The organism is Aminobacter sp. P4_H6_2, from assembly GCF_056400805.1.
Genome location: NZ_JBFUKO010000002.1, coordinates 1 through 44689 on the forward strand (window position 1 = coordinate 1; position 44689 = coordinate 44689).

Annotated in this window: 51 protein-coding genes and 1 tRNA gene; 32 read left to right on the top strand and 20 right to left on the bottom strand. The window is 63.0% G+C overall.

Annotated elements, in window-relative coordinates; translation table 11 throughout:
• The 4 genes from AC1DUU_RS00220 to AC1DUU_RS00235 form a co-directional block, all read right to left on the bottom strand.
• On the bottom strand, positions 1 to 522 hold a 522-nt coding region (locus AC1DUU_RS00220; protein ID WP_476781390.1), incomplete at its 3' end, for an efflux RND transporter permease subunit.
• Positions 519 to 1682, bottom strand: coding sequence for an efflux RND transporter periplasmic adaptor subunit (locus AC1DUU_RS00225; protein WP_476781391.1), 1164 nt, complete (start codon positions 1680 to 1682; stop codon positions 519 to 521). The genes AC1DUU_RS00225 and AC1DUU_RS00220, both read right to left, overlap by 4 nt.
• 226 nt (positions 1683 to 1908) lie before the next feature.
• Positions 1909 to 1985, bottom strand: a tRNA-Arg gene (locus tag AC1DUU_RS00230).
• A 177-nt stretch (positions 1986 to 2162) separates the two neighbouring features.
• On the bottom strand, positions 2163 to 2465 hold the full coding sequence (locus tag AC1DUU_RS00235) for a ribbon-helix-helix domain-containing protein (RefSeq protein WP_476781392.1): 303 nt from the start codon (positions 2463 to 2465) through the stop codon (positions 2163 to 2165).
• 201 nt (positions 2466 to 2666) lie between these two features.
• Between AC1DUU_RS00235 and AC1DUU_RS00240 the strand changes: the two genes are divergently transcribed.
• From AC1DUU_RS00240 to AC1DUU_RS00260, 5 genes are all read left to right on the top strand, one after another.
• Positions 2667 to 3062: a VOC family protein gene (locus AC1DUU_RS00240; protein ID WP_476781393.1), complete on the top strand. Its 396-nt coding sequence runs from the start codon at positions 2667 to 2669 to the stop codon at positions 3060 to 3062.
• 80 nt (positions 3063 to 3142) lie between these two features.
• On the top strand, positions 3143 to 3673 hold the full coding sequence (locus AC1DUU_RS00245) for a gluconate 2-dehydrogenase subunit 3 family protein (RefSeq protein ID WP_476781394.1): 531 nt from the start codon (positions 3143 to 3145) through the stop codon (positions 3671 to 3673).
• Positions 3674 to 3748: 75 nt separating this feature from the next.
• Positions 3749 to 5320, top strand: a complete 1572-nt coding sequence (locus AC1DUU_RS00250; protein WP_476781395.1) for a GMC family oxidoreductase — start codon at positions 3749 to 3751, stop codon at positions 5318 to 5320.
• Positions 5321 to 5446: 126 nt separating this feature from the next.
• The gene (locus tag AC1DUU_RS00255; protein ID WP_476781396.1) at positions 5447 to 6034 is read left to right on the top strand and encodes an IMPACT family protein; all 588 of its coding nucleotides are present in this window, start codon (positions 5447 to 5449) and stop codon (positions 6032 to 6034) included.
• A gap of 64 nt (positions 6035 to 6098) precedes the next feature.
• On the top strand, positions 6099 to 6500 hold the full coding sequence (locus AC1DUU_RS00260; protein ID WP_476781397.1) for a (R)-mandelonitrile lyase: 402 nt from the start codon (positions 6099 to 6101) through the stop codon (positions 6498 to 6500).
• A gap of 18 nt (positions 6501 to 6518) precedes the next feature.
• Here AC1DUU_RS00260 and AC1DUU_RS00265 read toward each other — a convergent pair whose 3' ends face one another.
• A complete protein-coding gene (locus AC1DUU_RS00265; protein ID WP_476781398.1) occupies positions 6519 to 7475 on the bottom strand; it encodes a D-alanyl-D-alanine carboxypeptidase family protein in 957 nt (318 codons plus the stop codon).
• Positions 7476 to 7770: 295 nt separating this feature from the next.
• On the opposite strand from AC1DUU_RS00265, the gene AC1DUU_RS00270 reads away from it, so the two are divergent.
• Together AC1DUU_RS00270 and AC1DUU_RS00275 are read left to right on the top strand one after the other, a co-directional pair.
• Positions 7771 to 8862, top strand: a complete 1092-nt coding sequence (locus AC1DUU_RS00270) for a hypothetical protein (RefSeq protein WP_476781399.1) — start codon at positions 7771 to 7773, stop codon at positions 8860 to 8862.
• A 67-nt stretch (positions 8863 to 8929) separates the two neighbouring features.
• Entirely contained in the window at positions 8930 to 9538 is a 609-nt protein-coding gene (locus AC1DUU_RS00275; protein ID WP_476781400.1) for a nucleoside triphosphate hydrolase, read from the top strand.
• A 54-nt stretch (positions 9539 to 9592) separates the two neighbouring features.
• Here AC1DUU_RS00275 and AC1DUU_RS00280 read toward each other — a convergent pair whose 3' ends face one another.
• The 3 genes from AC1DUU_RS00280 to AC1DUU_RS00290 form a co-directional block, all read right to left on the bottom strand.
• Positions 9593 to 10297 (bottom strand): glutathione S-transferase N-terminal domain-containing protein, encoded by a 705-nt coding sequence (locus AC1DUU_RS00280; RefSeq protein ID WP_476781401.1) that lies wholly within the window; start codon positions 10295 to 10297, stop codon positions 9593 to 9595.
• Between the two features lie 132 nt (positions 10298 to 10429).
• Positions 10430 to 11641 (bottom strand): beta-ketoacyl-[acyl-carrier-protein] synthase family protein, encoded by a 1212-nt coding sequence (locus AC1DUU_RS00285; protein ID WP_476781402.1) that lies wholly within the window; start codon positions 11639 to 11641, stop codon positions 10430 to 10432.
• 1 nt (position 11642) lies between these two features.
• On the bottom strand, positions 11643 to 11897 hold the full coding sequence (locus AC1DUU_RS00290; RefSeq protein WP_476781403.1) for an acyl carrier protein: 255 nt from the start codon (positions 11895 to 11897) through the stop codon (positions 11643 to 11645).
• A 196-nt stretch (positions 11898 to 12093) separates the two neighbouring features.
• Between AC1DUU_RS00290 and AC1DUU_RS00295 the strand changes: the two genes are divergently transcribed.
• The 13 genes from AC1DUU_RS00295 to AC1DUU_RS00355 all read left to right on the top strand — a co-directional run bounded on the left by AC1DUU_RS00295 (position 12094) and on the right by AC1DUU_RS00355 (position 20614).
• Positions 12094 to 12948 carry an urease accessory protein UreD gene (locus AC1DUU_RS00295; protein ID WP_476781404.1) on the top strand — a complete coding sequence of 285 codons (855 nt, stop codon included), beginning with the start codon at positions 12094 to 12096 and terminating at the stop codon, positions 12946 to 12948.
• 15 nt (positions 12949 to 12963) lie between these two features.
• A complete protein-coding gene (locus AC1DUU_RS00300; protein WP_476781405.1) occupies positions 12964 to 13266 on the top strand; it encodes an urease subunit gamma in 303 nt (100 codons plus the stop codon).
• 7 nt (positions 13267 to 13273) lie between these two features.
• Positions 13274 to 13534: a DUF1272 domain-containing protein gene (locus AC1DUU_RS00305; RefSeq protein ID WP_476781406.1), complete on the top strand. Its 261-nt coding sequence runs from the start codon at positions 13274 to 13276 to the stop codon at positions 13532 to 13534.
• 8 nt (positions 13535 to 13542) lie between these two features.
• Entirely contained in the window at positions 13543 to 13848 is a 306-nt protein-coding gene (locus tag AC1DUU_RS00310) for an urease subunit beta (RefSeq protein WP_476781407.1), read from the top strand.
• A complete protein-coding gene (gene ureC, locus AC1DUU_RS00315; RefSeq protein WP_476781408.1) occupies positions 13848 to 15560 on the top strand; it encodes an urease subunit alpha in 1713 nt (570 codons plus the stop codon). Before AC1DUU_RS00310 ends, ureC begins: the two co-directional genes overlap by 1 nt.
• Before the next feature lie 145 nt (positions 15561 to 15705).
• The gene (locus AC1DUU_RS00320) at positions 15706 to 16251 is read left to right on the top strand and encodes a redoxin family protein (RefSeq protein WP_476781409.1); all 546 of its coding nucleotides are present in this window, start codon (positions 15706 to 15708) and stop codon (positions 16249 to 16251) included.
• 57 nt (positions 16252 to 16308) lie between these two features.
• Complete coding sequence (locus AC1DUU_RS00325; RefSeq protein ID WP_476781410.1) at positions 16309 to 16869, top strand: DUF29 domain-containing protein; 561 nt, start codon at positions 16309 to 16311, stop codon at positions 16867 to 16869.
• Between the two features lie 46 nt (positions 16870 to 16915).
• On the top strand, positions 16916 to 17518 hold the full coding sequence (locus AC1DUU_RS00330; protein ID WP_476781411.1) for a glutathione S-transferase family protein: 603 nt from the start codon (positions 16916 to 16918) through the stop codon (positions 17516 to 17518).
• A complete protein-coding gene (locus AC1DUU_RS00335) occupies positions 17518 to 18060 on the top strand; it encodes an urease accessory protein UreE (protein WP_476781412.1) in 543 nt (180 codons plus the stop codon). The genes AC1DUU_RS00330 and AC1DUU_RS00335 overlap by 1 nt, the downstream gene beginning before the upstream one ends.
• Positions 18032 to 18727, top strand: coding sequence for an urease accessory protein UreF (locus tag AC1DUU_RS00340; RefSeq protein WP_476781440.1), 696 nt, complete (start codon positions 18032 to 18034; stop codon positions 18725 to 18727). Before AC1DUU_RS00335 ends, AC1DUU_RS00340 begins: the two co-directional genes overlap by 29 nt.
• Positions 18724 to 19164 (top strand): DUF3995 domain-containing protein, encoded by a 441-nt coding sequence (locus AC1DUU_RS00345; protein WP_476781413.1) that lies wholly within the window; start codon positions 18724 to 18726, stop codon positions 19162 to 19164. The genes AC1DUU_RS00340 and AC1DUU_RS00345 overlap by 4 nt, the downstream gene beginning before the upstream one ends.
• Positions 19161 to 19796, top strand: coding sequence for an urease accessory protein UreG (gene ureG / locus AC1DUU_RS00350; protein WP_476781414.1), 636 nt, complete (start codon positions 19161 to 19163; stop codon positions 19794 to 19796). Before AC1DUU_RS00345 ends, ureG begins: the two co-directional genes overlap by 4 nt.
• Positions 19797 to 19855: 59 nt before the next feature.
• Positions 19856 to 20614: a class II aldolase and adducin N-terminal domain-containing protein gene (locus tag AC1DUU_RS00355; RefSeq protein WP_476781415.1), complete on the top strand. Its 759-nt coding sequence runs from the start codon at positions 19856 to 19858 to the stop codon at positions 20612 to 20614.
• Positions 20615 to 20761: 147 nt separating this feature from the next.
• Here AC1DUU_RS00355 and AC1DUU_RS00360 read toward each other — a convergent pair whose 3' ends face one another.
• Complete coding sequence (locus AC1DUU_RS00360; RefSeq protein WP_476781416.1) at positions 20762 to 21397, bottom strand: HAD family hydrolase; 636 nt, start codon at positions 21395 to 21397, stop codon at positions 20762 to 20764.
• A 99-nt stretch (positions 21398 to 21496) separates the two neighbouring features.
• Positions 21497 to 21676 carry a hypothetical protein gene (locus AC1DUU_RS00365; protein ID WP_476781417.1) on the bottom strand — a complete coding sequence of 60 codons (180 nt, stop codon included), beginning with the start codon at positions 21674 to 21676 and terminating at the stop codon, positions 21497 to 21499.
• Between the two features lie 132 nt (positions 21677 to 21808).
• Here AC1DUU_RS00365 and AC1DUU_RS00370 point away from each other — a divergent pair, with 132 nt between their 5' ends.
• Complete coding sequence (locus tag AC1DUU_RS00370) at positions 21809 to 22702, top strand: LysR substrate-binding domain-containing protein (protein WP_476781418.1); 894 nt, start codon at positions 21809 to 21811, stop codon at positions 22700 to 22702.
• A 196-nt stretch (positions 22703 to 22898) separates the two neighbouring features.
• Positions 22899 to 24302 carry an MATE family efflux transporter gene (locus AC1DUU_RS00375; RefSeq protein WP_476781419.1) on the top strand — a complete coding sequence of 468 codons (1404 nt, stop codon included), beginning with the start codon at positions 22899 to 22901 and terminating at the stop codon, positions 24300 to 24302.
• 171 nt (positions 24303 to 24473) lie between these two features.
• Here the strand turns inward: AC1DUU_RS00375 and AC1DUU_RS00380 are convergent, their stop codons facing one another.
• The 8 genes from AC1DUU_RS00380 to speB form a co-directional block, all read right to left on the bottom strand.
• On the bottom strand, positions 24474 to 25274 hold the full coding sequence (locus AC1DUU_RS00380; RefSeq protein ID WP_476781420.1) for an ABC transporter permease: 801 nt from the start codon (positions 25272 to 25274) through the stop codon (positions 24474 to 24476).
• Positions 25271 to 26125 carry an ABC transporter permease gene (locus AC1DUU_RS00385; RefSeq protein ID WP_476781421.1) on the bottom strand — a complete coding sequence of 285 codons (855 nt, stop codon included), beginning with the start codon at positions 26123 to 26125 and terminating at the stop codon, positions 25271 to 25273. The genes AC1DUU_RS00380 and AC1DUU_RS00385 overlap by 4 nt, the downstream gene beginning before the upstream one ends.
• Positions 26122 to 27159: an ABC transporter ATP-binding protein gene (locus tag AC1DUU_RS00390; protein WP_476781422.1), complete on the bottom strand. Its 1038-nt coding sequence runs from the start codon at positions 27157 to 27159 to the stop codon at positions 26122 to 26124. The genes AC1DUU_RS00385 and AC1DUU_RS00390 overlap by 4 nt, the downstream gene beginning before the upstream one ends.
• A 193-nt stretch (positions 27160 to 27352) precedes the next feature.
• A complete protein-coding gene (locus AC1DUU_RS00395; protein WP_476781423.1) occupies positions 27353 to 28441 on the bottom strand; it encodes an ABC transporter substrate-binding protein in 1089 nt (362 codons plus the stop codon).
• A gap of 70 nt (positions 28442 to 28511) precedes the next feature.
• Positions 28512 to 29159, bottom strand: a complete 648-nt coding sequence (locus tag AC1DUU_RS00400; RefSeq protein ID WP_476781424.1) for an amino acid ABC transporter permease — start codon at positions 29157 to 29159, stop codon at positions 28512 to 28514.
• Positions 29156 to 29824 carry an amino acid ABC transporter permease gene (locus AC1DUU_RS00405; RefSeq protein ID WP_476781425.1) on the bottom strand — a complete coding sequence of 223 codons (669 nt, stop codon included), beginning with the start codon at positions 29822 to 29824 and terminating at the stop codon, positions 29156 to 29158. The genes AC1DUU_RS00400 and AC1DUU_RS00405 overlap by 4 nt, the downstream gene beginning before the upstream one ends.
• A 3-nt stretch (positions 29825 to 29827) precedes the next feature.
• The gene (locus AC1DUU_RS00410) at positions 29828 to 30631 is read right to left on the bottom strand and encodes a transporter substrate-binding domain-containing protein (protein ID WP_476781426.1); all 804 of its coding nucleotides are present in this window, start codon (positions 30629 to 30631) and stop codon (positions 29828 to 29830) included.
• A 94-nt stretch (positions 30632 to 30725) separates the two neighbouring features.
• Positions 30726 to 31787, bottom strand: coding sequence for an agmatinase (gene speB / locus AC1DUU_RS00415; RefSeq protein ID WP_476781427.1), 1062 nt, complete (start codon positions 31785 to 31787; stop codon positions 30726 to 30728).
• Positions 31788 to 31996: 209 nt separating this feature from the next.
• On the opposite strand from speB, the gene gcvA reads away from it, so the two are divergent.
• The 8 genes from gcvA (at position 31997) to AC1DUU_RS00455 (ending at position 40831) form a co-directional block, all read left to right on the top strand.
• The gene (gene gcvA, locus AC1DUU_RS00420; protein WP_476781428.1) at positions 31997 to 32959 is read left to right on the top strand and encodes a transcriptional regulator GcvA; all 963 of its coding nucleotides are present in this window, start codon (positions 31997 to 31999) and stop codon (positions 32957 to 32959) included.
• 135 nt (positions 32960 to 33094) lie between these two features.
• On the top strand, positions 33095 to 34399 hold the full coding sequence (gene pncB / locus AC1DUU_RS00425; RefSeq protein WP_476781429.1) for a nicotinate phosphoribosyltransferase: 1305 nt from the start codon (positions 33095 to 33097) through the stop codon (positions 34397 to 34399).
• A 133-nt stretch (positions 34400 to 34532) separates the two neighbouring features.
• A complete protein-coding gene (locus AC1DUU_RS00430; RefSeq protein ID WP_476781430.1) occupies positions 34533 to 35915 on the top strand; it encodes a hypothetical protein in 1383 nt (460 codons plus the stop codon).
• A 166-nt stretch (positions 35916 to 36081) separates the two neighbouring features.
• Complete coding sequence (locus tag AC1DUU_RS00435; protein ID WP_476781431.1) at positions 36082 to 37386, top strand: ABC transporter substrate-binding protein; 1305 nt, start codon at positions 36082 to 36084, stop codon at positions 37384 to 37386.
• Between the two features lie 163 nt (positions 37387 to 37549).
• Positions 37550 to 38431, top strand: a complete 882-nt coding sequence (locus AC1DUU_RS00440; RefSeq protein WP_476781432.1) for a branched-chain amino acid ABC transporter permease — start codon at positions 37550 to 37552, stop codon at positions 38429 to 38431.
• Positions 38428 to 39393, top strand: a complete 966-nt coding sequence (locus AC1DUU_RS00445) for a branched-chain amino acid ABC transporter permease (RefSeq protein ID WP_476781433.1) — start codon at positions 38428 to 38430, stop codon at positions 39391 to 39393. The genes AC1DUU_RS00440 and AC1DUU_RS00445 overlap by 4 nt, the downstream gene beginning before the upstream one ends.
• Complete coding sequence (locus tag AC1DUU_RS00450) at positions 39390 to 40127, top strand: ABC transporter ATP-binding protein (protein ID WP_476781434.1); 738 nt, start codon at positions 39390 to 39392, stop codon at positions 40125 to 40127. The genes AC1DUU_RS00445 and AC1DUU_RS00450 overlap by 4 nt, the downstream gene beginning before the upstream one ends.
• Complete coding sequence (locus tag AC1DUU_RS00455) at positions 40124 to 40831, top strand: ABC transporter ATP-binding protein (protein WP_476781435.1); 708 nt, start codon at positions 40124 to 40126, stop codon at positions 40829 to 40831. The genes AC1DUU_RS00450 and AC1DUU_RS00455 overlap by 4 nt, the downstream gene beginning before the upstream one ends.
• Here AC1DUU_RS00455 and AC1DUU_RS00460 read toward each other — a convergent pair.
• Together AC1DUU_RS00460 and pncA are read right to left on the bottom strand one after the other, a co-directional pair.
• Positions 40828 to 42255, bottom strand: coding sequence for a sodium:proton antiporter (locus tag AC1DUU_RS00460; RefSeq protein ID WP_476781436.1), 1428 nt, complete (start codon positions 42253 to 42255; stop codon positions 40828 to 40830). The two genes, AC1DUU_RS00455 and AC1DUU_RS00460, sit on opposite strands and share 4 nt — an antisense overlap.
• Positions 42256 to 42309: 54 nt before the next feature.
• Complete coding sequence (gene pncA, locus AC1DUU_RS00465) at positions 42310 to 42909, bottom strand: bifunctional nicotinamidase/pyrazinamidase (RefSeq protein ID WP_476781437.1); 600 nt, start codon at positions 42907 to 42909, stop codon at positions 42310 to 42312.
• Positions 42910 to 43091: 182 nt separating this feature from the next.
• Here pncA and AC1DUU_RS00470 point away from each other — a divergent pair, with 182 nt between their 5' ends.
• Together AC1DUU_RS00470 and AC1DUU_RS00475 are read left to right on the top strand one after the other, a co-directional pair.
• Positions 43092 to 43949, top strand: a complete 858-nt coding sequence (locus AC1DUU_RS00470) for an FAD binding domain-containing protein (protein WP_476781438.1) — start codon at positions 43092 to 43094, stop codon at positions 43947 to 43949.
• Positions 43946 to 44689, top strand: a 744-nt coding sequence (locus AC1DUU_RS00475; RefSeq protein WP_476781439.1) for a (2Fe-2S)-binding protein, incomplete at its 3' end; no start/stop codon positions are given. The genes AC1DUU_RS00470 and AC1DUU_RS00475, both read left to right, overlap by 4 nt.

Below are 44689 nucleotides of genomic sequence, written 5' to 3' on the forward strand. Positions count from 1 at the left end.
CTGCACACCTGGAAGCGCAAGAAGCTCGCGGCTGATCGTATCTTCGACAAACCACGACGCATCGAGCACCGACATGTTGGGCGCCTGCATCGTGTAATAGAGCATCGCCCCGCCTTCGACATCGACGCGCGAGACGATCGGCTCCTGGATCGATTGCGGCAGGTCTGACCTAATCTGGCCGACGGCCTCGCGCACGTCGTTGGTCGCCCGGTCCGGATCGACGCCGATCTTGAATTCGACGGTTGTGGTCGACACGCCATCCTTGATGGTCGAGCGGATGTGCTTGACCCCGGCGAGGCCCGACGCCGCCCCTTCGATGCGGCGCGTGACCTGGTTTTCCATTTCAGCGGGCGCGGCACTTGCCTGCGAAACGGTGATGGTGACGATCGGAAACGCCAGGCTCGGATTGGCATTGACCGGCAGGCGCAGGAACGACGCCCAGCCGACAAGCGTCAGCACCAGGAAAAGAACGATGGTGGGGATTGGCTTGCGGATCGCCCAGGCAGAAATGTTGCTAATCATGGGCGGGTGCTTCCGGTGATGGCACCGATGTCGATGGTCGCCACCGCATCGCCCTCGCGCAGCGACGCGCCGGCCTTGGCGACAACGACATCACCGGCCTTGAGACCGGCAACGATTTCGAGCCTGCCATTGTCGCGCAAGCCGGTTTCGACCCCGCGCCGCATCACCTTGCCGCGCTCGACCACAAAGACCGAGGTTTTGTCAGCGTCGCCGCCATAAAGAAGTGCGGAATCGTCAATGACGATGGCCTCACGCTTCGCCACCACCACCTCGGCCCGGCCAAAGGCGCCGGGAAACAGCGCGGCATCTGTATCTAGAGCGATCCTGGCCCCGCCAAGACGGGTGTCGCGGTCGATCTTCGGCGTGATCATGCGCACCATGCCCCTGATCGACCCGTCCCTGCCCGGCAGTGTGACTTCGGCAGGCTGGCCGACCGCCAGCTGCGGCAGCTCACGTTCGGGAATGTCGGCGGCAAGTTCGACCCTGCCATCGCGGATCAGGCGGATCAATGGCTCCGATCCGGTGAGCGAACCAGCGTTGGCGTGGCGTTCGGAAACGACGCCAGCGACAGGTGCTAGGACGACGTCGCGTTCGCGTAGCCGCCGGGATTCGGCGAGTTGGGCCTCGGCCTGGTTGACCTCGGCCTGCGCCAAGGCAACGCCCTGGCGCTCGACGGCTTCGGTGGAAGCACGGTCGGCGAAGGCCTGGCTGGACAAGAAACCCGATTGCTTGAGCGGACCAGCGCGCTGAAGTGCTGCCAGTGCCTGCGCCGCCTTTGCCTGCTGCTGGGCAAGAGCTGCCCTCGCCCGCGCCAGCCGTCCTTCGGATTCGCGCAATTGATTGTCGCGCATCGCCGTGTCGAGCCTGACCAGAACCTGGCCCGCCTTGACACGGTCGCCGACCTCGACGTCGACGCCCGTGATGCGCTGGTCTTGCAACGGCGCGCCGACGGCGACCTCCTCGCGGGCGGCAAGCACGCCGCTGAACGACAGCGTCCATTCGCTCATGGCGCTTGCAACGACGAAGGTCGACACCATGCGCTTGGACGTCTCGGTCTGGGCGGCGGCGGCGGCACCATTGGCAACGGAACTCGCACTTGAACCAGCCAACAAGGTGACGGCCAGGGCCGCTGCGACGGATATTTGAAAGGGGCGTGTCATGCTTGCATGCTTTCCACGGTCTGGAATGTTTTCGAAGCGATGGCGACCGCCGGCCCTCCCCCTGGCCGGTTCGCTTCTATTGATGGATCAGTCCGATGACTGGCCGCCTGTGGTTTCATGGCAGCGACATGACAGGCGACCATTGCAGCAGTCTGTCGCAATGCGCGCGGTTTCACATGCAGCACGCGCCGTCTGGACGGATCATCGATGTTTGATTGGAATTTTTTGGCGCACCCGACARGATTCGAACCTGTGACCTCTGCCTTCGGAGGGCAGCGCTCTATCCAGCTGAGCTACGGGTGCTCGTCCACGGCCAAACCGCAAACCACCATCCGGCGAACCGGACGACGCGCGTTCATAACCGATGCGGCGGCAAGCTTCAACGGGGGAAATGGAGTTGCGCTGTGCTGCGAAGGCGGCGCGAATTGTGCCGTCGTTCACTCGGCAGGGTTAGGTGACCCGAGGCAGGCCTCACAGGGCTCAGGCAGCGGACGAAATCTGCAGCCTGCGCGGCGTGCCTGCCGAACCGCTCATCAGGTGGATCAGACAGCTGGTGCGCAGCAGGGAGGCGAAGTTCGGCACGCTGCCGTTGATTTCCAGCGCCTCGTCGTACAGCGTCGACAAGAACCGCGATGTCGTCATGCCCTGCCCCTCGGCGATCTCGTCGATAAGAACCCAGAACGCGGCCTCCAGCTGAATGCTGGTCGAATGGCCGGCGATGCGAACCGAACGGTTGATCGGGCGGTAACGATCGGGGTCCTGCCCGGCAAAAACCTCGCACATGGCGTTTCCACCTCCTGTTTTTCGCAAGTATGCCCCGCAGCCTCACAGCGGTCAATTTGCCTTTCAAGCGGGCTTTTCGAGCAAAACCTTCCGGCTTATCTCCTGAAATAAAATCAACTTTGCGGTAGCGGGCTGCTACCTGCCCCTTCCCGCGATGGCGCATCCTGCACACATAATTATGACAGTGCAGGAGATGCCTGATTGGCAAAGACCATCCACTCCATGATCCGGGTTCTAGACGAACAGCGTTCGCTGGATTTCTACGCCAAGGCGCTCGGCCTTGGGATTGCCGACCGGCTCGATTTCCCAACCTTCACGCTGGTCTATCTTTCCAATGAGGAAAGCAGCTTCGAGCTCGAGCTGACGATCAACAAGGACCGCACCGATCCTTACGTGCTGGGCGACGGCTATGGCCATCTCGCGGTGTCGGTCGCGGATCTCGACGACGAGCACAGCCGCATGAAGGCGCTGGGGCTTGAGCCGCGCGACATCGTCGAGTTCAAGAACAACGGCATCGAAATTGCCCGCTTTTTCTTCATATCGGATCCCGACGGATACAAGATCGAGGTTTTGCAAAGACGGGGGCGCTTCCTGTAGCGCCGCCGCAACTGCTGTTGGAGGACAGCAGTGCCAGCCAGCACATCGAACACGTGCACTAGCAAGCAAGGGAGGAAATCATGGTAACGATCTACGAGAAGCAGGCCGGCCTTTCCAGGCGTGAGCTTCTCAAACGCGGCAGCATCGGCGCGATGCTGGTGATCAGCGGCAGCGCCCTCATCAGCCCCCGCAATGCCTGGGGACTGGAGGTGACCGCACTCAAGCCGGAAACCATGGCCACCTTGATCGTGCTCGCCCGCGACATCTACCCACACGACCAACTCGCCGATCGCTTTTATGCCATCGCCGTCAAAGGGCAGGATGCGAAAGCCGGAAAGGACGCCGCCCATAAGGAATTGATCGAGAACGGCGTTGCCGATCTCGACAAGCGGGCTGGTGGCGCCGGCTATCGCAGCCTCGGATGGGAAGACGACCGCGTCGCCATCTTGCGCGACATCGAAACGACGCCGTTTTTCCAGGCAGTGCGCGGCGACCTCGTGGTCAGCCTCTACAACCAGAAGGAGGTATGGCCGACCTTCGGCTACGAGGGCGAATCCTACTCCAAGGGCGGCTACATAGCTCGCGGCTTCAACGACATCGAATGGCTTTGACGGCGAAGGCCCGCACCGGATGAGGTGCGGTTGACGCGCTGTGCGCGGCTTCGTTTCAATTTCTGGGAGGAAACAATGGCAGCCCCATACGATCTCAAGGATGACAGCGTCGTCGTCATCATCGGCTCAGGCGCAGGCGGCGGGACGCTCGGCAATGAACTGGCGCAAAAAGGCATCGATGTCGTCATTCTCGAAGCCGGCGCAAGGCATGAATACGAAGACTTCATCAACGACGAATGGGACAGCTTTTCCCAGCTTGCCTGGCTCGACAAGCGCACCACCGGCGGTGGCTGGCGCGTGGCCAAGGATTTCCCCAACCTGCCCGCCTGGATCGTCAAGGCGGTTGGCGGCACCACCACCCATTGGGCCGGCGCGTCGCTGCGCTTCCAGGATCACGAATTCAAGGCGCTGACCAATTATGGCAAGGTCGACGGCGCCAATCTGCTCGACTGGCCCATCACGCTCGCCGATCTCGAACCTTACTACGACAAGGCCGAGGACAAGATGGGCGTGACCCGCACGCATGGCATCGAAGGCCTGCCCGGCAACAACAACTTCAAGATCCTCAAGGCCGGTGCGGACAAGCTCGGCTACAAGGAATGCCATACCGGAAACATGGCGATCAATTCCGCCGACCGTGACGGCCGCATGGGCTGCCAGCAAACCGGTTTTTGCTTCCAGGGCTGCAAATGGGGCGCGAAATGGTCGACGCTCTACACCGAAATTCCCAAGGGCGAGGCCACCGGCAAGCTGGAGGTCAGGCCGCAATCGCATGTGGTCAAGATCGAGCACGACCAGTCCGGCAAGGTCACCGGCGTGGTCTATGCCGACAAGGACGGCAAGCTGCATGAGCAGAAGGCGCGCGTCGTGGCGGTTGCCGGAAATTCGATCGAAAGCCCGCGCCTGCTCTTGAACTCGCATTCGTCGAAATTCCCCAACGGGCTTGCCAATTCCTCCGGCCACGTCGGCAAGCACTACATGCGTCACACGACTGGATCGGTCTACGCGATCTTCGAAAAACCGGTGCATTTCTACCGCGGCACGACCATGGCCGGCATCGTGCGCGATGAGGCCCGCCACGATCCCTCGCGCGGCTTTGTCGGCGGCTATGAAATGGAGACGCTGGCGCTCGGCATTCCGTTCATGGCGGCGTTCCTCGACCCGGGCGGCTGGGGTCGCTCCTTCACGTCAGCACTGGACCACTACGACCACATGGCCGGGTTGTGGATCGTCGGCGAAGACATGCCGCAGGAACAGAACGCGGTTAAGCTCCATGCCGAGCTCAAGGACGATTACGGCATGCCTATCCCGGACGTGTGGTTCACGGACCATCCCAATGACGTTGCGATGCGCAACCATGCCTATGCCCAGGGACAGGCGATCTACAACGCGGTCGGCGCCACGCGCGCCTTCCCGACGCCGCCCTACCCATCGACGCACAATCTCGGCACCAACCGGATGAGCGAGAAGGCCGAGGACGGCGTCGTCAACAAATGGGGACAGACGCACGACATCAAGAACCTGTTTGTCTCGGATGGCAGTCAGTTCACCACCGGCGGCGCCGAAAACCCGACGCTGACAATCGTAACGCTGGCCATCAGGCAAGCCGATCATATCGCGTCGCAGATGTCGGCCGGCGCGATCTGACCCGCCTCCCAGGCGCAGAGGTCGTCGGGCAGCGGACCGCCCGGCGACCTTTTCCCGAGCACCTCTTTTGCGGCATCGGCGCCCGATTGACGATCGCGACATCGCATTGTCTAACGGCCGCCAGCCATGTTCACGCTTACGCAACTCGAAACCTTCAGCCAGGACATCAAGAAGAGCCGCTTCCTCGCTGCTGCCGGCCCGGTGTCGGACGAGAAGGCGGCCAAGGCGTTCATCGCGGCCCATTCGGATGCCGGCGCCAACCATAATTGCTGGGCCTGGCGCGTCGGGCAGAATTATCGCTTCAGCGATGACGGCGAACCGAGCGGTACCGCAGGCAAGCCGATCCTGCAGGCGCTCGACGGCCAATCGCTCGACAATGTCGCCGTCGTCGTCACCCGCTGGTTCGGCGGCATATTACTTGGCAGCGGCGGGCTGGTGCGGGCCTATGGCGGCACCGCCGCCACCTGCCTGCGGACCGCCGCCAAAGTGGCCATCGTCGTCACCATCGAGGCGAAGGTCACTTGCGGCTTTGCCGACCTGGCCCTCGTCCAGGCGCGGCTGGCGGCCCAGCCTGGTGTCAGGACGATCGCCGAGGCATTCACCGCGACCGGCGCCGAGCTCACCCTAGCCCTGCCCGAGGCCGACACGCCGGCGATCGTGCGCATGATCACCGACCTGACCAGCGGGCGCGCCGTGGTCGCCTTGCCCGATTGAGTTTTATCCGGCCAAACGGTCGCGGACCGGCGTATGATGGCGCCAAGCCACCAAGGAGATAAAAATGGAAATCAAACGCTGCGGCTCGCGGCCCTCGGCAAAGCCCTCGCCCGACTACTTCACCGGCACGGTGCGCCAGGATCCGATCTTCGAAACACCAGCACCTGCCCGGCTGCGCGCGGTCACCGTCACCTTCGAGCCCGGCGCGCGCACGGCCTGGCACACCCACCCGCTCGGCCAGACCCTGGTCGTGACCTCGGGCTGCGGCTGGGCGCAGGTCTGGGGCGGTGCGGTCGAAGAAATCCGCAGCGGCGACGTGGTGTGGTTCGCGCCTGGCGAAAAGCACTGGCATGGCGCTGCGGCCACCACTGGTATGACGCATATAGCGCTTCAGGAAGCGCTTGACGGCAGCGCGGTCGACTGGCTGGAGCACGTTTCAGACACGCAATACCAAGCGCCCGCTTAAGCACGAGCGGAAGCTCGCCTACTGGACCTCGGCCATCGGCACCGGCGCGGACGTCGAGCCCTGCATCGGTACTGCGCCCATGGCCGGCATGGGCGTTGCGGCAGCCACCGGCATCGGGGCTGCGGGTGCGGCAGGAGCGGTCTGATAGGCCAGGCTGCTGCCGGCAGCCTGGGGCATGTAGCGCACGATCAGCTCCTCGACATGGGCGTTGCGCTTGCGCGCGGTGTCGCCGCCCATGACGACGATGATCAGCTTGCGGCCATCGGCATTGACCGAGGTCACGATGTTGAAGCCCGACGCCCTGATGTAGCCGGTCTTGATGCCGTCGACGCCGTTGACGCGGCCGAGCAGGTCATTGTGGCCGCGCACGCGCTTGCCACGGAAATTGAAGTCGGTTGCGGCGAAGTAATAATAGTTCTGCGGAAAATGCTTGCGCAGTGCCATGCCCAGCACGGCCATGTCGCGGGCTGTGGTGTGCTGCTGCGGATCGGGCAAGCCAGAGGCGTTGCGGAACACGGTATTGGTCATGCCGAGCTGGCGCGCCTTGGCCGTCATCATGCCGGCAAAGGCCGCTTCGCTGCCACCGAGATATTCGCCGACAGCAACCGCGACGTCATTGGCCGACTTCGTCGCCAGCGCTCGGATCGCCGCTTCGAGCTCGATCTGCTCGCCCCGCTTGAAGCCAAGTTTTGACGGTGGCTGCGAGGCAGCGTTGCTCGACACCGGGATGAGCGTGGTTTTCGACACACGTCCCTGCTGCAGCGCCTCGAAGGTCAGATACAGCGTCATCATCTTGGTCAGCGAGGCGGGATAGCGCGGCGCGGTCGAATAGGCCTGATACAGCGTGCGCCCATTGGAGGCATCGACGACGATCGCCGCATATTTTTCCGACGCCGCCGCCACCGGCTGCGCGACATTCAAGGTCTCGGTGGTGGAGCAGCCGGCGAGCACGGCGACCACGGCAAACAGCGCCACAAGATTGCGGAGCAGTCCAAGCTGCCGAAGCCTGGGAAATCTGAAGGGCAGCTGAGATAAGGTGGCCTGGGCTTGCAAGGGAAAAACCTGTCGGTGGTCGCCAAAAATTAGGCTTTGTCACATGCCGGTCAGCAATAACAGCCGCAAGGCTACAGAATGCGCGCCAGCCCGTCCATTTGGCTCGTCGCTGCCAACACATGTTGTGCCGATGGTGTTGAATATTGGTTACACCCCATGACTTGCGCCCGAACCGGCAAATCGGCTCTCTTGGCGGCATGAAGTGGGGTGATTTGCGATGAATGTGTTTAGCTTCGACGCCGAGGGAATTGCAGTCACGCTCGACCTTTCGGTTGGCCACATCGCCGACCTCGCCATCGAAAGCGGTGGGCGCACGCTGAAGCCGCTGCATCGCGCGCCATGGATAGACCGGGGCGATCTGCCCGAGGGGCTGCCGGAAGGCGTTGTCAGATTGTCGGGCGATTTCTTGTGCGCGCCGTTTTCGCGCAGTGATGTCGAGCCGGCACCGCTGCATGGCTGGAGCGCCAACAGCGAATGGCAGCTCGCCTCCGATGAGGCTATCCCTGGAGGCCGACGGGCAAGTTTTCGCCTGGAACGCAAGATCATGGGGGCCCTGGTCGAAAAGACGCTGATCCTGCGCGACGGCCACCCGTTTCTCTACCAGGAGCATGCGTTCACCGGCGGTTCTGGCGCGATCCCGGTCGCCCATCATCCGATGACCGAAATGCGCGAGGGCGGTCGCCTGGCGTTTTCGCCAAAGCGCCTCGCCGCAACGCCACCCGATGTGACGGAGCCCGACCCGGTGCGCGGCGCCTATGTGCTTGCCTATCCCGCACGCAGCGAAGACCTCACGCGCTTTCCGGCCGCATCGGGCGGCACGGTCGACCTCACCAATTTCAGCCCTGACAACCGGCACGAGGATTTCGTCACGCTCATCGAGGCCGATCATGGCGGCCTGGGCTGGACTGCGGTGGCGCGCAAGGCCGAGGCCGATGTCGTTTTGGTGCTCAAGAACCCGACCGAGCTGCCGGTCACCATGCTGTGGATCAGTAATGGCGGTCGTTATTATGCGCCGTGGAACGGTCGCAGTGGCGTTCTCGGCATCGAGGACGGGCGCACTGATATCGGCCATGCCGCCTCGCTGGGTGACAACTGGCTGAAACGCGAAAATGTCGAAACGGCCTTTGCGCTCGGCGGGCGCGTCGCCTTCCGCCAGGTGGTGGGTTCAGTGGCATCGGACACTGGCGAGGTGCCGTCCGCGGTCGAAGCCGTGGCCGGAAAGCTGCGCCTCAACTTCAGCGACGGCGCCAGCCGCGAAGTGCCGTTCGACGAAACCTTCCTGCGGATCGGACAGTCGCTCTTGAACTGACGGTGCTACCGCCTCAATTTTGACGGATGCGCCAGCAGGATGCACATAACCATCATTGGGAAGGCCTATGTCAGAGATCGCTCATATCGCCGCCACCCTGTTCAAACGCGCACACCATGCCGAGCGCTTCGTGATCGGCATCGCCGGGCCGCCCGGATCGGGCAAGTCGACGCTATCGGCCGCCCTGCACGACGTCCTGCCCGAGGGCTCGGCGGCCGTGGTGCCGATGGACGGCTTCCACTTCGACGATGCGGTGCTCGACAAACGCGGGCTCAGGGCCCGCAAGGGCGCGCCCGAGACTTTCGACTTCGCCGGCTTCGAGGTGCTGCTCAAGCGGTTGCGCGCCGCCGAGCCTGACATTGCGATCCCCGTCTTCGACCGCAGCGTCGAGCTATCCAGGGCAGCAGCTGCCATCGTGCCCGCGGAGGTGAAGTTCATCCTCGTCGAAGGCAACTACCTGCTTCTCGACGAAGAACCATGGCAGCGGCTCGGACCGCTGCTCGACTTCACCATCTTCGTCGATGTGCCGCGCGAAGAACTGGAGCGGCGACTGGTCGAGCGTTGGCGCGAGCACGGCCGCTCGGACGCCGATGCGCGTCACTGGATCGACACCAACGACATGCCCAATATCGACCGCGTGCTTGCCGCGCGCCGCAAGGCCGATCTGGTGATCTGACGCCAGTCAATCGAAGCGCTTCGTATCCGGAGGACGCGAAGCGCTCGATATGGCTTAGCCACGCGCCGGAATGTTCAGGCCCGCCTGCACCGCGGGCCGCGCCAGGCCGCGTTCCAGCCATGCCGCGACATGGGTAAAACTGTCGAAACCGACGAGATCGCGCGCTTCATAAAAGCCGATCAGATTGCGCACCCAGCCGAGCAGCGAGATGTCGGCAATGGTGTAGTCGTCGTCCATGATCCACTTGCGCCCTGCAAGGCGCTGGTCGAGCACGCCGAGCAGGCGGCGCGACTCGTCCCGGTAGCGTTCGAGCGGGCGCTTGTCGGCGATTTCGCGGCCGGCGAATTTGTGGAAGAAACCAAGCTGGCCGAACATCGGGCCAACCGAAGCCATCTGGAAAAACAGCCACTGCACGGTCTCGTAATGCCGCGCCCTGTCGCTGGGGATCAGGCGCCCGGTCTTTTCAGCAAGATAAAGCAGGATCGCGCCCGACTCGAACAGGCCGATCGGCTTGCCGCCGGGACCGTTGGGATCGATGATCGCGGGGATCTTGCCGTTGGGGTTCAGCGCCAGGAATTCGGGCGTCCAGCTCTCGTTCTTGCCGATGTTGATGGCATGGGCCTCGTAGGGCAGGTCGAGCTCTTCAAGGGCGATCGACACCTTCACGCCGTTCGGCGTCGGGAAGGAATAGAGCTGGATGCGGTCGGGATACTTTGCCGGCCAGCGTGCAGCAATCGGAAATGGGGTGAGATCGCTCATCGTCGGTTCCTCGGGGTAGGCCGGCGTGAGGCACGGCTGGGGGGACAAGCAAGAGTTAGGCATGCGCAGGCGCTGCATCAATATGCAAATGCGCGAGCCTGGTGAGAGTTCCACCAACGGCCTGACGCCTGGTCAGACCGCCTTCACCGCCACGACGGCATTGGTGCCGCCAAAGGCAAAGCTGTTGCTGATCGCCACCCGCACCGGACGCTGCTTGGCGACATTGGGCGTGACGTCGAGATCGCAGTCGGCATCCGCCTCGCGATAGTTCGCGGTCGGCGGTACGATACCTTCGCGCACGGCCATGACGCAGGCGATCAATTCGAGCGCACCCGATGCGCCAAGGCAATGGGCGTGCATCGATTTGGTCGACGACACCGACAGCTTGTCGGCATGAGCGCCAAAGACGCGCCGGATGGCCGTCGTCTCGATCTGGTCGTTGGCCTTGGTTCCAGTGCCATGGGCGTTGATGTAGTCGACCTCTTCGGGCGAAAGGCCTGCGTCGAGAAGGCAGGCACGCATGGCTGCCGTCGGGCCCTCGATGGTCGGTGCCACGATGTCGGAGGCGTCGCCGGACATGCCGGTTCCGGCAAGCTCGGCCAGGATCGTCGCGCCGCGCGCGGTGGCGTGTTCGTAGGTCTCGAGCACGACCATGCCCGCGCCCTCACCGAGCACCAGCCCCTGCCTGTCGGCGGAGAATGGCCGGCAGGTGTCGGGCGAAACGACGCGCAAGGCTTCCCAGCCCTTGATGATGCCCCAGATCAGCGGCGCGTCGGTACCRCCGGCAACAATGGCGTCGGCGCGGCCGAGCAGGAGCTGATCCATCGCGGTTGCGAATGCGTGATTGGACGACGAGCAGGCGGATGTGACGCCGAACACCGGGCCGCGCAGGCCAAGGCTCATGCTAACCTGGCCGGCCGCGGCACCCGGCATGACCTTCGGCACCGTGAAGATGCCTGTACGGTTCTTGCCTTCAAGCAGGATCGCCCGGTAGCTTTCCTCGATCGCTTCCCAGCCGCAGATGCCGACGCCGATAATCGCGCCTACCCGGTGAGTGTTGGTTTCATCGACGACCAGGCCCGAATGCCGCATCGCTTCGTTAGCCGCTATGACGGCAAGAAGGCTGAAGCGGTCCATCGAAACAAGCTGTTTGCGCTCGATGCCGTGCTCGGGCAGTTGCCTGATCTCGGCGCCGACGCGAATCTTGAGATCGTACAAGGCCGAGTTCGTCAGCGGCCCGATGGCCGAACGGCCGGCACGCATGGCGTCCCAGATTGATGGGGCATCGGTGCCGAGCCCGCACAGCCCGCCGATTCCGGTGATGACGATGCGGGGACGCTTCATCTCAGGCGGATTTTGCGATCAGGGCGCGAACGGCTTCAACCATATCGCGAACATTCTTGAGGCTGTTCCAGGCGTCGACAGTGTTCATCTGGATTTCGATGCCGTACTGCTCCTCGAGGTCGAAGATGATCTCGGTGAGCTCAAGCGAGTGGATGCCCAGCGACGTCAGTTCGGTGTCAAGCGTGATCTCTTCGCCACCCGGTTCGGCATGCGCCTTGATCTTGTCGATGATGTCCGTTGCCAACTGGTCGGCCATAGATACACTTCCCCAGAACTTTTACATCTTGTCAGGTCCGCGCCGCGCAATTCCTGCGTCGGGCTCGAGCCAGTCTTTTGGGCGATATTCGCCTTTGAATTGAGCCCAAAAGGCATCCCTGTATAGAAACCGAAACGCCGCGAGGCAACAAGCTATATATCGACAAACCCGTCAGTGTGGCTAACCTCAAGGCATCATGACCATCAACGCATCATTGTCCGCGGCAACGGACGCGGCGGCGATTTCCTCGCAACGCGTGGCAGCACATGCCCGCATCGATGTCGCGTTTCGCCATGGCCGCAGCCGCCTCGCCCGCCTCTATCAGGATGGCGCGGCCAAGATCAGATTGCCCGATACCGGGAGCGATCCGCTGGAGGCGGTGCTGATCAACATGGCGGGTGGCCTGACCGGTGGTGACCGGCTTGGCTGGGAGGTTTCCATCGGCACGAGCGCACGCGCGGTCGTCACCACCCAGGCCTGCGAGAAGGTCTATCGCGCGCTTGCCGACGCAGCCCAGGTTGATGTCCGCCTCACCGTCGGCGAAGGTGGTTTTTTGGGATGGCTGCCGCAGGAAACGATCGTTTATGACCGTGCCTGCTTTTCACGCACGCTCGACGCCGATCTCGCGGCGGGTTCCGAAGCGCTGATCGTCGAAGCGACGATCTTCGGCCGCAGCGCCATGGGTGAACGTGCTGTGCACGGCACCTTCCGCGACCGTTGGCGCATCAGGCGCGAGGGCCGTCTCATCCACGCCGAGGATTTTTTCGTCGGACCAGACATCGAATCAACCCTTGCCAGACCGGCCTCGGCGGGTGGGCGCATCGCCATGGCGACGCTGCTCTTGATCTCGCACAGGTCAGAGGTCTTGCTGGAGCCGGCGCGGCGAATCATCGGCGACGATGGCGGCGCAAGCGCCTGGAGCGTGGCTGGAACTGGCAAGCTTCTTGCGAGGCTTTACGCCGAAGATGGCTACACGCTACGTAAGCGACTCGTTCCACTCGTCGAACTGCTCAATGGCCAGGCAGGCCTGCCCAGGCTTTGGTCACTCTAGGATTTTGGTACCGGCATGAACCTGACGCCCAGGGAAAAAGATAAGCTGTTGATCGCGATGGCGGCGATTGTCGCACGAAAGCGGCTCGAACGCGGCGTCAAGCTCAACCATCCTGAAGCGATCGCGCTGATTTCCGACTTCATCGTCGAGGGCGCCCGCGACGGCCGCCCGGTCGCCGAGCTGATGGAGGCCGGCGCCCATGTCATCACCCGCGACCAGGTCATGGACGGCATCGCCGAGATGATCCACGACGTTCAGGTGGAAGCCACCTTTCCCGACGGCACGAAGCTCGTGACCGTGCACGAACCGATCCGCTGAGGCCGTCATGCTTGAGCTGCGCCCCAATTGCGAATGCTGCGACCGCGACCTGCCGCCTGAAGCGCCCGACGCGATGATCTGCACCTTCGAGTGCACCTTCTGCGCCGACTGTGCGACAGGCGTGCTCGGCGGCACCTGCCCCAATTGCGGCGGCAATTTTTCCGCTCGCCCGATCCGGCCCGCTTCCATGCTGTTGAAATACCCTGCCTCGACCAAGCGCGTGCTCAAAGCCGAGGGCTGCACCCCCACGGCCAACACCGCAGCGTAGGAGCACACATGATCCCCGGCGAAATCATCACCGCCCAAGGCTCGATCGAGCTCAACAAGGGCGCGCCGACGGTGACCCTCAAGGTCGCCAACACTGGCGACCGGCCGATCCAGGTCGGCAGCCACTATCATTTCTACGAGACCAACAACGGCTTGAAGTTCGACCGCGAGAAGGCGCGCGGGATGCGGCTCGACATCGCCGCTGGCACCGCCGTGCGCTTCGAACCGGGCCAGGAACGCGACGTCACACTGGTGCCGCTCGGTGGCAAGCGCGAGGTCTACGGCTTCCAGCAAAAGGTGATGGGAAAGCTCTGATGCCAGCAACGATTTCCCGTCGTGACTACGCCAAAATGTTCGGCCCCACCACCGGCGACAAGGTCCGGCTTGCCGACACCGAACTGTTCATCGAGGTCGAAAACGACTTCACCGTCTACGGCGAGGAGGTGAAGTTTGGCGGCGGCAAGGTCATCCGCGACGGCATGGGCCAAAGCCAGCTGTCGCGCGCCCAGGGGGCCGTCGACACCGTCATCACCAATGCGCTGATCCTCGATCACACCGGCATTTACAAGGCCGATGTCGGGCTCAGGGACGGCCGCATCGCCGCCATCGGCAAGGCCGGCAATCCCGACACCCAACCAGGCGTGACCATCATCATCGGCCCGGGCACCGAAATCATCGCCGGCGAAGGCAAGATCCTGACTGCCGGCGGCATCGACACCCATATCCACTTCATCTCGCCGCAGCAGGTCGACGAAGCGCTGAATTCCGGCGTCACCTGCATGGTCGGCGGCGGCACCGGTCCCGCGCATGGCACGCTCGCCACCACCTGCACGCCGGGCCCCTGGCACATCGCCCGCATCATCCAGGCCTTCGACGGCCTGCCGATGAACATCGGCGTGTTCGGCAAGGGCAACGCCTCGCTGCCGGGCGCGCTGGAAGAGATGGTTCTGGCCGGTGCCTGCGGGCTCAAGCTGCATGAGGACTGGGGCTCGACGCCTGCTGCCATCGACACTTGTCTGTCGGTCGCCGACGCCTACGACGTTCAGGTCGCGATCCACTCCGATACGCTCAACGAAAGCGGCTTCGTCGAGGATACTGTCGCCGCCTTCAAAGGCCGCACCATCCACTCCTTCCACACCGAAGGTGCCGGCGGCGGACATGCGCCCGACATCATCAAGGTCTGCCAATATCCCAACGTCATTCCGGCCTCGACCAACCCGACGAGGCCCTACACGGTCAACACGGTGGCCGAGCACCTCGACATGCTGATGGTCTGCCATCATTTGTCGCCGTCGATCCCCGAAGACATCGCCTTTGCCGAAAGCCGCATCCGTAAGGAAACGATCGCCGCCGAAGACATCCTGCACGACCTCGGCGCTTTCTCCGTCATTTCGTCGGACAGCCAGGCCATGGGCCGGGTCGGCGAGATGATCATCCGGACCTGGCAGACCGCCGACAAGATGAAGCGCCAGCGCGGCGCATTGCCGGGCGAAAAAGGCAACAACGACAATTTCCGCGCCCGCCGCTACATCGCCAAATACACCATCAACCCGGCCATCGCACATGGCATGTCCAAGGAGATCGGCTCGATCGAGGTCGGCAAGCGCGCCGACCTGGTCTTGTGGAATCCCGCCTTCTTCGGCGTGAAGCCCGACATGGTGCTGCTTGGCGGCTGGATCGCCACAGCCCCGATGGGCGACCCCAATGGCTCGATACCGACGCCGCAGCCAAGTCACTACCGGCCGATGTTCGGCTCTTTCGGCAAGGCGCTCACCCACAGCTCAATCACCTTCGTCTCCAAGGCCGGGCTCGAAGGCGGCCTGCGCGAGAGCATCGGCGTGGAAAAGCAGATGGTGGCGGTCGAAAACACCCGCGGCGGCATCGGCAAGCGTTCGATGATTCTCAACGATGCCATGCCTCAGATGGAGGTCGACCCCGAGACCTACGAGGTGCGCGCCGACGGCGAGCTTTTGACCTGCGAGCCATCGACCGTGCTGCCGATGGCCCAGCGCTACTTCTTGTTCTGATACGTCAGGCCCGCGACCTGATGCCACGCCGGCAATGCTGGAACGGCCCCCGGCCAATTGTTATCTAGCATCTGCTAGCAAAAAATTCGGCAGGCCTCCGACCCCCAAGACCGGGGCTCCTGCTCTCTTGGAAATGGAGTTTGACATGATCAGGAAGACAGTTCCTGCCGTTACCTTCCGTACGCGCGTGCGTGACGAAGCCGTCGGCGGCCCCAATCCCTTCCGCTGGGAAGACAAGAGCTCGGCCGATTACTTCGACGGCAAGCGCGTCGTCCTGTTTTCGCTGCCGGGCRCATTCACGCCGACCTGCTCGACCTTCCAGCTGCCCGATTTCGAAAAGCTGTTCGGCGAGTTCCAGGCTCAAGGCATCGATGAGATCTACTGCGTGTCGGTCAACGACGCCTTCGTCATGAACGCCTGGGGCAAGTCGCAGAATCTCGACAAGGTGAAGCTCATTCCGGACGGTTCGGGCGAATTCACCCGCAAGATGGGCATGCTCGTTGCCAAGGACAATGTCGGCTTCGGCATGCGCTCGTGGCGCTATGCCGCCGTCATCAACAACGGCCGCGTCGAGAAGTGGTTCGAAGAAGAAGGCTTCTCCGACAACTGCGACAGCGATCCCTATGGCGTCTCCTCGCCGCAGAACATTCTTGAAGCCCTCAAGAACGACGACGTCGCCGCAGCCGCATAAGGCTCAGGCCTCGCGCTGATCGAAGCCCCGGCCGCACCCGCGCGCCGGGGTTTTTTCATGAAATGCACCAAGCTGGATTGCGCGCAGTTCGTCAATTGGCAGCAGCACTTGCCATCACGAACACAGCAAAATCTATTGGCTAGGCACGCGTTTCGGCGCAGGATACCTGCCATGAACAAGATCTTCGGCAAACCGCAATTGACGCCCTACGAGGCCGACTACGCTCAATGGTGCGCTGAGCAAGCCGCGTTGTTGCGCAAGGGAAATCTGCCAGCGCTTGACCGGGAAAATCTCGCCGAGGAGATCGAAAGCTTGGGGCGCAGCGAAATCGAAAGCCGGCTCAATGTCCTGCTTGTCCATTTGCTGAAATGGCGCTTCCAGCCCGGCCAGCGAACGGGAAGCTGGAAAGCCACCATCACCGAGCAACGCTGGCGGATTTCGCGTGTGATCAAGGACAGCCCCAGCCTGACTGGCTACCCACAGCGCGTGCTAGCCGAGGAATATGCCATGGCGCGTGCGAGCGCGGTCACAGAAACCGGCCTCGCCGAAGACCTCTTTCCAGCGAGCAGTCCTTTTTCGATTGCACAGATCCTCGATCTGGAATTCTTCCCGGAATAGCCGCCCCAGAGCCGCCGCAGCCGAAGTCAAAAGGGCAATTCCAAGCATGTACAAAGCTTACGGTTCGCGCGGATCGCGCGTATCGCGTGTCCTGTGGATGCTGGAGGAACTCGGCGAGCCTTACGAATTCGTCGAGGTCGGGTTGCGCTCGGCCGAGGCCCAGGCGCTCAACCCTTCCGGCAAGCTGCCGGTTCTGGTCGACGGCGACTTCACGCTGACCGACTCTGCGGCGATCTGCATCTACCTCGGCGACAAGCATGCCGACAAAGGTTTTGGCGCCAATCCCGGCCTGCGTGGCCGCGCCGAAATGGACAGCTGGATGCATTTTGCCCAGTCGGAACTGGAAGCGCCCTTGTGGAACAAGCTGCGCCACCGCTTCATCCTGCCGCGGCAACTGAGGGTCGATGTCGGTCCCGCCGTGGCGTATGATTTCGCCAACGAGGTCGCGACTCTCGACAAGCGTCTCATCGGCAAGGAATTCGCGCTCGGCGACCGTTTCAGCGCCGTCGACGTGATCTTGGGCGAAATCGGCGGCTGGGCGCGTGGCGGCAAGATCGCTATCGCCTCCGAGCGCGTCAACGACTATCTCGACCGTATGCTTGCTCGGCCAGCGCGTGCCAGGGCACAGGCCAATGGAGGTTCTTTCTGATGCTGCGCGCCAGCCATTTCATCCGTGCCGAGGCCGTCCGGGCCGATGCGCAACGTCCGCTGCCTTTCGACGTCGCCGTGCTCGCTCATGACGAGCGCCACATCCGCCGCCGCGCCATCGAGCTTGTCCATGGCGATCGCGTGCTGGTCGACCTGCCCGAGCCTGTGGTGCTCGAAACCGGCGACGTGCTGGTGCTCGACGACGGCCGCCACGCCGAGATCTTTGCCGGCGAGGAAGAACTTTACGAAATCCGCGCCCATGATGCCGTGCATCTGACGCAACTCGCCTGGCATATCGGCAACCGTCATTTGGCGGCGGCCATCGAAGCCGACCGGATTCTCATCCTGCGCGATCAMGTCATCAAGGCGATGCTCGAAGGCCTCGGTGCCCGCGTCACCGACGTCTTGGAACCTTTCGAACCGGTGCGCGGCGCCTATTCCGGCCAGGGCCACGATCATGGGCATGGCCATTCCCACGATGATGGGCATCACCACCACGATCACGATCATGATCATGGCGGCTACCACCATCACCATGACTGAGCCCACGTCAGGCGGTGCAGCACTGCTGCGGCTCATGGCGTGGCTGTCGCCGGTATTTCCGGTCGGCGGCTTTTCTTACTGCCATGGCCTCGAACGCGCCGTGCATGATGGGCTGATTTCCAGCCGAGACGACCTTGCCGGCTGGCTGACGACGCTGGCCGAAGTGGGCTCCGGCTGGAACGATGCCGTGCTGTTTTCAGAGAGCTGGCGGCGCGCCCGCGATGGCGGCGACCTGACGGAGCTTGCCGCTCTTGGCGAAGCGCTCGCCGGTTCGCGCGAGCGGCATATGGAGGCGATGCTGCAAGGTTCCGCCTTCCTCGCCGCCGCCTCAGCCTGGCCGCATCCCGTACTTGAACGGCTGCCTGTGGAGTGCCCCTATTGCGTCGCCGTCGGCGCGGTTTCAGGCGCGCATGGCATTGCCCTTCAGGATGCGCTTTCGGCTTACCTGCAGGCGTTCTCCACCAATCTCCTCCAGGCGGCGATCCGCCTCGGCGTCGTCGGCCAGGTAGCTGCCACTGCTATCATCGCCGAATTCGAGCCGGTCGCGCTTTCGGTCGCCGCCCGTGCCGCGCGATCGAGGCTCGACGACCTCGGCTCGGCCGCCATCACCTCCGACATCATGGCCATGCGCCACGAAACCCAGCATTCGAGGCTTTTTCGCTCATGATGCCAGTCGCCTTCGCGCTTGCCGCCGTACTCTATCTGTTGACCTCGCTGCATGTCTATTGGGGGCTTGGCGGCGTATGGCCGGGAACCGACCAGGCGTCCTGCGCTCGTACGGTCGCTGGCTTTCGCGGCATCGACGCCATGCCCACGCCCTTCGCCAGCTTCGCCGTCGCTGCCTGCCTCCTGGTCGCCACGCTCTGGCCTTTGGCGCTGGTCGGCGTCTTTGCCACGCCGTTTCCGCGCCAGGGCCTTGCCGCCTCGGCCTTGATGATCGCACTGATCTTTCTCGGCCGCGGCATCGCCGGCTTCACCCCCGCATGGCGCAGGCTGACGCCGGAAATGCCGTTCGCCCGGCTCGACCGCCAGTTCTATTCGCCGCTGTGCCTTGCCATCGGCTTTGGCTTTGCCTTCCTCGCCACCAAGGGATTTGGACAATGACTTCGAAAAACGGCCCGCTTCGCATCGGCATCGGCGGCCCCGTCGGCTCGGGCAAGACGACTCTGACCGAAAAGCTTTGCAAGGCGCTGCGCGACGAGTTCTCGATCGCTGTCGTCACCAACGACATCTACACCAAGGAAGACGCGCTGATGCTGGCCCGCCTGCAGGCGCTGCCGGAAGAGCGCATCATGGGCGTGGAAACCGGCGGTTGCCCGCATACCGCCATCCGCGAGGACGCGTCCATCAACCTGCAAGCCATCGCCGAGATGAACCGCAGATTCCCCGATCTCGACATCGTCTTCATCGAATCCGGCGGCGACAATCTCGCCGCCACCTTCTCGCCCGACCTCGCCGATCTCACGCTCTACGTCATCTCGGTCTGCCAGGGCGAAGAGATCCCGCGCAAGGGCGGCCCCGGCATCACCCGCTCCGACTTCCTGGTCATCAACAAGAGTGACCTTGCACCTTATGTGAACGTCAATCTCGAGGTCATGGAAGCGGATGCTGCGCGCCAGCGCGGCAAGCGCCCGTTCGGATTCACGGATCTTTCGCGCGGCAAGGGGCTCGAAGCCGTCATCGACTTCATCGTCGAAAATGGCGGCCTCAGGCTGGACCAGCGGATTTCCGCCTGATCGGCGGTTGCCGTGCAAGCACCAGCGCTGCATTCTTCCTCCAGTTCAGGGAGGAACACATGGCCGTCACCCAGCTCAAGCAGACCAACCTGCCGTTCTACGAGGAGCGCGTCGACCTCGCCTGCGCCTTCCGCTGGACGGCGCGGTTCAACATGCATGAGGCGGTGGCCAACCACTTCTCGCTTGCCGTCAACGACGACGGCTCGAAATTCCTGATGAACCCCAACCAGGTCCATTTCTCGCGCATCAAGGCGAGCGATCTCCTGCTCATCGACGCCAACGATCCCGAAACGATGAGCGGGCCGAATGCCCCCGACCCGACCGCCTGGGGGCTGCACGGTGCCGTCCACCGCAATTGCGCCCATGCGCGCTGCGTCATGCATGTGCATTCGATCCACGCCACGGTGCTCGCTTCGCTTGCCGATTCGACGCTGCCGCCGATCGACCAGAACACGGCGATCTTCTTTCGACGCCATGTCGTTGACGCCCATTACGGCGGTCTGGCCTTCGAGGAGGAGGGCGAGCGCTGTTCCAGCCTGCTTGCCGATCCCAAGGTCAAGGTGATGATCATGGGTAACCACGGCGTTCTGGTCATTGGCGACAGCGTCGCCGACACCTTCAACCGACTCTATTATTTCGAGCGTGCCTGCGAGACCTACATCAAGGCGTTGTGGACAGGCCGGCCGCTGCGGGTTCTGTCCGACGAGATCGCCGAAAAGGCAGCGCTCGAGCAAGAGGATTATCCCGGCCAGGCCGAACGCCACCTCGCCGAACTCAAGGCGATCCTCGACGAGCAGGAACCAGTGTATCGGAGCTGAGTGAGGTCGCGTACGTCCAACCGCCCCTCATCCGCTTGCCGGCACCTTCTCCCTGTGAAAGACGGAGAGAAGAGACAAGCGGCCACGTCGACGCCCCCTCGCCCCGTTTACGGAGAGAGGGTAAGGGTGAGGGCAATTTTCAAGCGCTCAGTCCAGCCCGAGCAACGCCCGAACCTCGTCGGCACTATGCGCCACCAGGGCGCCTGCCGGCCCTTCGATCTTGTCTTGCGGCCAAAAGATGGTGCGCATGCCCGCGGCAACGCCTGATGTCGCACCGGTCACGGAGTCTTCCATCACCACCGTGTCGGCGAGATCGATCTCGGTCAGCCATGCCGCGCGCAGATAAGGCTCGGGATCGGGCTTGCCGTTGCGTACATCGTTGCGGCTGATTGTTTTCATCGTCGGCTCGTGGATGCCGACTGCGCGCAAATTCGCCTCGACCACCATGCGGTCTGAGTTTGACACGATTGCCTGCACCACGCCCCTGGCCTTCAGGTCGCGAAAGATTTCCATGGCGCCATCACGCGGCAGAAGGCTTGGCGCGTGACCCATATAGTGATCGTATTTGAGCGCAATCCATTCATCGAATTCGAGACCAAGGCCGAACTGCTCCCGCAGCACCTCATAGACCGGGCGCGCCGCCTGACCCACGACGCGCGCATGCAGGTCAGCCGGCGGCTCGATTCCAGCGCTGCGCAGGGCCGCCACAAGCGCCCTTTCGTGCAGCGGCTCGCTGTCGATCAGCGTGCCGTCCATATCCCAGTACACTGCCTTCGGAATCATATGACCGGTCCTTGTTCACCCCATTGCTCATAGGAGCTTTGGCGGCGGAATTGAACCGGTCATATGATAGAGGAAAACACGTGCTCATGCGGTATTCTTTCAAAGATGCCGGCCGCAAGGGTCGTTGCCGTCGAGATAACCCATGTCGCGCTTGAGGTGATCCGGCAGGTCCCTGAAATCAAGTACGCGCCGGCGCGTGCGCCAAGTAAAGACTGACGCCAGACGCGATGTGAGGGAAACCGGTTCGCGATGAATGAGACTTGCCTGTGCCGTGTTCATGATCGTCGACCTCCGCTGATACTTGAAAGACGCTAATGCGTTGACCTAGATATTGGTCCTGGAAGCCCAGCAATTCCAATCGAACGTCGATCTGGATCCATTAAGAGCCCTTATGCATAGGACGGCGATATCATGAACATGCAGCTGCCGCCGCTGGCCGCGATCAGGGTGTTCGAGGCCGCCGCCCGCCATTCAAGCTTCACCAAGGCTGYGGCTGAACTCGGCATGACCCAGGCTGCCGTGAGCTATCAGATCAAGCTGCTGGAGGAACGCGTCGGGGCGCCGCTGTTCCTCCGCAAACCTCGCCAGGTCGTACTGACCGACGCCGGCAGCCGCCTCGCACCCGCCGTCACAGATGCCTTCAACATCCTGAGCGAAGCCTATGCCACCGCCCGCGCCGGCTCGGGCGGCACGCTTTGCATCTCCACCTTGCTCACCTTCGCCTCCAACTGGCTGGCGCGGCACATCGGCTCGTTCCAGATTCGCCATCCAGCAATCGCGGTGCGGCTCGACACATCGAACCACCTGGTCGACTTTTCGCGCGAGGAGGTCGACATCGGCATCCGCTCCGGCGACGGCAACTGGCCCGGGCTGGTCACCCACCTGCTGTTTCGGGCCCAGTATGCGCCCATGCTGAGCCCGATGCTGGCCGACAGCATCGGCGGCATCAAGGAACCCGCCGACCTTCTGAAGCTGCGCATCCTCGATCCCAGCGATGTCTGGTGGCAACGCTGGTTCACGCTGGCTGGCGTGCCTACCGACAGCCTGGAAGGACGGCCCGACACCTCGATGGGCTCGCAAGCCTACGAGGCGAACGCCGCGATGGCCGGCCAGGGCGTGGCGATCCTGACGCGCACCTTCTTCACCGCAGAACTCGCCGAAGGCCGTCTCATCCAGCCCTTCGATCTGCTTGGCGACGACAAAGACGCCTACTGGCTGGTCTATCCCGAGGCACGCCGCAACGTGCCCAAGATCCGCGCCTTCCGCGACTGGCTTCTATCCGAGATGGGTTGCCCGGAATGCTGACGGCAACGGGCACATAACCCTCGCAGGGTCATCCCAACAACCGCGCTGGCTCAATGCCTGGCCGCCCTCATGGCTTGCCTCTTCAGCCCGATTGCTGCAAAAAGCGGACCAAGGCGAGGCAAAACCAAACGTTTTGAGGCCGAATCGCCCGACATCGGCGGCATTTCTCGCGATATCGGCACGAAAGACGAAAATAATGTCTGCGAACGAAACCGGCGCGCAATCACCGGCAAGTCCTTGGCGTCACGAGATTCGGGCGATGCTGGCGCTTGCGTGGCCGATGATCCTGACCAATCTCGGCCAGACGGCGATGACCGCGACCGACGTCATGATGATGGGCCGGATCGGATCGAACGCGCTCGCCGCCGGCGCGCTCGGCTCCAACCTCTATTTCGCGCCGCTCATCTTCGGGCTCGGCCTGATGCTGGCGACTTCGCCGATGATCGCCACAGAATTGGGCCGCAAGCGCCACTCGGTGCGCGACCTCAGGCGCACAGTGCGCCAGGGGCTCTGGCTCGCCATCCTGGTCTCGATCCCGATCTGGATCATTCTGTGGAATGCCGAGGCGATCCTCAAGGCGATGGGCCAGGAGCCGGCGCTTGCCGAAACGGCCGGCATATATGTGCGCTGGCTGCAATGGGCAGTGCTGCCATTCTACGGCTATATCGTACTGCGCTCGTTCATTTCGGCGCTCGAGCGTCCCGGCTGGGCATTGGCGATCGTCTTCGCAGCGGTTGGCTTCAACGTGCTTGCCAACTGGGCCCTGATGTTCGGCCATCTCGGCTTTCCGGCCATGGGCGTCGCTGGCTCGGGGCTCGCGACCACGCTGTCGAGCGTGCTGATGTTCGTCGGCATGGTCGCCGTGGTGACGCTTGAGCCGAAGTTCCGGCGCTATCAACTGTTCGGGCGCTTCTGGCGCGCCGACTGGCCGCGCTTTGTCGGACTGCTCAAGCTTGGCTTGCCAATCGCCGGCATCCTCGCCTTCGAGGTCACCATCTTCAACGCCGCTGCGTTGCTGATGGGCCTGATCGATGCGCCGTCGCTGGCAGCACACGCAATTGCCATTCAGATCGCCTCGATCAGCTTCATGGTGCCTCTCGGCCTCAACCAGGCCGTCACCGTGCGCGTCGGCCTGGCCTATGGTGCTGGCAATTCCGAGGGCGTCAGCCGCGCCGGCTGGACGGCCTATGTCATGGGCGTCTCGTTCATGACGATGACGGCACTGATCATGCTGTTATGGCCGCATCTTCTGATCAGCGCCTTCATTGACGTCAACGACCCGGCCAACGCCGTCGTCATCGGCCTTGCCGTCTCGTTCCTGGCGCTGGCGGCACTGTTTCAGATCGTTGACGGCGCTCAGGCTGTCGCTGCCGGCATGTTGCGCGGACTCCATGACACGACCGTACCGATGATTTATGCGGCGATCGGCTATTGGGGCGTTGGCCTACCGCTCGGCGCGGTGCTCGCCTTCCATTTCGGCGTCAATGGCGTCGGCATCTGGATCGGCCTGTCTGCCGGCCTCGCTGTGGTGTCGGTGCTGCTTTTGTGGCGCTGGCTCAGGCGCGAAAAACTCGGGCTGATGGGCCGGCCGGTGATGTGAAGTCTAGGGGGGCACGCCATACGACGCGCGTCATCCCGGGCGARCGCAGCGAGACCCGGGACCCATTGGCACGGCCAACGTGGAGCACGGCCGCACTGGTCAATGGGTCCCGGATAAGCTTCGCTACGCTGCGCTTTCCGGGATGACGAGCGCGGTTCGCTCCCGCACCTCTCAGCTCTCCGACGACATTGCGCCGAGCAGCTTCCTGATGTCGCCGAACCTGGCGATCAGTCCGAACACCAGAGCGGCCACCGCCACGAAGAACACCGACACCGAGGCCATCGTCGGCGTGTAGCCGTATCGCAGAGCGTTGAAGATCTTGATCGGCAAGGTTTCGAGCGTGAAGCCGATCGTCATGTAGGCGACGATGTATTCGTTGAGCGACAGCACGAAGGCGAAGGCGTAGCCCGAGACGAGATAGGGCCGGATCAGCGGCAGCACCACCGTCTTGAGCACCGTGCGGTCGTCGGCGCCCATCGTCGCCGCCGCCTCGACCAGCGAGCGGTCGATGGAGGCGAAGCCGAGCGATAGCGTCACCAGCGGGAGCGTGACGAAAAAGATCGCATGGCTGATGACGGCCGTCCATGGCTGGCCATAGAAGCCGGTCGTTGCCCAGAACGTCAGCATGCCGAGCGCGGTGATGACGGGCGGCAGGATGAACGGTGCGAGGCCGAGGATCTGGAACACGTTCGCCCAGGGCGCTATGCGCCGCCACAGGAACCAGGCCAGCGGCAAGGCGATGGCCACCGCCAGTGCGGCGGCGGTCACTGCCAGCGACAGCGAGGCGATCAGCGCCTTGCGCCATTCGGGATCCGCGAAGATCTGCGCGTACCAGGCTAGCGAAAAGCCTTTGGGCGGGAAGGCCAGGTCCTGCTTTTCGTTGACTGAAACGCCTGCGACGACGATCAGCGGTGCGGCGAGGAACAGGGCAACGGCTGCGAAATAAAGCCGGCGAAGGAAGGTCTGTTTCACAGCGCGTTCTCCCTGCGTCCGACCAGCAGCGTCAAGCCGACAAGAGCCAGCGACATCAGCACCAAAAACACCGCCATCGCCGCAGCGAACGGCATGTTCGACTGGTAGATCGCCTGGTCGGTGATCAGCACCGACAGCGTCCAATGCGAGGGCCGGCCAAGGATCTGCGGCAACAGATAYGAACCGAGCGCAAAGACAAAGACCATGATCAGCGTCGCAACAATGGTGTTGCGCAGTGCTGGCACCACGACATTCAGGAAAGCCCTGACCGGCGACGCACCGAGCGTTCGGGCGGCCTCCAGCAATGTCGGGTCGAGGCGGACTAGGGCGGGATAAAGCACCRGGATCGTGTAGGGCAGCGCCTGGTAGACCATGCCGGTCAGCACCGCCCAGAAGCTAGGCAGCAGCGCCACCGGCTCCTTCATCAGGCCGATGGCGACGAACAGGTTGGTGATGCCGGCGGTGCGCGAAAACAGCGTCGACCAGGCAAAACCGATGATGACCTCCGACAGCGACAGCACTGAAAGCAGGCACACCAGCCAGATCGTCTGCACCTTGCGCGGCCGCTTGGTGAGCAGGAAGGTGAAGGGAAAGGCGATGACGACGCAGCAGATCGCCACCATCACCGCCAGCATTAGCGAAAAGCCCAGCACCTTGCCGAAGAACGGCGTGAGGAAGCGGGCATAGTTGGTGAAGACGAAATCGGGCGTGTAGAAGCCCGAGGGATCACGCTGGAAAAAGCTCACCGCGATCATCGTCGAAAACGGCACGACGAAAAAGACGATCAGCATCAGCCCGGGAAAAAACAGCGGGCTGTAGTCGGCGATCGATTTCGGCGCCTCACGTTTCATGATTTGAGCACCACGCAGGCTTCCGCCGGCAGGATCAGGCCAACCTGCTGGCCGGCCACGACCTCGGGCCGTTCGCGCGGCGTGGCGACAGCAACGATGGTTTTGCCACCCGCTTCGACGAAGGTCTCGATAGTGCCGCCGAGGTCGCGCACGAAGGTCACGGTGCCTGCGATCGCATCGCCGCCGACCGGGCCCAGTTGCACGTCCTCGGGGCGGATCGACACCGAGGCTTTGGTCAAGCCCTCTGGCATCGTCAGATGCGGAATGGCGTGGCCGAGCACGGAGACGCGGCCAAGCCGGTCGGCACTCGCATCGAGCAGATTGGTCATGCCGATGAAGTCGGCGACAAACGCGTCTGCYGGCTTGCGGTAGATTTCGATCGGCGGAGCTGCCTGGAGAATCTTGCCGTTGCCCATGACAACGACAAGATCGGCCATGGTCATGGCTTCGCGCTGGTCGTGGGTGACGACGAAGGTGGTGATGCCGAGCCTTTGCTGCAGCTGGCGCAATTCGACCTGCATCGCCTCGCGCAGCTTGGCGTCGAGCGCCGACAGCGGCTCGTCGAGCAAAAACAGTTTTGGCGACAGCGCAAGCGCACGTGCGATGGCCACGCGCTGGCGCTGGCCGCCGGAGAGCTTTGCCACCGGGCGGTCGCTGAAGCCGGGCAGATCGATCAGCTTGAGCAGCTCGTCGGAGCGTTTCTTCTGGTCTTCGCGCGAGGCGCCGCGGATGCGCAGCGCATAGGAGATATTGTCGCCGACCGACAGATGCGGAAACAGCGCCAGCGACTGGAACACCATGCCGAGATTGCGCTTGTGCGTCGGCATCGGCGTGATGTCGGTGCCGTCGAGCAGGATCTCCCCGCTGGTCGGCTCCTCAAGACCGGCAATCATGCGCAAAAGCGTGGTCTTGCCACAGCCCGACGGCCCGAGCAGGCAGACGAACTTGCCATGCGGCACCGACAGATTGGCCGTATCGACCGCCCTGAAGTTGCCGAAGGTCTTGGTGATGTCCTTAAGCTCAAGTCCGGACATGAGGGGCCCTCGAAATGTTGGAGCGGCGTTGTGGAAAGCGTCTCTTCTCCCCGTTTACGGGGAGAAGATGCCGGAAGGCAGATGAGGGGCAGTGCGAGCCTTGCCGCGCTGGCTCTGCCCCTCATCCGGCCTCCCGAGTTCAATCGAGGGGCGCGCCACCTTCTCCCCGCGGGCGGGGAGAAGGAAAGACAGGTCACCCAACGATCAGCTCGGTCCACTTCTGGTTAATCCAGTCGGCCTTGGTGGTGTAGAGGTCATAGCGCGGGATGATCGGCGGAATGTCCGACGACACGGCGGCGAACTGTTCCGGCGTCAGGTCGAGCAGATCGCGCTTGACCGTCGGTGCGGTGCCGACCTTGCGCGACATCAGCGACTGCACGGCTGGCTGGCACATGTGATCGATGAAGGCATGCGCCTCCTCGGTCTTCTTCGAAGCACGCGACAGAACCCACGAGCCGGAATCCTGGATGCCGCCTTCCTTGGGGAAGGTCGAGCGCACAGGGTGGCCCTCTGCCGCCGCCAGGCCGGTAACATCGTGGTAATACTGGCCCATCGGGATTTCGCCCGACTTCAGAGCTTGTTCGAACTGCGCCTCGTCACGATACCACAGCCGCACGTTCGGCTTGACCTCGGCGAGCTTGTCCAGCGCCTTCAGGATGCCTTCCTCGGTGTCGAGCGCCTTGGTGCCGCCCATGAATGTCGTTGCCGTCACTTCGAGCAGGAAAGAGTTGGAAGCCAGCGCCAGAAGGCCGAGCTTGTCGACGTTCGCCGGATCCCAGAGCGCCGCCCAGCTGTCGGGCGCGGTCGGGAAGACGTTGGTGTTGGTGACAAGCGTGATGTACCAGGCCACAGCACCGATGCCGGCGACACGGCCGTCTGGATACTTGTTGACGAAATGCTCGATCAGGTTCGAGCTGTTCTTGATCTTGGCAAGGTCGAGCGGCGCCCACAGATTGGTCGACTGGCCCTTGAGCATCGCGATCTGCGACATCATCGAAAGATCGGCAGGTGCCTGGCCTGCCTTGGCCGCCTGTTCGAGCTGCACCAGCCAGGCTTCGCCTGTCGGTTCGGCGATGGATTCCACCGCGATGCCGGTTGCCTTGGTGAATTCAGGGAAGATGTGCTCGTCGAACGACTTCTTGAAGTAGCCGCCATAGACGCCGATCTTGATCGACTTGTCCTGCGCCCTAAGGATCGATGGCATGGCAAGCAGGCTCGCCGACGCCACACCGGCGCCCAGCACGGCGCGCCGGCTGATTGGGGTGTTCAGTATCTTTTTCATCGGTCTTCTCCTCATTTATTGCCGGCTTTTGCCGGACGTTCCCATGATTTTTTTATGACGGAGGCTCGTGTCAGCGTGCTGCGGCGCGGGCCTCCAGTGAACGGGCATATTGGGTGAGGGGGTAGCAAAGCACGAAGAAGATCACTGCCACCAGCCCGTAGACGGTGAACGGCTCAAATGTCGCGTTGTTGATGGCGTTCGAGGTCCTGAGCAATTCCTCAAAGCCGATGATCGAGGTCAGCGCGGTTGCCTTGATCAGCTGGACGAGGAAGCCGACAACCGGCGCGCGCGTAATGGCAAAGGCCTGCGGCAGGATGATCAGGCGCRGCTCCTGGACATAGTGCAGGCCGAGGCTTGCACCGGCATCCCATTGGCCGCGCGGCAAGGCATCGACACCACCGCGCCAGATCTCGGCGAGATAGGCGCTGGCAAAGAAGGTCAGGCCGAGTACGGCCGCCGTCCATGGTTCGATGCGGAAGCCGAGCATCGGCAGGCCGAAGAACATCAAAAACAGCTGCATCAGCAAAGGCGTGCCCTGAAACAGCGCGATGTAGCCGCTGGCAAAGCGGCGTTTCCATTTGCCCTTGGAGATGCGCAGAAACAGGATGGCGATGCCGACGATACCGCCGCCGACAAAGGCCGCGATCGACAAAAGCACTGTCCAGCGCGTGGCGAAGATCAGGTTGCGCAGGATATCCCAGAAGGTGAATTCGATCATGACACGCCTGCCGACAGCGTACGGCGGCCGATGCCGACCAGAAGCCGGCGCAGCGCGATCGAAAGACCGAGATAGATCATGGCGACGACGAAATAGGTCTCGAAGGGGCGGAAAGTCCGCGCCTGCAGCATGTCGGCTTCGTAGGTGAGTTCACTGACTGCGATCTGCGACACGACCGAAGACTCGAGCATCATGATCACGATCTGGCTCGTCAAGGCGGGGAAGATGACCTTCAACGCCTGTGGCAAGACGATCTTGACGAAGACCTGGCGCGGCCGCAAGCCCAAGGCAAAGGCCGCCTCGCGCTGGCCTTTCGGCACCGCGTCGAGGCCGGCACCTACTATCTCGGTGGTGTAGGCGGCCATGTTGAGCGTCATCGCCAGGATGGCCGCGGCGATCGGATCGAGCCTGATGCCGATCGCCGGCAGCCCGAAGAAGATGAAGAACAGTTGCACCAGGAACGGCGTGTTCCTGATCACCTCGACATAGACTGTGATGGCGCGCTTGAGCCACAGCGGACCGCTGCGGCGGCCGGCGGCGGCCAGCACGGAGATCACCGTGCCGGCCAGCGTCGTCACCACGATCAGGAAGATCGTCATGGCGGCACCGCGCGCGATCGCGCCCAGTGCCCCTTCAAGCCAGCCGAAGTCGAGGCTGTAGCTCACCGATCAATCCTTGAGGTTCTCGGGGTTGAGCGGCACCTTCAGCCATGCCTCGGACGATTTGCTGAGACGGCCGTCGGCAAGCATCGCTGCGACCGTGTCGTTGATCACCTTCTTCAAACCGTCCTCGCTCTTGTTGAGGCCGATATGCGACGGCGAGGTCAAAAGCTGGAACTTCTGCTCCGGCTTGAGCGCCTCCTGGCGCGCCAGCACCTGGGCGCCAACGTCGTTGCCGACCACCATCAGCTGGGTCTGGCCGGAGATGAAGGCCTGGATGACGGCGTTGTAGTTGTCGAAGCGCTTGATGTCGGCGGTGGCGGGCGCGGCCTCGGTCAGCGAGGTGTCTTCCAGCGTACCGCGATTGACGGCGATCGACTTGCCGGCGAGGTCGTCCTTGCCTGCTACCTTCATCTCGGCGGGGCCGATCACGGCGATGTAGTAAGGAGCGTAGGCGGCGGCGAAGTCGATGACCTGCTCGCGCTCCTTGGAGTAGCCGACGCTCATCAGCAAATCGACGCGCTTGTCGGTCAGGTAGGGAATGCGGTTCTGGCCGGTCACCGGCACTGGATTGAGCTTGACCTTGAGCGCGTCGGCGATCGCCTGCGCCACGTCCATGTCATAGCCCTTGAGGCTCATGTCGGCGCTTGCCGAGGAGAAGGGCGGGAAGTCGGCGAAGACGCCGACATTGATCTGGCCTGCCTTGGCGATGTCTTCGAGCGCATCGGCATTGGCCGGCTGCACCGCAAAGGCGGCGGTGCCGGCGACAATCAGAGCGGCGACCGTCGATTGCAATATCGTCTTGATGTTCATGTCGTGGTTCCCTCTGGAATGATTGCTTGTTGAACAGTCTCGTTAGCACCTGGCCGCTGCTTCCCAAACAGCGGCCAGTCGAAATTGTTGTTGTTTATGCGCCCTTGTTGGTGACGAAGGGGCTGAACATCATCAGGCTCAGGATCTCAAACAGCACCTGGGCGCCGGCATGCGCCGTATTGGTGGTCGAGTCGTATTGCGGCGCGACCTCGACGACATCGCCGCCGACAAGGTTGAGGCCCTTCAAACCGCGCACGATCTCCAGCACTTCACGCGTCGTCAGCCCGCCGACTTCCGGCGTGCCGGTACCGGGCGCAAAGGCCGGATCGAGGCTGTCGATGTCGAAGGACAGATATGTCGGGCCGTCGCCGACGATCTTCTTGGCCTTTTCGATGACAGCGGGAATGCCCATGCCCGTCACCTCTTCAGCGTGGATGATGGTCATGCCGGATTCGTAGGAGAACTCCCACAGATATTCGGCCGAGCCACGAATGCCGATCTGGATCACCCGGCTGGGGTCGAGCACGCCGTCGAGCACCGCATTTCGGAACGGGCCGCCGTGGTGGAACTTGGTGAGATCGTAGGCGCCGCCGGTGTCGCAATGGGCATCGATGTGGATCATGCCGACGGGGCGCTTCTTGCCGACCGCCTTGAGGATCGGATGGGTGATCGAATGGTCGCCGCCGACCGACAGCGGCACAACGCCGGCGTCGACGATCTGGCCAATGCGGCGCTCGATGTCTTCATGGCTGAGCTCGAGCCGGTAGCGGCTTCGGAACGGCACGTCGCCGATGTCGGCGACCCTGAGTTCCTGCACCGGCGCGCAGTCGAGCACGTGGTTGTAGGGCCCGATGCGTTCGATGGTGCGCAGCGCACGCGGACCGAAACGCGAGCCGGGGCGATTGGTGACGCCGAGATCCATCGGCACGCCGATCATCGCCACCTGCAGGTCGCCGAAATCCGGGTTATCGTTGTCGATCTCCCGATAAGGCGCGGTCAGGAAGGTCGGGATGCCCGAATAGGGCGCAAGCCGCGTGCCGGCCTTGTTGAAGATCTTGTCGGCGACGCGGCGGAATTTTGGGTCAAACAGATCGCCGCCATGGCCTTCGCCATATTTCTTGCGCAGCTCGTCAAGTTTTTTGACGTCGAAACCCATGATTTCCTCCTGTGGTCCGAGACGGCAATGCGGGCGATCGCCTGTAGCCGTCCGCTCCCGGCGGCCAGCCTGATACCTCGTGTTCCCCGCATGCTTTTTGGTTGTTATGGGTCAAGTCTCCGGCAGCGCCGTTGAAATAGCAATTGATAATGTTAAGGTCTCGGCTGTGAGAATTTCTCACAGTGAACGGTCCTAGCCGTGGAGATTTGATGTCCAGGCGCCTGCCCCCGCTGAACCCGCTGCGCGCCTTCGAAGCGACCGCACGGCATGGCTCGCTGACCAAGGCAGCGGTCGAGCTCAACGTCACCCACGGCGCGATCAGCCACCAGATCCGGGCGCTTGAAGCGACTCTCAAGGTCAAGCTTCTGGAGCGTGCCGGTTCGCGCCTCAAGCTCACCCCCCAAGGCGCCGAGCTTTTGCCCGCCGTATCGGGCGCTTTCGAAAGTATTGCGGCGGCCACCGCGCGAATGACCAGGCCGACGAGCTCGGGCAAGCTGACTGTAAGTTGCGTGCCGGCACTTCTGTCATTGTGGCTGGTGCCTAGGCTCGGCGGCTTCACCGCCCAGTATCCGGGCATCAGCCTTACGCTGAATGCGACCAACGATGCCCGCGATATCCATTCGCCCGACGTCGATGTCTGCCTGCTCTACGGCGACGGCCGGTGGAGCGATTGCTGGATGAAGAAGTGGTCGACACTGGAGCTCTTCCCGGTGGTCAGCCCGACGCTGATCAACAACCGTCCTATCCGCAGCGTGCGCGATCTCGCCGATCACGTGCTGCTGCACGCCGACGAAGGCCGGGAATGGCACACATGGCTGGCCGCCGCCGACGCGCTTGATATCAAGCCGGTGCAGCAGCACCGGATGGCTGGTGCAAGCCTCACCACCGAAGCCGCCGTGCACGGCCACGGCCTGGCTCTCGGCGACAGTGTCACGGCGAGCACACTGCTGGCCAAGGGACAGCTGGTCACGCCGTTCAATCTTTCGGTCCCTGCGGTCGATGCGTTCTACGTGGTGTGCCGCAACGAGGTGAGATCGGCGCCGATCGCCCAGGTGTTCATCGACTGGCTGTTTGCCCAGCGCGAGGAGCTTCCAGCACGCACCGAGCAGGCCGTTACAGGCCAGATCAGCATCCGCAAGAGACGCGCGCAAAAACCGGTGGCAGTTGGCTAGGAACTGCCGATGTAACCGATAGGGCCAGGGTTGCTTTTTTCTCGTCTGCAGCTTGRTCGCCCGCGCACTATATCTCAAAGCTGTCAACGAGGTCGCGCCTGCGCGGCGGGCGTGTATCGGGAGGAATGAAGCGGCATGGCCAGGACCGACATCGCACGACGGGTGTACAACCACACCTGGAAGCTCGATCCGATCGTGCGGTCCCTGCTCGACACGGACTTCTACAAGCTTTTGATGCTGCAAATGATCTGGGGCATGCACCCCAAGGTCGACGCCACCTTCTCGCTGATCAACCGCGCGACTTCGGTCAAGCTGGCCGAAGAGATCGACGAGGGCGAATTGCGCGAGCAGCTCGACCACGCCCGCACCCTGCGCTTCTCCAAAAAGGAGATGATCTGGCTCGGCGGCAACAATTTCTATGGCCGCAAGCAGATCTTCGAGCCGGAATTCCTGGCCTGGCTCGAAAACTTCCAGCTGCCGCCCTATGAGCTCGAAAAGCGCGACGGCCAGTATGAGCTGACCTTCGCCGGCCCTTGGGTCCTGACCTCGATGTGGGAAATTCCCGCACTCGCCATCATCAACGAGCTGCGCTCGCGCTCGGTGATGAAAGCCTTCGGCCCCTTCGCGCTCGATGTTCTTTATGCCCGCGCCAAGGCCAAGATGTGGGACAAGACCGAGCGGCTGAAGATGCTGCCCGACATCAAGATCTCCGACTTCGGCACGCGCCGCAGGCATTCATTCCTGTGGCAGCGCTGGTGCGTCGAAGCGCTCAAGGAGGGCATCGGCGAGGCCTTTACCGGCACGTCCAACGTGCTTTTGGCCATGGACACCGACCTCGAAGCGCTCGGCACCAACGCCCATGAGCTGCCGATGGTCTATGCCGCACTCGCCAACAGTGAAGACGAGCTCAAGCAGTCGCCCTACAAGGTGCTGCGCGACTGGCAGCGCTATTATGGTGGCAACCTCTTGATCGTCTTGCCCGACGCCTTCGGCACCGCGGCCTTCCTGCGTGACGCACCCGACTGGGTCGCCGACTGGACCGGCTTCCGCCCCGACAGCGCGCCGCCGATCGAAGGCGGCGAGCGCATCATCGAGTGGTGGCGCAAGAAGGGCCAGGACCCAAGCTCGAAGCTCCTGATCTTCTCCGACGGGCTCGATGTCGACACCATCATCGAGACCTACCGGCATTTCGAGGGCAAGGTGCGCATGTCCTTCGGCTGGGGCACCAATTTGACCAACGACTTCGAGGGCTGCGCGCCTGTGGAAACCGATCGGCTCAACGCCATTTCCCTGGTCTGCAAGGTCACCGAGGCCAATGGCCGACCGGCGGTCAAACTGTCGGACAACCCGGCCAAGGCCACCGGCGACAGACAAGAAATCGCCCGTTACCTCCGCATCTTCGGCGAAAAGGACCGGGTGGAACAGTTGGTGAAGGTGTAGGGCGGGGCTAGGTGCGGTGCCGCAAAGGTCTGTTGGGACCATGCCTGACGCCACTCTTCCCGCACGGGCAAGTCACAACAGCACTGGTATAACCATCCGACGCATGGCGGCGACGTCGGCCGCAGCAAGCAGCATGACGGCATTGCAAACACTGCCTGCACTCGCCCACGCCTCCGACCGCGGCCATGTCCTGATGCTGCCGACCGGGCATTACATAGCCGGCGCAGCATTGGCCGTGGCGGCATCTTTTGTGGTATTGGCGCTGGTGCCACCGGATCGGCTCGTCGCCTTCTGGCGCAGGCGTTTGCCACTCGGCTCGATCCCCGATCTGCGGCTCCCCGCCAGCCTGCTGTCTTTCGCCATCTTCGCGGCACTGGTCGTTGCCGGGATCTTCGGTAGCCGCGATCCACTGTCCAACCCGCTACCTCTGACCATCTGGACACTGCTTTGGGTCGGCCTCACCCTCGCGCAGGGCTTGTTCGGCAATCTCTGGCGATGGCTCAACCCGTGGTATGGCCCCTACCGCCTCATCAGGCGCGCATCGGGTTTCGCTGCGAGAGACGACAGTCCGCTGCGTCTGCCCGTGTGGGTCGGCTATTGGCCAGCCTTCATCCTGTTCTTCGGCTTCGCCTGGTTCGAGTTGATCGATCCCGCGCCCGACGACCCAGCGCGGCTAGCAATTGCCGCCGGAACCTACTGGCTGTTTTCGCTCATCGCCATGCTGGCATTCGGCTTCGAACGCTGGAGCCGTCAGGGCGAGTTCATCTCCGCCTTCTTCGCCATGATTGGGCGCTTCGGCATCGTCGATGGCAAGAACGACGGCGCGCGGCTGCGCCTTGCTTTGTGCTGGCCCGGCGCCAAGCTTTACGAAGCCGAAACGCTGCCGCCATCGGGCGCATTGTTCCTGCTGCTGACGCTTGCCTCGGTCTCCTTCGACGGTTTTTCCAAGACCTTCTTCTGGCTTGGCCTCAACGGCATCAACCCGCTCGAGCTGCCCGGCCGCACCGCCCTTGTCGCCACCAACAGCTTCGGCCTCGTGGCAATGTTCACGYTGCTCGCGACGGTCGCTCTGCTGGCAGTCCTGATCGGCGAAAGGCTTGTGCGCAGCACCCTGCCCTTGCAACAGGCGGCGGGGCTGTTTGTCTGGTCGATCGTGCCGATCGCGCTCGCCTATCATTTCTCGCACTATCTGACATCGCTCCTGGTCAATGGCCAGTATGCGCTTGTCGCCTTGTCGGACCCGTTCGCCCGAGGCTGGAACCTGTTCGGCACGGCCCATATGCCGGTCGAGGCCGGCATCGTCATGGGCGCGCATTCCGCCTGGCTTGTCTGGAACCTGCAGGCGGCAGCCATCGTCGGTGGCCATGTGCTGGCGGTGCTGCTCGCACATGTGCTCGCCTGGCGGTTGCACCCCTCCGCCACTAGCGCCTCGCTAAGCCAGTTGCCGCTTACCGTGCTGATGATCGGCTACACCGTTTTCGGCCTGTGGCTGCTCTCGACAGCCACTGCGGGATAGTGCAAATGCAGCTGGCTTTGACCTTGCGGAAGCCACTATTGCCACCTCCCGGGATTGGTGATCTAGTTTGTATACATGCGATTTTTCGCCGGTTTCTTGGATTCCGAGCGGAAGAGGCGCCGATCCGCACCATGGTTGGTCAAAAGACACGGCAAGGGGATAGGGCATGACTGACAGCAATCGCTTTTTCGATCTCGGCAAAACCGGCCTCACCCGCCGCACGGCGCTCAAGGGCATTGCCGCGGGCGCCGGCCTGATGGCAGCACCCGGTTTCGTGCGCTATTCGCAGGCACAGTCGTCAGCGCCGATCAAGATCGGCTTCCAGGCCCACCGCACCGGCATTGGTGCTGCCTATGGCCGCTGGTATGAGAAGACCACCAACGCTGCGGTCAAGCTGATCAACGACGCCGGCGGCATCAATGGCCGCCCGATCGAGATCATCGTCGAGGATGACGGCACCGACCCCAAGCGCGGCGCTGAAGTGGTCGGAAAATTCGCCTCCCAGCACAAGACCGACATCGTTTTCGGCACACTTTTCAGCCATGTCGTCGTCGGCTCCGCGCCGACCGCCGGCGAGCTCAAGATCCCCTATTATGTGGTCAGCGAGGGCTACCACGTCGCCTCGGGCAAGCTGAACCGCTGGGTCTTCCAGCCCGGCATCACCGACGTGCGCGCCCAGGTCACTTCGGTTGCACCCTGGGTTGCTGCCAATCTCGGCAAGAAAGTGACGATGATCTATCCGGATTATGCCTTCGGATACGACCACCGCGACTATTTCGCGCCCGCCATCAAGGCGCAGGGCGGCGAGGTGGTGGCGCAAATCCCGATCCCGCCGACCGAAAGCTCTTTCACCAAATATTTGCCGCAGATCCCTGCCGACACCGAGGTGTTGTACCATGTCATGGTCGGCCCCGGCGTGCTTACCTTCGTCAAGGAACTCGGCGAATTCTACGGTTCGAACAAGCCGCAGCTGTTCGGCTTCATCGATTCGCTCGAGGCCGTCGACATCAACAGCCCCGGCCTCGAATTTCTCGACGGCAGCCATTTCTGGGAGGGCTCGCCGCGCTATGCCCAGGCCAATGACAGCGAAGCCCAAAAGGCCTATCGCAAGGCCGTCGGCATCGACGACAATGGCGCGTCGGTCAGCGACCCCAAGGACGTTTCGACCGCCGCCCACATGTTCGGCTGCTGGGAAACGCTCTATGTCATCAAAAAGGCGATGGAGGATTCGGGCTACAGGGGACCGGAGGATCGCGCCAAGCTGGTCGAGGCGACCGAGGCACTGACCGAATTCAAGGAAGGCCCCGAGCACCCGCAAGGCGACAAGATCTTCAACGGCAAGATCCACCAGGTCTTCGGCCACCAGAACATCTCCAAGGTCGAAAGCGGCAAGCTCAAGGTCGTCCACCGGACAGCGATCGAAGACGGCATGTACAAGCCCGAGGCGGACTACACGACACAGCCGCTGTGAATTGAAGATGCCATTGCTGGTGCCGCCCCTCATCCCCCTACCGGGACCTTCTCCCCGTAGAACGGGGAGAAGGAGGATGGCCGCAACGCCGACGCCCCCCTCGCCCCATTTACGTGGAGAGGGTGAGGGGCAGCGCCACCCCTGCCAGACGATCATCACCTGAATGTCCTTCTTCCCTCACCTCCTGCTTGCCACTCTCGAAGGCCTCGTCACCTCGGCCGTGCTGGCGCTGACAGCGCTCGGACTGTCGCTGGTGTTCGGCGTCATGCGCATCGTCAATGTCGCCCATGGCGAGTTCTTCATGCTGGGCGCGGTGCTTGCATGGGCGATCACCACCACAATGACCGGCCACCCGGCGCTCGGCTTCGCGGTCGCGCTGGTGGTGTCGCCGCTGATCGTCGGCGCCATCGCCTGGGTTGCCGAGCGGCTGGTGCTGCGCCGGCTCGAATACAATCCCGAAGCCACCATCGTTGCCACCATCGGCCTGCTCTACATCATCCAGCAACTGGCCCTCACCTTCTACGGGCCCGAGGCACGGCCGGTAGCGCCGCCCTTCAACTACCGCATCCAGCTGCCGTGGTTCGGCTATTCCGGCTACAAGCTGTCGATCATCGCCGCCTCCGCGATTTTGCTGCTCGCCACCTGGTTCGTGCTGACCCGCACCCGGATCGGGCTCATCATGCGGGCAACCCAATATGACCGCGAGACAGCACAAGCCTTCGGCATCCCGGTCGGGCGCGTCTATGGCGCGGTGTTCGCGCTTGGCGCCATGCTTGCGGCTGTTGCCGCCGTCCTGATCGTGCCGATCCAGCAGGCGCATTATCTGATGGGCCTCGACCCGCTGTTGTTGTCCTTCATCGTCGTCATCATCGGCGGGCTCGGCTCGCTGCGTGGGACGGTGGTGGCAGCCCTTCTGATCGGCGTTTCCGACGGCATCATTTCGGTGTTCTTTTCGCCGACATTGGCCAAGATCATTGCCACGCTCGTCGTTGCCCTGGTGCTGGTGTTCCGACCGCAAGGACTGTTTGGAACGGCACCGAAATGAACAGGGACGGGGCAACAGCCAAGGTCTACGGCTTGCATGTTGGCGTGGTGGCACTGCTGGTGGCGCTCAATTTCGTGCTTCCCGAATATCACCACGGCGTCCTTGCCCGCGTGCTGGTGCTCGCCGTCTTCGCCATGGGCTACAACATGCTGTTCGGCTATGTCGGGCTGCTCAGCCTCGGCCACGCCATGTTCTTTTCGGCCGGGCTCTATGGTGCCGGGCTGCCGCTCTACCATCTCGGCTGGGGCGTGCCGGCAGCCTTTGGCGCGGGCATTGCGGCGGGTCTTGTCGTGTCGCTGGTCGTCGGTCTCTTGGCGCTCAGAACAACCGGCGTCGCCTTCATGATCGTAACCATGATGTTCGCGCAGGTGTTTTATCTGACCACGCTCTATTTTGGCGAATGGACGCGCGGCGACGAAGGACTGGTGCTGCAACAGCAGACTCGACAGATCACGCTTGGCGCGCAAACGCTCGACCTGACCAACCCAACGACGCGCTACCTGATGGCAGTCACGCTGTTCGCGGCGGCGCTGTTTGCCACCGTCGCCATCGTCCGCTCACGCCACGGCCGGGTGCTCGTTGCCATCCGCGAGAACGAGGAACGGACAAGGATGCTCGGCTACGACACCTTCGCCAACAAATTGGCGGCGGTGGTCACTTCAGGAATGATCTGTGCCGCCGCGGGTGCCGCCTATGCTCTGCTGTTCGGCTATGTCGGCTCAACCTTCGCCTCGGTGCAGTATTCGATCCTGCCGCTGCTGTGGGTGCTGCTCGGCGGTGCCGCGACCACGCTCGGGCCGCTGATCGGCACGCTGTTCATGTATTATGTCATCGACATCGCCAGCAGCTATACCTCCGCCTACATGCTTGTCGTCGGCGCAATGCTGATCCTGCTCGTGCTCTATTTCCGCAAAGGCGTTCTCGGCACGGTGCGGGAGCGCTGGGTCAGGTGGCTGCCATGACGCCGCTTTTGACCACCAAGGGACTGTCGCGCCACTTCGGCGGCCTGCGCGCTGTTGACGATGTCGACTTTTCGCTCGATCCGGGCGAGATCCGCGCGGTCATCGGCCCCAATGGTGCCGGCAAGACGACATTCGTCAGTCTGGTCTGCGGCCGCTATGCACCGGACGCTGGAACCATCACCTTCGACGGCGAGGACATCACCAAAATGCCGGCGCATCTGAGGGTGCGGCGAGGCATCGCCTACACGTTTCAGATCACCAGCGTATTCGCCAATCTCTCCGCCTACGACAATGTCGCCCTGCCGGTGCAGCGGACCCTGACCGACGGGCGTTCGCGCGGCGCGGTGCATCATGGTGCGATGGAGGCGCTCGAGCGCGTCGGACTTGCCAGCCGGGCACATGAGCAGGCCGGCACGCTTGCCTACGGCCACCAGCGGCTTTTGGAAGTGGCGATGGGGCTGGCACTCAAGCCACGGCTGCTGATCCTCGACGAACCGACGCAAGGTCTGTCGGACGGCGAGATCGATAACTTCATTGCCCTTGTGCGCGAGATCGCCAAGGACGCGACGGTGCTTCTGATCGAGCACAACATGCAAGTTGTGATGGAACTCGCAAAACGCATCACCGTGTTCAATTCAGGCAGGATACTGGCCGAAGGCGCGCCCGCCGAAATTCGCGCCAACACCGCCGTGCAGGACGCCTATCTAGGCACCGCGCCTGGGGGTGAGGCATGAGCGCTGCACTGAAGATATCAGGGCTCGACTGCTTCTATGGCGAGGTGCAGGTGCTGCATCGCCTCGACCTCGAACTGAACAAGGGCGAGGTGCTGTGCCTGCTTGGCCGCAACGGTGCCGGCAAGACAACGACGCTGAAGGCGATCATGGGGCTGGTGCCGGCCCGCGCCGGTTCGATAAGGCTCGGCGAGCGTGACTTGACCGAGTTGCCCGCCCATGACGTGCCGAAAGCCGGCGTCGCCTATGTACCGCAAGGACGGCGACTGTTCGCCGAACTGACGGTCGCCGAAAACATCGAGATCGGCCTGATGGCCCGAAACAAGGGCAATTCGGTGCGCGAGGGCGTGCTCGAGTTGTTTCCGCTGCTGCGCGACCGGCTGAAGCAGCGTTCGGGCACTCTCTCGGGTGGCGAGCAGCAGATGCTGGCGATGGCACGCGCGCTGTGCCTCGAACCCGAGGTGCTGCTGCTCGACGAACCGACCGAAGGCCTGATGCCGTCGATGATCGCCAAGATCCGCGAGACGGTGGTCGGGCTGCGAGGGCGCGGCGTGTCGACCATCCTTGTCGAACAGCGCGTCGAGGCGGTTTTGTCCATCGCCGACCGCGTCGCCTTCATCGAAAACGGCCGCAACCGCGAGACAGTCGATGTCGCGCGGCTGCGGGATGACCCGACGCTGGTGCGCCGTTATGTCGGCGTCGGCTAGCCGAAGAAAACAAACCCAGCGATGAGGAAGGTCGGGATCAGCACCGCGCCTGACCACAGCATGTAGCCGAAGAAGCCCGGCATGTTGACGCCGCGCTCGCGTGCGATGGCGTAGACCATGAAATTCGGCGCGTTGCCGATATAGGTGTTGGCGCCCATGAACACCGCGCCCGCCGAGATCGCCGCCAGTGTGCTGGCGAGTTGGGTCATCAAGACCTTGGGGTCGCCTCCGGCCAGTTCGAAAAACACCAGATAGGTCGGGGCATTGTCGAGGAAGGACGAAAGCAGTCCGGTCAGCCAGAAATAGGCGAGATCGTTGGGCGCACCCGAAGGAGTTGTGACCAGCGACACCAGCGGCGCCAGGGCGCCGTCGAGCCCGGCACGCAGGATGGCGATCACCGGTACGATGCAGATGAAAATCGCGGCAAACAGCTTTGCCACTTCGAGGATCGGCCCCCAGGAAAAACCGTTGGCTGAGCGATATTCCTTGCGGGTGACGGCCAGCGAGACGAAGGCCAGCACCAGGATGATGGCGTCCCGCACGAGGTTCTGCAATTCGACCGAAACACCCTGGATGGTGAAGGTGATCCCGGGCTTCCACGACGCAGACAACAGGATGGCGGCGATGACGCCTGCCAGCAGCGCGATGTTGGCTACGCCGCGGATACGGACCTTCGAATGCGGCGTCGGATCCTTGATCTTGGGCTGGCCTTGCTCGCGGCTGTGGAAATACCAATCAACTGCCAGGAAAGCGGCAAGCACGATGCCGCCGACAAGCAGCGTCTCTCGCCAGAGATGGGCCGTGGTCCAGAAGAAATCGACGCCGCGCAGGAAGCCGACGAACAGCGGCGGGTCTCCGAGCGGGGTCAGCGAGCCGCCGATGTTGGACACCAGAAAAATGAAGAAGACGACGACGTGGGCGTTGAAGCGCCGGTTGTCGTTGGCCCGGATGACGGGACGGATCATGATCATCGAGGCACCAGTGGTGCCGACAACCGAGGCCAGGAGCGCGCCGATCAGCAGCAGTCCGGCATTGACCAAAGGCGTGCCCTGGATATTGCCGGCGACCAGAACGCCGCCCGATATGGTGAACAGCCCGAACAGCAGGATGATGAAGGACATGTATTCAAGCAGGAGCGTATGAAGCACCGCCTCTGCCGAGACATCCAAGCCGAAAAACAGCGCCATCGGCACGATAACGAGTGCTGCCCAAACAGCTGAGATCTTGCCGTAGTGATGCTCCCAGACATGCGGATAAAGCAGCGGACCGGTGGCGATGGACAGCAGCAAGCCGGCAAAGGGCAGCGCCCACCACAATGACATGGCTGCCCCTGGCAACCCCTCTTCGGCGGCAAAGGCCGAACCAACACTCAACAACACACCCGCCAGCGCCACAGGCACTGCCGCAAAACGCGAGAAATTCATCCGGTCCCCTCAACACCGGCCTTGGGCCAGTCAATTCAAACTGCTGCTCGCCGTTTAGACGAGCGTCACGCCTGCGTCGCGCATCTTGCCGATCATCGTTTCGAGCGAACCGCCGAGATCGATGGCGCGGCAGCCGTCGAGCCGCACCGTGGTGGCAAAGCCATGTTTGACCGCATCGATCGCGGAATAGGCAACACAGAAATCGGTGGCCAGCCCAACCAGCGTGATTTCGCCGATGCCACGCTCGCGCAGATAGCCAGCGAGGCCGGTCGGCGTCAGATAGTCGTTCTCGAAGAAAGCCGAATAGCTGTCGATGCCGAGGCGAAAACCCTTGCGCACCACAAGCTCGGCCTTGGCCCAGGCGAGGCCGGAATGGAAGTCGGAACCGCGGCTACCCTGGATGCAGTGGTCGGGCCACAGCGTCTGGGTACCGTAAGGCATGTCGATGCTTTCGAACGGCTGTTTGCCCTGATGGCTGGAGGCGAAACTCGAATGGCCGGCCGGGTGCCAGTCCTGGGTCAGCAGGACGTGCTCGGTGTTGCGGATGAGGTCGTTGACCAGCGGAATGATCTCGTCGCCGCCTGACACGGCAAGCGCGCCGCCGGGGCAAAAGTCGTTCTGCAGATCGATGACGATGAGCGCGTCGGTGGCCATGGAGCCTCCATCAGGCTGGTTTTTCGGGCCGCCGAAACTGGGTCAGATGGAAGCGCGCGTCAACCTGCAACTTGGACAGGGTGGCTGCCCGCAACATGCAATCCGGGCTTTGACAAAAGGCCGCAGCGAGCTATCATTTGCATGCGAATGATTTTGTCCGGCGGCCAGCCGGGAGGCATTGCGTGATCCGTTACGCGAAACCCAAAACACTCGACGAAGCGCTCGCGCTGCTCAGCGAAGGGTCCTGGCGAATTCTGGCCGGCGCCACCGATTTTTACCCCGCCCTCGGAAACCGCCCGCTTTTCGAAGACGTGCTCGACATCAATGGCCTGGCCGAACTGCGCGGCATCGCCGAAAGCGAAAGCCATTTCAGCATCGGCGCACGCACAAGCTGGACCGAGGTCCTGAAGGCACAGCTTCCGCCGGCCTTCGACGCGTTGAAACAGGCGGCGCGCGAAATCGGCTCGATCCAGATCCAGAATGTGGCGTCCGTGGCCGGCAACATCTGCAACGCTTCGCCTGCGGCGGACGGTGTGCCACCTCTGCTCATCCTCGACGCCGAGGTGGAACTGAGGGCGCGGCACGAAATTCGGCTGCTACCGCTTGGCGAATTCATCACCGGCAACCGCAAGACGAGGCTGCGCCAGGACGAGATGGTGACGGCGCTGCGCATCCCCAAGGCTTCGGCTGCGGGGCATTCGGCCTTCGTCAAACTCGGCGCGCGGCGCTATCTCGTCATTTCGATCGCGATGACAGCAGCGCGGATCGCGCTCGACACCGATGGGCGGATTACCATGGCCGCAGTTGCAGTGGGTTCGTGCTCGGCGGTGGCGCAGCGGCTTCATGAGCTGGAGGCAGCACTTGCCGGTCATCAGGCGGATGAAATAGCCGGGATCGTCAACGACGCTGAACTGACGGAGCTGTCACCTATCGACGACGTCCGCGGCAGTGCCGAGTATCGGCGCGTGGCAGCGCGCGAGATCGTTACGCGCGCGCTGCTGCAGGCGGCCTACGGCTCTCAGAAACGGGTGGCCGCATGAAAACCGACCGCGCGCCGATCAGCTTCACTGTCAACGGCGCGCCGGTTTCGGTTTCGGCGGCACCGATGCGGCGGCTGTCGTCCATCCTGCGCGACGACCTGAAGCTGACCGGCACCAAGGTGGGTTGCGATGCCGGCGACTGCGGTGCCTGCACAGTGTTGCTCGACGGCGAGCCGGTCTGCGCCTGCCTGTTGCCGGTCGCCTCGGTGGAAGGCGCTTCGGTCCGCACCGTGGAGGGGCTCAGCCACGGCGGCCTGTCCGCTCTGCAGGCATCGTTCCTGGCGCATGGCGCGGCCCAATGCGGCATCTGCACGCCAGGCCTGCTGGTGACCGCGACCGCGCTTCTGGAACGCAATGCACGGCCAAGCGAGGCCGAGGTGCAGGACGCGCTCGGCGGGATTTTGTGCCGCTGCACGGGCTACCGCAAGATTGTTCAGGCGGTGATGGGGGCGCATGAGCACGTCACGCCCCTCGATTTCCGCCTTCCACCCGCAGGCCGGGCCGTTGGCGCTTCTCCTGTCAGGCTCGACGGCGTGCCGAAGGTGACGGGCACGGAAAAATTCGGCGGCGATGCATTTCCCGCTGATGCGCTTGTGGTGTTGGTCGTCCGCTCGCCGCATCACCACGCGGCATTCTCGTTCGGCGATCTCGACGCCTATGTCACCGACAATGCCGGGGTCGTTGCAGTTTTCACCGCCACGGATATCCCGGGCATCAACAGTTTCGGCGTGATCCCGCCC

Coding starts and splice junctions, on each gene's coding strand:
- AC1DUU_RS00275 (WP_476781400.1), top strand. CDS start 8,930: ATGTCAGAGATCGCTCATATCGCCGCCACCCTGTTCAAACGCGCACAC.
- AC1DUU_RS00395 (WP_476781423.1), bottom strand. CDS start 28,441: ATGAAAAAGATACTGAACACCCCAATCAGCCGGCGCGCCGTGCTGGGC.
- AC1DUU_RS00355 (WP_476781415.1), top strand. CDS start 19,856: ATGGCCGTCACCCAGCTCAAGCAGACCAACCTGCCGTTCTACGAGGAG.
- pncB (WP_476781429.1), top strand. CDS start 33,095: ATGGCCAGGACCGACATCGCACGACGGGTGTACAACCACACCTGGAAG.
- AC1DUU_RS00440 (WP_476781432.1), top strand. CDS start 37,550: ATGTCCTTCTTCCCTCACCTCCTGCTTGCCACTCTCGAAGGCCTCGTC.
- AC1DUU_RS00330 (WP_476781411.1), top strand. CDS start 16,916: ATGTACAAAGCTTACGGTTCGCGCGGATCGCGCGTATCGCGTGTCCTG.
- ureC (WP_476781408.1), top strand. CDS start 13,848: ATGCCAGCAACGATTTCCCGTCGTGACTACGCCAAAATGTTCGGCCCC.
- AC1DUU_RS00445 (WP_476781433.1), top strand. CDS start 38,428: ATGAACAGGGACGGGGCAACAGCCAAGGTCTACGGCTTGCATGTTGGC.
- AC1DUU_RS00270 (WP_476781399.1), top strand. CDS start 7,771: ATGAATGTGTTTAGCTTCGACGCCGAGGGAATTGCAGTCACGCTCGAC.
- AC1DUU_RS00255 (WP_476781396.1), top strand. CDS start 5,447: ATGTTCACGCTTACGCAACTCGAAACCTTCAGCCAGGACATCAAGAAG.
- AC1DUU_RS00365 (WP_476781417.1), bottom strand. CDS start 21,676: ATGAACACGGCACAGGCAAGTCTCATTCATCGCGAACCGGTTTCCCTC.
- AC1DUU_RS00375 (WP_476781419.1), top strand. CDS start 22,899: ATGTCTGCGAACGAAACCGGCGCGCAATCACCGGCAAGTCCTTGGCGT.
- AC1DUU_RS00260 (WP_476781397.1), top strand. CDS start 6,099: ATGGAAATCAAACGCTGCGGCTCGCGGCCCTCGGCAAAGCCCTCGCCC.
- AC1DUU_RS00340 (WP_476781440.1), top strand. CDS start 18,032: ATGGCGGCTACCACCATCACCATGACTGAGCCCACGTCAGGCGGTGCA.
- AC1DUU_RS00410 (WP_476781426.1), bottom strand. CDS start 30,631: ATGAACATCAAGACGATATTGCAATCGACGGTCGCCGCTCTGATTGTC.
- AC1DUU_RS00295 (WP_476781404.1), top strand. CDS start 12,094: ATGACCATCAACGCATCATTGTCCGCGGCAACGGACGCGGCGGCGATT.
- AC1DUU_RS00450 (WP_476781434.1), top strand. CDS start 39,390: ATGACGCCGCTTTTGACCACCAAGGGACTGTCGCGCCACTTCGGCGGC.
- gcvA (WP_476781428.1), top strand. CDS start 31,997: ATGTCCAGGCGCCTGCCCCCGCTGAACCCGCTGCGCGCCTTCGAAGCG.
- AC1DUU_RS00435 (WP_476781431.1), top strand. CDS start 36,082: ATGACTGACAGCAATCGCTTTTTCGATCTCGGCAAAACCGGCCTCACC.
- AC1DUU_RS00235 (WP_476781392.1), bottom strand. CDS start 2,465: ATGTGCGAGGTTTTTGCCGGGCAGGACCCCGATCGTTACCGCCCGATC.
- ureG (WP_476781414.1), top strand. CDS start 19,161: ATGACTTCGAAAAACGGCCCGCTTCGCATCGGCATCGGCGGCCCCGTC.
- AC1DUU_RS00300 (WP_476781405.1), top strand. CDS start 12,964: ATGAACCTGACGCCCAGGGAAAAAGATAAGCTGTTGATCGCGATGGCG.
- AC1DUU_RS00250 (WP_476781395.1), top strand. CDS start 3,749: ATGGCAGCCCCATACGATCTCAAGGATGACAGCGTCGTCGTCATCATC.
- AC1DUU_RS00310 (WP_476781407.1), top strand. CDS start 13,543: ATGATCCCCGGCGAAATCATCACCGCCCAAGGCTCGATCGAGCTCAAC.
- AC1DUU_RS00290 (WP_476781403.1), bottom strand. CDS start 11,897: ATGGCCGACCAGTTGGCAACGGACATCATCGACAAGATCAAGGCGCAT.
- AC1DUU_RS00280 (WP_476781401.1), bottom strand. CDS start 10,297: ATGAGCGATCTCACCCCATTTCCGATTGCTGCACGCTGGCCGGCAAAG.
- AC1DUU_RS00455 (WP_476781435.1), top strand. CDS start 40,124: ATGAGCGCTGCACTGAAGATATCAGGGCTCGACTGCTTCTATGGCGAG.
- speB (WP_476781427.1), bottom strand. CDS start 31,787: ATGGGTTTCGACGTCAAAAAACTTGACGAGCTGCGCAAGAAATATGGC.
- AC1DUU_RS00345 (WP_476781413.1), top strand. CDS start 18,724: ATGATGCCAGTCGCCTTCGCGCTTGCCGCCGTACTCTATCTGTTGACC.
- AC1DUU_RS00245 (WP_476781394.1), top strand. CDS start 3,143: ATGGTAACGATCTACGAGAAGCAGGCCGGCCTTTCCAGGCGTGAGCTT.
- AC1DUU_RS00325 (WP_476781410.1), top strand. CDS start 16,309: ATGAAATGCACCAAGCTGGATTGCGCGCAGTTCGTCAATTGGCAGCAG.
- AC1DUU_RS00225 (WP_476781391.1), bottom strand. CDS start 1,682: ATGACACGCCCCTTTCAAATATCCGTCGCAGCGGCCCTGGCCGTCACC.
- AC1DUU_RS00360 (WP_476781416.1), bottom strand. CDS start 21,397: ATGATTCCGAAGGCAGTGTACTGGGATATGGACGGCACGCTGATCGAC.
- AC1DUU_RS00305 (WP_476781406.1), top strand. CDS start 13,274: ATGCTTGAGCTGCGCCCCAATTGCGAATGCTGCGACCGCGACCTGCCG.
- AC1DUU_RS00460 (WP_476781436.1), bottom strand. CDS start 42,255: ATGAATTTCTCGCGTTTTGCGGCAGTGCCTGTGGCGCTGGCGGGTGTG.
- pncA (WP_476781437.1), bottom strand. CDS start 42,909: ATGGCCACCGACGCGCTCATCGTCATCGATCTGCAGAACGACTTTTGC.